We start from the raw sequence: 46,970 nt of genomic DNA, 5'->3' as shown, positions 1-46,970 counted from the left end.
TGTTGCGGCGGAATAGTGGTAAAGGGGGGACTGGCAACCACCTCACCCTGATCAGCGTATAGGTCGCGATACGCCTGCTGCTGCCAGGCTAAAATACGCACCTGCAAGCGCACTGGCTGGCTGCCACGGTTCTCTAACCACAACGCACTGCCGTGCTGGTCGGCTTCGATCACCTGGAAAATCGGCCAGACCAACACTGAACTGGCGGCATGCAACAGCGAACTCTGTAACGTAAACAGAGCAATCAGGAGCCATTTTTTCATCTTCAATAGGTCAGTGTGACCGTTACGGTGTCGCTATAAGTGCCAGAAGCGGGTAAGCCAGCCGTGGCAAACAAGCGTCCATAAACAGTGTAAGTTTGTGTGCTATCAGGAAATGACGACACGCTGTAGGCCAGGGAATCGCTGCCCCATACCGTGGTGTGTGCCGCATCCTGATAGAGCTGATACGCCAATGTTGCGCTGCCGTTGCTCAGGTATCGCGAGCTGGAACTTCCGCCATTTTCACCGTAGTCCAGTGCGAGAGTGATGGCCGTTCCCGGCGTGCAGGTCACCACAATCGAACCCGCACCACTGCTGCTCGCCACATCGATATTGCTGCTGATCGCCGACATCGTGCCAAAATCCAGCGTGCCGAAATCCGTGCTGCTACTGCTGCCCGAACTGCCAAACGCACAACCACTGGTAATTTCGGCGGTGACCTGAAAACTGTCGGTGGTGCTGCTGGCGAAACAGGGTGATGCACTCAGCAGCCAGCCAGCGGCGATAAGGTAGCGCGCCATGGCGCTATTACCAGGCGAGTGTCGCCGTTACGGTATCAACGTAAGTGCCTGAGGCTGGCGCCGTGGTGCTTTGGTCTGAAGGTAAAATACGACCGTAAATCGGCACATCCTGCGCGGTTCCGTCAGCGGAAAGTGACACACTGCCGTTCACGGCAATTTCCGTGCTACGGGAGGAGTCAGAATAGAGTCGATAAGGGATTAAAGTGGTACCGGAAGTCATGTTGCGCAGCGTACTGCTGCCATTTAACCCGCCATCTAAGGTTAGCGTAGGGGATAATCCGCTGGTGCAGGTGACCGTAACACTGCTGCTGCCATCCGATCCCAATACGCTACCATCAATGATATTGGCAAGATCGGCATAGGTACCGAAATTAATCGAACCCCAGTCATTGGTGGTGCCACTGGAATCATTGTTACCGACAGTGCAGCCATCGCTGATGACCACCTGAATGCCCACTTGCCCGGTCAATGTGCCTGCCGCTTGCACGGTTAAAGGTGAACTACAGATAACAGCCATCGATAAAGCACAGAATGCGGATTTGAATTCCATTTTTCCCCCACACAATTGCAATGGATAGATTTAGATAGCGATACCTGGAAATGATTAAACACTTTTACACTGTGATGCATTTTACAGCGCACACCCTTTATACAAGTGTTAAGAACTTATCATTTAATATCGCAGATTGAGTGCACTCAGCCGCTTTTTAAGCGAAGCGATAAGTGTCACTTTTTTAAAACATAACTGGATGGGATAAATTTGGAAAGGATTGAATTCGGAATAATCTGAATACAAGCCAACTCGCTATATTTGCGTTAAGTTCTGGCATTAATGCTGACTTAAATCCATTTTAAGTAGCATATTGCTTGGTTATTTCGTTAGGTAAAAATTAAAGCCTATCCGATGTAAAATGATAATTAACGATATGCTTACATAATTATGCGCAAACAGTGTTAACTCACCGCGATAATTAAAATTAAAACATAATTATTGAGAGTGTTAAAAATCACAATCATTGATGACCATCACTTATTATTTTTAAAAAATGACAATGTCATTTATTTGATCTATTGGTTTACGCATAAAAAAAGGGACGATTCGCATCGTCCCCTCTTCATCCTTCGCGCCGATTAAACAGCGGTCTGGAAGATTACACCGTCAGCTTTTTCAGTGTACTGACCCAGCTGGTCAAAGTTGAGATAGCGGTAAGTATCTGCCGCCGTCTTATCAACCTGAACCATAAACTGCTGATACTCATCTGGCGTAGGCAATTTGCCCAGCAACGAGGCTACCGCAGCCAACTCAGCCGAAGCCAGGAACACGTTCGCGCCGGTACCGAGGCGGTTCGGGAAGTTACGGGTTGAGGTGGAAACCACTGTCGCACCGTCTTTCACACGCGCCTGGTTACCCATGCAGAGTGAGCAACCTGGGATTTCGATACGCGCACCGCTCTTACCGAAGACGCTGTAATAGCCCTCTTCCGTCAGCTGTGCGGCATCCATCTTAGTAGGCGGCGCCACCCACAGACGGGTTGGCAGTTGGCCTTTGTGCGCATCCAGCAGTTTACCCGCTGCACGGAAGTGACCGATGTTGGTCATACAAGAACCGATGAACACTTCATCGATCTTCTCGCCCTGCACATCAGACAACCAGCGCGCATCGTCCGGATCGTTTGGTGCACACAGGATTGGCTCTTTGATTTCGGCCAGATCGATATCGATCACTGCCGCATATTCTGCATCCGCATCGCCTTCCAGCAGTTGCGGATCCGCCAGCCATTTCTGCATGCCTTCTACACGGCGCTCCAGCGTACGACGATCGCCGTAACCTTCGGAGATCATCCACTTCAGCAGCACGATGTTTGAGTTCAGATACTCAATGATCGGCTCTTTATCCAGCTTGATGGTACAGCCCGCTGCAGAACGCTCAGCTGACGCATCGGTCAGTTCAAATGCCTGCTCCACTTTCAGTTTCGGCAGACCTTCGATTTCCAGCACGCGGCCAGAGAAGATGTTTTTCTTCCCTTTCTTCTCAACAGTCAGCAGACCCGCTTTGATGGCGTACAGTGGGATGGCGTGAACCAGATCGCGCAGGGTAATGCCCGGCTGCATTTCGCCTTTGAAGCGCACCAGTACCGACTCAGGCATATCCAGTGGCATCACGCCGGTCGCAGCAGCAAATGCCACCAGACCAGAACCTGCCGGGAAGGAGATACCGATTGGGAAACGGGTGTGTGAATCGCCGCCGGTACCCACGGTATCTGGCAGCAGCATACGGTTCAGCCAGCTGTGGATAACGCCGTCACCCGGACGCAGTGAGACACCGCCACGGTTCATAATGAAGTCAGGCAGGGTGTGGTGCGTGGTCACGTCAACCGGCTTAGGATAGGCTGCGGTATGACAGAATGACTGCATGACTAAATCGGATGAGAAGCCGAGGCACGCCAGGTCTTTCAGTTCATCACGGGTCATTGGACCGGTGGTGTCCTGAGAACCTACAGAGGTCATTTTAGGTTCACAGTAGGCACCCGGACGGATACCTTCAACGCCACAGGCACGGCCAACCATTTTCTGCGCCAATGAATAACCACGGGTGCTCTCTGCAACGTCTTTGGCTTTCACAAACACATCGCTGTGCGGCAGCCCCAGAGACTCACGTGCTTTGGTGGTCAGGCCACGACCAATGATCAGTGGAATACGGCCACCGGCACGCACTTCATCCAGCAGCACTTCGGTTTTCAGCTCGAAGGTCGCCAGCAGTTCGTCGGTTTCATGATTGCGCACTTCACCCTTGTACGGGTAAACGTCAATCACATCGCCCATGTTCAGACGGTCAACATCCACTTCGATCGGCAGTGCGCCCGCATCTTCCATGGTGTTGAAGAAGATCGGTGCGATTTTACCGCCGAGGCACAGACCGCCGCCTTTTTTGTTTGGCACGTACGGAATGTCATCGCCCATGAACCACAACACCGAGTTGGTGGCAGATTTACGGGAAGAACCGGTACCCACCACGTCACCGACGTAGGTCAGCGGGAAGCCTTTTTTCTGCAATTCTTCGATCTGTTTGATCGGCCCAATGTTGCCGGCATCGTCGGGTTCGATACCATCACGTGGGTTTTTCAACATCGCCAGTGCGTGCAGTGGAATATCCGGGCGAGACCATGCATCCGGTGCCGGAGAGAGGTCATCGGTGTTGGTTTCGCCGGTCACTTTAAACACGGTGGTGGTGATTTTTTCAGCCAGCTTAGGACGCTTCAGGAACCACTCAGCATCGGCCCAGGACTGGATAATTTTCTTCGCGTGGGGGTTACCCGCTTTCGCTTTCTCTTCGACATCGTAGAAGTTATCGAACATCAGCAGCGTATGGGACAGGGCTTCAGCGGCAATCGGAGCCAGTGCTTCATCGTCAAGCGCTTCGATCAGGGCATGGATGTTGTAGCCACCCTGCATGGTGCCCAGCAGTTCAACTGCCTTTTCGCGAGTAACCAGAGGAGAGAGGGCTTCGCCCTTCGTGACAGCTGCCAGGAAACCAGCTTTTACATAAGCCGCTTCATCAACACCTGGGGGTACACGGTTGACCAATAGATCGGTCAGGAATTCTTCTTCACCCGCTGGCGGGTTTTTCAGCAGTTCAACCAGCGCGGCCATTTGGGAAGCATCTAACGGCTTAGGTACGATTCCCTGGGCAGCACGCTCGGCAACGTGCTTACGGTATTCTTCTAGCACGACGTTCTCCTCGCTCTCATTGTATAGCTTTCCGGTACACCCCTTGAGCTGTCAAACAGTAGGGTGAGGTGCCCGGTTCCGCGTCGGCCAGCATAGCAGCATTTCGGCTGATTGTTAATCTGTTTACAAAAAAGCAACATCCGCGCGTTATTTAGCAGATTTATCTGGATTTTGAGCGGGGTCACACAAAAAAGCAGGCCACCTGAGCCTGCCATTTTGTGATTGAAGGGCTAAAAATTAGCGATCGATCAGGGTGAATTCGCTTTCGTTGTAGCGCTCACCCTGAATATTTTGTGGATTGAATAGCGTATCCAGGGCCTTAATATCGGCTGAATGAAGTGTGAGAGCGGCCGCAGCACAGTTCTGTTCCAGATTGGCGATTTTACTGGCACCAGGGATCGGCACGATATCCTCACCTTTCGCCAGCACCCACGCCAGCGCCAGTTGTGCTGCTGTCGCATCATAACCTGCAGCCATCTCTGAAAGCTGATTCACTAACTTCTGGTTATGCGCCTGTGCGTCCTGTTGGAAACGCGGCAGGTAGCGACGAAAATCATCTTCCGCCAGCGTGGTCGCCGCCGGGAATTTACCGGTGAGGAAGCCGCGGCCTAACGGACTGTAAGGGACAAATCCGATATTCAGCTCACGGCAGGTGGCGAGAATTTCTTGCTCCGGATCGCGCGTCCACAGAGAGTATTCGCTCTGCAGGGCCGAAATCGGATGCACCGCCTGCGCGCGGCGTAACGTGGCGGATGAGACTTCGGATAAACCGAGATACTTCACCTTCCCTTCACGCACCAGATCCGCCATCACGCCTACCACATCCTCAATCGGCACGGCTGGATCGAGACGATGCTGATACAGCAATTCAATGGCTTCGACACCCAGGCGCTGAAGTGAGCCTTCCACGGCGCGGCGGATATGCGCCGGTTCGCTATTGGCACCGGTAATGCGCTCCCAGCCCTCCCCATGATCGGTAATGCGGAAACCAAACTTGGTCGCCACTTTGATATCGCTACGGCCTTTGATCGCTTTCGCCAGTAACATCTCATTGGTGAAAGGACCATACACTTCAGCGGTATCGAGGAAATTGACGCCGAGTTCAAATGCACGCGCCAGCGTATTCAACGCTTGCTTTTCATCATTCTGACCATAGGCAAAGTTCATGCCCATGCAGCCCAATCCTAACGCTGAAACCTGTAATCCCTGACTGCCTAATTGACGCTGTTGCATTGATTTATCCTCTTCGCTTACGGTGTTAATGTTATAAACCTCAGCAATCGCAGCAACAATTGCGCGATTTTCGTTGATTTAGTGAGTGGAATTCAGCAATGAACAACTACCGTGCATCAATGCAGGAACTGGAGATGTTTGCCGCTATCGCGCAGCATCTGAGTTTTCGCAAAGCCGCTGAGGAGCGAAATGTCACGCCCTCGAGCCTGAGCCATGCTATGCGCAATTTTGAGGAGCGGCTGGGAGTGCGTCTGCTGCACCGCACCACGCGGAGAGTGGCGCTGACCGAAGCCGGCGAGCGATTCTTGCTGCGTATCCAGCCTGCGCTGGCCGATCTTTCACAGGCGGTGGATGAACTGAATGACTGGCGTCGCGATCCTCGTGGCGTGTTGCGCATCAGCATGCCGCGTTCGGCGGAGGCGCTGTTTTTCCAATCCGTCATTTTACCGTTCGTGCAACGCTACCCGGAGATTACGCTGGAGATCGACAGCAATGACGCGTTGGTAGATATCGTTGAGAGTGGTTTTGATGCAGGCGTACGCTATGGCGATGTGCTGGCGCAGGATATGATCGCAGTGCCCTTTGGCAAGCCGATGCGCGCACTGGCGGTGGCCAGCCCGGCTTTTCTTGCTCAACATGGCGTTCCGCAGTTCCCGGCAGAATTGTTGCAGTTTCCCTGTATTGAGCGGCGCTTTCCGAGCGGACGTCGCTATCGTTGGGAATTTTGGCAAGACGGGCGCAAGCAGGAAGTGGCGGTAAAAGGCTCACTGGTGCTGGACAATAATGAGCGCATTCTGCAAGCGGCATGTGCCGGATTAGGAATCGCCTTTTTACATCAGGACGCGGTCAACGCTGCTTTGGCTAGAGGGGAATTACTTGAAATACTTACTGAGTATACTCAGATTGAAGAAGGATTCTGGCTCTATTATCCCAGCAGGAAATACCTTTCTGCACCGCTCAGGAATTTTATTGATTGGATTAAAGATATCAATAATTAATTACATGAACACTTAATATCTTTAATTAAAGATTAACGATAAAACTGGGGAATTTAATTAAAATTAAAGCTAAATTAGACGTGAAATAAGAAATAAATCGCGTAGACTGCCTGCGGGCGCTTGAGGCAATCTGCCTCAAGCAATATCAATTGAGGTGGATTGTGGAGTGAGAAACTCATGCGGTCAATTTTCATCAACCGCACGAGCAGGCAACTACCCAAAACACCTAAGCAATGTTAGGGTAGTTGCTTGCTCCTGCTAATGCAAGGAGTAAGTGATTATGAAGTTATCATTCAGCAAGCTGATTATCGGCGGGCTCATGCTATTTGTATTGTGCCTGGTGAATCGCAATACACTCTGTGAATTACGATTCAAGGTATTCACTGCTGAATTATCTGCGGTAATGGCTTACGAAGTCAGGCAGTAACGCTTCAATAGCAGGGGTTCGCCCCTGCTATTTCCGGCAGGGCTTATGCGTTAGCTCCAGCGCCTTATTTATCGATTCAATTAAATAGAACCCGTAATAAAAAACGGCTCCACTAAGGAGCCGTTTCTTTATTTAGCACGAAAAATTATTTCTTTTTCGCTTTCGGGTTTGGCAGGTCAGTGATGCTACCTTCAAACACTTCTGCCGCCAGACCAACTGACTCATGCAAGGTTGGGTGCGCGTGAATGGTCAGTGCGATGTCTTCTGCATCACAGCCCATTTCGATCGCCAGACCGATTTCACCCAGCAGCTCGCCGCCGTTGGTGCCGACAATCGCGCCACCGATCACACGGTGAGTTTCTTTGTCGAAGATCAGTTTGGTCATACCGTCTGCACAGTCAGAAGCGATTGCACGGCCAGAAGCAGCCCACGGGAAGGTGGAGACTTCGTAGCTGATGCCCTTCTCTTTCGCTTCTTTCTCGGTCAGACCTACCCAGGCAACTTCTGGCTCGGTATAGGCGATAGAAGGGATCACTTTCGGATCGAAGTAGTGCTTCAGACCTGAAATCACTTCTGCCGCGACGTGGCCTTCGTGCACACCTTTGTGCGCCAGCATTGGCTGACCGACGATGTCGCCGATAGCAAAGATGTGTGGCACGTTGGTACGCAGCTGTTTGTCGACGCGGATGAACCCACGTTCGTCCACTTCCACGCCCGCTTTACCCGCATCCAGGCCTTTACCGTTTGGCACACGGCCAATCGCCACCAGCACTGCGTCATAACGCTGCGCTTCAGCCGGGGCTTTTTTGCCTTCCATTGACACGTAGATACCATCGTCTTTCGCTTCAACAGCAGTGACTTTGGTTTCCAGCATCAGGTTGAATTTCTTGCTGATACGTTTGGTGAAGACCTTCACCACGTCTTTATCGGCAGCAGGGATAACCTGGTCGAACATTTCAACCACATCGATCTCTGAACCCAGCGCGTTATACACGGTGGCCATTTCCAGACCGATGATGCCGCCGCCCATAACCAGCAGACGCTTAGGCACTTCTTTCAGTTCCAGCGCATCGGTTGAATCCCACACGCGTGGATCGTTGTGTGGGATGAATGGCAGCTCAATCGGGCGCGAGCCTGCAGCGATAATCGCGTTGTCGAAGTTGATGGTGGTTGCGCCACCCTCACCTTCCACCACCAGGGTGTTAGCACCGGTGAATTTACCCAGACCGGTTACCACTTTCACTTTACGGCCTTTCGCCATACCGGCCAGACCGCCAGTCAGTTGGGTGATAACTTTTTCTTTCCAGGTACGGATCTTGTTGATGTCAGTTTGCGGCTGGCCAAACACGATACCGTGCTCTTCCAGTGCTTTGGCTTCTTCGATCACTTTCGCAACATGAAGCAGCGCTTTTGACGGGATACAGCCTACGTTCAGACAAACACCACCGAGGGTGCTGTAACGCTCAACGATTACGGTTTCCAGACCTAAATCAGCGCAACGGAAGGCTGCAGAGTAACCTGCAGGACCTGCCCCAAGTACCACGACTTGAGTTTTAATCTCTGTACTCATCATGACCTCTTATTAGATTGCCGGCGGCCAGACGTAGAGCCTATCCCAGGCTCTGCATGCCCTAAATCCACCGGGACATTTCACCGCAAGAGTTTACAGAATTGTTAATAAACTGCCAACCGCGGCAACTCCGAATGCTTACAACAAGGCCGGCATTTGCCGGCCTTGATTAACTTCACATCACCAGACGGCGAATGTCGGACAGTGTGTTGTTGATGATGGTGATAAAGCGCGCACCATCAGCACCGTCGATCACGCGGTGGTCGAAGGAGAGAGAGATTGGCATCATCAGACGCGGTTCAAACTCTTTACCGTTCCACACCGGTTCCATCGCAGACTTAGACACACCGAGGATCGCCACTTCTGGCGCATTCACGATAGGTGCGAAGTGCGTGGTGCCCAGGCCGCCAAGGCTAGAGATGGTGAAGCAACCGCCCTGCATATCGCCAGCGGTCAGTTTGCCATCACGCGCTTTCTTAGAAATCGCCATCAGCTCACGCGACAGCTCAGTGATGCCTTTCTTGTTCACATCTTTGAACACTGGAACCACCAGACCGTTTGGCGTATCAACCGCCACACCGATGTTGATGTATTTCTTCAGCGTCAGGCGTTGTGCATCTTCAGACAGTGAACTGTTGAAACGCGGCATCTGCTCCAGCGCAGCGGCAACGGCTTTCATGATGAACACCACAGGGGTGAACTTCACATCCAGCTTACGTTTTTCCGCTTCGGCGTTCTGCTGTTTACGGAACGCTTCCAGATCGGTGATATCAGTCTTGTCGAAGTGCGTAACGTGCGGGATAACTACCCAGTTACGGCTCAGGTTCGCACCCGAGATTTTCTGGATACGGCCCAGTTCCACTTCTTCCACTTCACCGAACTTGCTGAAGTCCACTTTCGGCCAAGGCAGCAGACCCGGCAGGCTTCCGCCACTCGCTGCAGCAGCCGGCGCTGCTTCTGCGCGTTTCACTGCATCTTTCACGTAAGACTGTACGTCTTCTTTCAGGATGCGACCTTTACGGCCGGTGCCTTTGACTTTCGCCAGATTGACACCGAACTCGCGCGCCAGGCGACGAATCACCGGGGTAGCGTGGACGTAAGCGTCGTTTTCAGCAAACTCACCTTTCGCATCAGCTTTTGCTGCTGGCGCTGCAGCAGGTTTCGCTGCCGCTGGAGCCGGAGCCGCTTCCTGTTTCGCCGCAGGTGCCGCAGCAGCAGGCGCAGCGCCTTCTACTTCGAACACCATGATCAGTGAACCGGTGCTGACTTTATCGCCGGTAGAGACTTTCAGCTCTTTCACCGTACCGGCGAATGGCGCAGGCACTTCCATTGACGCTTTGTCGCCTTCAACCACAATCAGTGACTGCTCAGCGGTGACTTTGTCGCCCACTTTGACCAGCACTTCGGTGACTTCAACTTCATCGCCGCCGATGTCTGGCACGTTGACGTCTTTCGCGCCACCCGCAGCAGCAGGGGCTGCAGCCGGAGCCGCTTCCTGCTTCGCCGCTGGGGCCGCAGCCGGTGCAGCACCTTCTGCTTCGAAGATCATGATCAGCGAGCCAGTATTCACTTTATCGCCGGTGGCGATTTTGATCTCTTTCACCACGCCCGCGAACGGTGCTGGCACTTCCATTGAAGCTTTGTCGCCTTCAACAGTAAGCAGAGATTGTTCAGCTTCAACTTTATCGCCCACTTTCACCAGAATCTCAGTGACTTCAACTTCATCACCGCCGATGTCTGGCACGTTGACCTCTTTGCTGACGGCCGCAGCCGCCGGAGCAGGAGCCGCTTCCGCTTTTTTCTCTTCTGCCGCTGGTGCAGCAGCCGCTGCGCCTTCGGCTTCAAAGATCATGATCAGCGAACCGGTATTCACTTTGTCACCGGTAGAGATTTTAATCTCTTTCACTACGCCAGCCTGTGGCGAAGGCACTTCCATCGAGGCTTTATCGCCTTCCACGGTGATCAGCGACTGTTCAGCTTCAACTTTGTCGCCCACCTTCACCAGGATTTCGGTGACTTCAACTTCGTCTGACCCGATATCCGGTACGTTAATTTCGATAGCCATTACTCTCTTACCTCTTAAGCCAGACGCGGGTTAACTTTATCGGCATCGATGCTGAATTTGGTGATCGCTTCTGCCACCACTTTCTTATCGATTTCGCCGCGTTTAGCCAGCTCACCCAGCGCTGCAACCACAACATACGATGCATCCACTTCGAAGTGGTGACGCAGGTTTTCGCGGCTGTCTGAACGACCGAAGCCATCGGTACCCAGTACGCGATAATCGCTTGAAGGTACGTAGCTGCGAACCTGTTCTGCGAACAGCTTCATGTAGTCGGTTGAGGCAACAGCTGGCGCTTCGTTCATCACCTGAGCGATGTACGGGACGCGTGGGGCTTCGGTTGGATGCAGCATGTTCCAGCGCTCACAATCCTGGCCATCACGAGCCAGTTCGGTGAACGAGGTGACGCTGTAGACATCAGAACCGATGCCATAGTCTTTCGCCAGGATCTGTGCCGCTTCACGCACGTGACGCAGGATAGAACCTGAACCCAGCAGCTGTACTTTGCCTTTGCTACCGTCTACGGTTTCCAGCTTGTAGATACCTTTACGGATACCCTCTTCCGCACCCTGCGGCATCGCAGGCATGTGGTAGTTTTCGTTCAGCGTGGTGATGTAGTAGTAGATGTTTTCCTGCGCTTCGCCGTACATACGTACCAGGCCATCTTGCATGATGACCGCCACTTCGTACGCGTAAGACGGATCGTAAGAGATACAGTTCGGAATAGTCAGCGACTGAATGTGGCTGTGACCATCTTCATGCTGCAGACCTTCACCGTTCAGCGTCGTACGACCTGAGGTACCGCCGACCAGGAAGCCGCGCGCCTGTTGGTCGCCCGCCAGCCACATCAGATCGCCGATACGCTGGAAACCGAACATCGAGTAATAGATGTAGAACGGAATCATCGGCAGGTTGTTGGTGCTGTAAGAGGTCGCCGCCGCCAGCCAGGATGAACCTGCGCCCAGCTCGTTGATCCCTTCCTGCAGAATCTGGCCTTTCTCGTCTTCTTTATAGTAAGCAACCTGCTCACGGTCCTGCGGGGTGTACTGCTGGCCGTTCGGGCTGTAAATACCGATCTGACGGAACAGACCTTCCATACCGAAGGTACGCGCTTCATCCGCAAGGATTGGCACCAGACGATCTTTGATCGACTTGTTCTTCAGCATCACGTTAAGGGCACGTACAAACGCGATGGTGGTCGAGATCTCTTTGTTCTGCTCTTCCAGCAACGGTTTGAACTCTTCCAGCGTTGGCATCTCCAGCTTCTCGCTGAACTCTGCCTGACGGGTTGGCAGGTAGCCACCCAGCTTCTCACGCTGACCGTGCAGGTAGTTATACTCGTCAGAACCTTTCTCGAAGGTCACGTACGGCAGGCTTTCGATCTGATCGTCAGCCACTGGCACGTTGAAGCGATCACGGATGTAGCGAACGCCATCCATGTTCATCTTCTTCACCTGGTGCGCGATGTTTTTACCTTCCGCCGTGTCACCCATACCATAACCTTTGATGGTATGTGCCAGGATCAGGGTCGGCTGACCTTTGGTGTCCTGCGCTTTTTTCAGTGCCGCGTAGATTTTCTTCGGATCGTGGCCACCACGGTTCAGGGCGAAGATCTCTTCGTCTGACCAGTCTTTCACCAGTGCAGCGGTCTCCGGGTATTTACCGAAGAAGTGCTCACGCACGTAGGCGCCATCACGGGATTTGAAGGTCTGGTAGTCACCATCAACGGTTTCGTTCATCAGCTGGATCAGTTTGCCGCTGGTGTCCTGCTTCAGCAGTTCATCCCAACGTGCGCCCCAGATCACTTTAATCACGTTCCAGCCAGCACCGGCAAAGATGCCTTCCAGCTCGTTGATGATTTTGCCATTACCGGTAACCGGGCCATCGAGGCGCTGCAGGTTACAGTTAATGATGAACACCAGGTTGTCCAGCTTCTCACGGGTGGCGATGGTGATCGCACCTTTAGATTCTGGCTCATCCATCTCGCCATCACCGAGGAAGGCGTAAACGGTCTGGTTAGACGTGTCTTTCAGGCCACGGTGTTCCAGATATTTCAGGAACTTCGCCTGATAGATCGCGTTCAATGGACCGAGGCCCATTGAAACGGTTGGGAACTGCCAGAAGTCAGGCATCAGTTTCGGGTGCGGGTAAGAAGACAGACCTTTACCGTGCACTTCCTGACGGAAGTTGTTCATCTGCTCTTCGGTCAGACGGCCTTCAAGGAAAGCACGTGAGTAGATGCCTGGAGAAATATGACCCTGGAAGTAAACCAGATCGCCGCCGTCTTTATCACTGCGCGCACGGAAGAAGTGGTTGAAGCACACTTCATAAATGGTGGCAGAAGACTGGAAAGATGAGAGGTGACCACCCAGCTCCAGATCTTTCTTCGATGCACGCAGGACCGACATAATGGCGTTCCAGCGAATTGCGGAACGGATACGACGTTCAAGAGAGGTGTTGCCCGGATAGTCCGGTTCATCTTCAACAGCAATAGAGTTGATGTAGTTACTGATAGCCGACGCACCGCCAGCCACTTTCACGCCACCTTTGCGTGCTGCGTTCAATACCTGATCAAGCAGATACTGCGCGCGCTCAACACCTTCTTCACGGATGACCGATTCGATCGCCTGTAGCCAGTCACGAGTTTCGATCGGATCCACGTCATTCTGTAAACGTTCTGACATGGGGTGTGTTCCTTATCTGTGTCTAATACGTTGAATTATCAGGAGCCTGTCTGCTTGTGCTTTGCTTCTGGTTCACAGCACAAGTAAGACAGGCCCGTCGTTTATGTCCGCACGTTCGTTGCCGTGCGTTATTCCTTACGTTGCTGTAAACGACGCAGGGAGCGTTCACGACGGCTCTGCTCCCGACTTCTATCCAGCAAGATTTCCTCAATAAACGCCAGGTGACGATGGGATGCCTCGCGTGCTTGTTCTGGCTCACGAGCCACAATCGCCTCAAAGATACTGGCGCGGTGACCGCTCACTTTCGCCAGCATTTCCCGGCGAGCGTAAAGCAATTCGAAATTCTGACGGACGTTTTGTTCCAGCATAGGGCCCATGGAACGCAGCAAATGTAAAAGCACCACATTATGGGCGGCTTCTGTGACAGCGATCTGATACTTCATCACTGCATCTGCTTCAGCATCCAGATCGCCGCTGTCCTGCGCCTGTTGGATGTGAACATGGCAGTCGCGAATACGCTGCAAGTCTTCATCCGTGCCACGTAGCGCCGCATAATAGGCAGCAACACCTTCCAGCGCGTGACGGGTTTCCAGCAGGTCAAACTGGGATTCTGGATGTTCGGCAAGCAGGCTGACTAAGGGATCGCTCATGCTTTGCCAGAGATTTGTTTGCACGAAGGTACCACCGCCCTGACGGCGCAGCAGCAGGCCTTTGGCTTCCAGGCTCTGAATCGCTTCGCGCAGGGATGGACGTGAGACATCAAACTGTTTCGCCAGTTCGCGCTCGGGGAGAAGCTTTTCACCTGGCTGGAGCGTCCCTTCCATAATGAGAGACTCCAACTGTTGCTCGATTGCATCGGAGAGCTTGGGTTGGCGAATTTTACTGTAAGCCATCTTCCCTTCTTATTGTGAAAACGTCCGGAGTAAATTGGTAATACCAATTGAAAAATGGTGCCCGTAAAGTAACAAAGTATTCACCTTGTGTCTATATGGCAGGCATCACACTTCCGGGGTATATCGCTGTTACAGAGCGCTAACTTACCGTGATAAAGGCATATATTTGCTCCGTAAGTGAATTGTTAACAGATTTCACTTTTACCAAACCTTACACTGAGTTAGCCCTAAGCCTTACAGGCAACCATAAGGGAAAGCTATTCGTGTTTATTGATTTTTCATGTCAGAAATAGCGCGAGCGACACCCAGTGGATAGTGCTGCTTTTTCAGCCATCTCTCAGCACAAAAAGCAAAAGCAGGTGCAAAGCGGCGCGCTTATCACTATTCTGGTCGCCATGGTAGTTTCAGCATGCACACAGCACGCCAAATACCGTAAAGAAAAGAATACATTGCGTAAAACAGCCTTACAGTGCGCGCACTGCAGGTGCACAATAACAACATCACGAGGTTTGTATGGAACAACAGCATGGCGAATCGCTGCAACGCGGCCTGAAAAATCGCCATATTCAGCTGATTGCGCTGGGCGGTGCCGTGGGTACTGGCCTGTTTCTGGGTAGCGCATCAGTGATTAAATCGGCCGGTCCGGCCGTGATTCTCGGTTATGCGATTGCAGGATTTATTGCCTTTCTGATTATGCGCCAGTTAGGTGAAATGGTCGTGGAAGAGCCGGTTGCCGGCAGCTTCAGCCACTTCGCCTATAAGTATTGGGGCAACTTTGCCGGTTTCGCCTCTGGCTGGAACTACTGGGTGCTGTATGTCCTGGTTGCCATGGCTGAACTGAGTGCCGTCGGTAAATACATCCAATTCTGGTATCCCGAATTCCCGACCTGGGCTAGTGCGGCGATCTTCTTCGTCGTCATCAACGCCATTAACCTGACCAACGTAAAAGTGTTTGGGGAAATGGAATTCTGGTTCGCGATCATCAAAGTCGTCGCGGTTATCGGCATGATCCTGTTCGGCGGCTGGCTGCTGTTCAGCGGCAACGCCGGTCCGCAGGCCAGCGTCACTAACCTGTGGAGCCAGGGTGGATTCCTGCCACACGGTATGACCGGCCTGGTGATGATGATGGCGATCATTATGTTCTCGTTTGGTGGTCTTGAGCTGGTGGGTATCACGGCGGCTGAGGCTGACAATCCGCAAGAAAGCATCCCGAAAGCCACTAACCAGGTACTGTGGCGTATCCTGATTTTCTATATTGGTTCACTGGCAGTGTTACTGTCATTGCTGCCATGGACGCGCGTCACCGAAGAGACCAGCCCGTTTGTGTTGATCTTCCACGAATTGGGTGATGCCTTCGTCGCCAACGCGTTGAATGTGGTGATCCTGACGGCGGCGCTGTCGGTCTACAACAGCTGCGTGTATTGCAACAGCCGTATGCTGTTCGGCTTAGCGCAGCAGGGTAATGCACCTAAAGCGCTGCTCAATGTTGATAAACGCGGCGTGCCAGTGGCAACCATTTTGGTCTCTGCAGTAGCCACAGCGCTGTGCGTCCTGATCAACTACCTGATGCCGGGCGAAGCCTTTGGCCTGCTGATGTCACTGGTGGTCTCTGCGCTGGTGATCAACTGGGCGATGATCAGCCTCGCGCACATGAAATTCCGTAAGAAGAAAGACCAGCAGGGTGTGACCACGCGCTTTAAAGCCGTGCTCTATCCGTTTGGTAACTGGCTCTGCCTCGCGTTCATGGCGGCCGTACTGGTCATCATGGCGATGACGCCGGGTATGGCGATTTCTGTATGGCTGATTCCTGTCTGGATCATTATCCTGGCAGTGGGTTACACCATCAAAAATAAAGTGCAAAAAGCCTAATGTATGCTCTTGCCCGGCTCGTCAGCGCCGGGCAACATTCCTGATCTGCCTCACACTTTTCTGCGCCCACCTGTTTTGTCCATCTACGTGACCAATTATTCCCCAGCAGGTTACTGATTTAACGCTGATAATTTCGTCTCACCTTTTCGCGGGAGACGAACAATGAAAGGCGCAGCGCTCTCATTCAGAGAGAAACTGGGATATGGCATGGGCGATGCCGGATGTAATATGATCGGCGGTGCGATCATGCTTTTCCTTAACTATTTCTACACCGATGTGTTTGGCCTCGCACCCGCGCTGGTTGGCACGCTGCTGCTCTCTGTTCGCGTGCTGGATGCCGTCACCGATCCCATTATGGGCGCCATCGCCGATCGTACCCAAAGCCGCTGGGGACGTTTTCGCCCGTGGCTACTGTGGGTTTCCGTCCCCTATGTGCTGTTCAGTGTGCTGATGTTCACCACGCCAGACTGGAGCTATGAGAACAAAGTCATCTGGGCCTTTGTCACCTACTTCTTAATGTCTCTCACCTATACCGCGATCAATATTCCCTACTGCTCACTGGGCGGTGTGATTACCAACGATCCCGGTGAGCGCGTCTCCTGCCAATCCTATCGCTTTGTGATGGTGGGCGTAGCGACGCTGATTCTGTCGCTCTCTCTGCTGCCGATGGCCGATTGGTTTGGCGGTGACAACAAAGCGCGCGGGTATCAAATGGCGATGAGCGTGCTGGCACTGATTGGCCTGGTGATGTTCCTGTTCTGTTTTGCCACGGTTCGCGAACGTATCCGTCCAGCCGCGCCCAGTAATGACGATCTGAAGAAAGACCTGCGCGATGTCTGGAAGAACGATCAGTGGGTGCGCATCTTGCTGCTGACGTTTTGCAATGTCTGCCCCGGCTTTATCCGCATGGCTGCCACCATGTATTACGTCACCTGGGTAATGGGACAATCCACACACTTTGCCACGCTGTTTATTAGCCTCGGTGTGATTGGCATGATGTTCGGAAGCACCCTGGCAAAAATACTCACCGACCGCTGGTGCAAGCTGAAGGTGTTTTTCTGGACCAATATCGCGCTGGCACTCTTCTCGTGCGGTTTCTATTGGATTGATCCTCATGCGACTGTGGCGGTTGTCGTCGCCTACTTCCTGCTGAATATCCTGCATCAAATCCCGTCACCGCTGCATTGGTCGCTGATGGCGGATGTCGATGATTATGGTGAATGGAAAACGGGGAAACGTATCACCGGTATGAGCTTCTCCGGCAATCTGTTCTTCCTGAAAGTCGGCCTGGCTGTGGCTGGCGCGATGGTCGGTTTCCTGCTGTCTATCTATGGGTATGACGCAAGCGCTCAACAGCAACAGCCTTCGGCCATCAACGGCATCATGCTGCTGTTTACCGTGATTCCCGGTGTCGGCTATCTGATCACCGCCGGTGTGGTGCGCTTGCTGAAGGTGGATCGCAAACTCATGCGCATCATTCAGGATGATCTTGCGCTACGCCGTGCCAACGCACTTGAATTATCCCCTGCCTCCCTGACTGTCACCCCGCAACCTGGAGAGATCAAATGAGCTGGCCAAATCCCTTTATTACCCAACGCGCCGATCCATTTATCCTGCGTCATGGCGAAGGCTACTACTTCGTGGCATCGGTGCCAGAGTATGACCGACTCGAAATTCGTCACGCCGACACGCTGAACGGCCTGATTGAGGCGGAAGCGGTGACGGTGTGGCGTAAACCCGAAACCGGACCATTCAGTGCGTTGATTTGGGCGCCGGAACTGCATCACATCAATGGACAATGGGTGATTTACTTTGCTGCTGCCCCAACGCGCGACATCAAAGATGGCCTGTTTCAGCATCGCATGTATGCGCTGGTGTGTGATGACAGCGATCCGCTTTCCGGCCACTGGCAACCTGTTCGCCGAGTGTTTACCCCAATCGACTCTTTCTCGCTTGATGCGACGCATTTCGTGCATCAGGGCAAAAACTGGTATCTGTGGGCACAGAAGGATCCCGCTATTCCGGGTAATTCCAATCTCTATCTCGCGGAATTGCTTAATCCCTGGACGCTGAAAAGCGCACCGGTGATGCTCAGCCGGCCGGAGTATGAGTGGGAGTGCGCAGGCTTTAGCGTCAATGAGGGCCCAGCAGTTATTCATCACGGCGATCGGCTGTTTGTCACCTATTCCGCCAGCGCAACTGATGAGAATTACTGCCTGGGAATGCTCAGCATCGACATGATGGCCGATCCGCTCGACAGCACTGCCTGGCAGAAATCTGCGCGTCCAGTCTTCACCACCAGCTGGGAAAATCAGCAGTATGGGCCGGGGCATAACAGCTTTACGCGGGAAGAAAACGGCAGGGACGTGCTGGTGTATCACGCGCGGAATTACACGGAAATTGAAGGCGACCCGTTATGGGATCCGAACCGCCATACACGACTGAAGTACATTGAATGGCGCGAAGACGGCACACCAGATTTCGGTGTACCGCCTGCCGATCACACCAGCGTGCCGTAAATGGTCAGCAACGCGACCACAACCACCAGCACTAACGATATCCGCTTCGCCAGCGCCACGGCCACCCGTGGCGTTTCCACTTTATCCATATGCGGATCGCGCGCCAGCGAGAATTGCGCCAGACTGGTCAGCACCTGATATTGCGAACGATGCCGATCGCTTAGCGAGGCAAACCACGCAGGCAGTGCCCGCTCTCCGTGGCCTAACAGCGCATAAGCCACACCTGCCAGTCGCACCGGGATCCAGTCCAGCACGTGCAGTATGCTGTCTACACCTGACTGCGCGCGCTCCAGTGGAGAATGGTGTTTTGCCAGCCAACTTTGCCAGGCACGCAAGAAGGCATAACCCACCAGCAGCACCGGTCCGTAAGGGCCACCGACCACAAACCAGAACAGTGGCGCGAGGTAAAAGCGGAAGTTAATCCAAATCAGCGCATTTTGTAGCTCACGTAAAAACTCACGCTCACTGCACTCAACGGGTACACCATGAATCAGTGTCAGTTCCGCTGCCATGGCCTGATGCGCCGCTTCATCATCGTAGCTGGCGGCTTTCAGGTAGCGATGATAGTGCAGACGCACAGAACCTGCGCCGATACACAGCAAGCCCACCACAATCCAGAATGCCAGTTGTGCCACGCCAAACAGAATGCCTTTCAGACTCCACACCAACAGCCAGACGATCAGCATCGCGATGAGGGTCATCACCAACGTGCGCAGCAGTGAAAATCGCTGGCGTCCGCGAAACAGCGGCTCCAGACGATGATCCAGTTGCCAATGCTCACCCAATTTAAACAGGCGTTCCCAACCTAACACTAATAACAAGCTAAACAACGTCATACCTGCTCCTGCTGTTTCAGGGATTCTCCTGCCTGATAGACTCTTTATAGCGTATCCAGTCAAATGCGGGGCCTGGATCGGTTTTGCGCTGTGGCGCGATATCGCTGTGTCCGGTGATGCGTTCCAGCGTCAGCGGATAGTGCTTAAGCAACAAGGCCGTGACCTTTTTTAACGTCTTATACTGCGCGTCGGTATACGGCAACGTATCCGTGCCTTCCAGCTCAATGCCCATCGAGAAATCATTACAGTTTTCTCGCCCGGCAAATTGCGACACACCGGCATGCCATGCACGCTGATCAAACGAAACATACTGCACCAACTCACCATCACGACGAATCAGGCAGTGCGCCGCCACGCGCAGCTGCGCGATATCGGCAAAATAGGGGTGAGCATCCGGCGGCAAGGTCCCGGTAAACAGTTGATCAATCCACGGGCCACCAAATTCACCCGGCGGCAAACTGATATTATGAATAATCAGCAACGAGGGAATTTCATTTTCCGGTCTTTGGTTAAAGTGCGGCGAGGGCACTTTGCGCGCGCTGGTAATCCAGCCATCTTCCAGTTTCATGTTCTAAATCCCAGGCTAAATCAGGCTGAGAATAACATGTTTCCCCTTTTCGGCTTGTGACTTAATGCGAATGGCGAACAGTGTTAAGGATACTAAACATTTCGGCTATCACGACTGGCAATAGGCTATAAATCAGGCTAAGGTGAGCGCAGTTAAATCCGATTAATGGAGTGGCATAAGCATGGCATCGCGTCGTTACGATCCCGATCATCGTCGTCAGGAACTGATTAAGCGTATTGAGCAGGACATCCCCGAAGCCGTTGCGCGCGCACTTCGGGAGGATTTGGGTGGTGAGGTGGATGCTGACCGTGACATCACCGCCCTGCTCTTACCGGAAGATAAACAGGCCGAAGCACAGATCATCACGCGTGAAGCCGGTGTTTTTTGTGGTAAACGCTGGGTGCAGGAAGTGTTTATCCAGCTTGGCAATAAAGTCACGATTGTCTGGCATGTTGAAGAGGGTCAAAATGTCGCAGCTGACCAGTTGCTATTCGAGTTAAAAGGTCCGGCCCGGCTGCTGTTAACCGCTGAACGAACTGCATTAAATTTCGTCCAAACCCTTTCCGGCGTGGCCACGGAAGTGAGTCGTTATGTCGACTTGCTCGACGGCAGCGAAACGCAATTGCTGGATACGCGCAAAACCTTGCCTGGCCTACGCACAGCGCTGAAATATGCCGTATTGTGTGGTGGCGGCAGTAACCATCGGCTGGGTCTTTCCGATGCCTTCCTGATCAAAGAAAACCATATTATTGCCAGCGGTTCGGTACGCAAAGCCGTTGAGAAAGCGCTGTGGCTGGCTCCCGATGTACCGGTTGAAGTAGAGGTAGAGAGCATGCAGGAACTGCAGGATGCGATTGATGCCGGTGCCGACATTATCATGTTAGATAACTTTAGCTTCGAGATGATGCATGAAGCCGTCCTTCTCACCGACAAACGTGCCCTGCTGGAAGTCTCTGGTAACGTCACGGAAGCAACACTGCCGCAGATAGCTAAAACGGGCGTCGACTTCGTTTCGGTGGGCGCTTTGACCAAGCATGTGCGTGCCATGGATCTCTCCATGCGTTTTCGCGAACACTAATTTCTCTCCTCTTACCGCCGCATCTCCGCGGCGGTTTGTGAGTTATCTTCCTGTTTACTGATACTTCTTCTGCAAACGCGGCGATTCATTACATCCTGCCTTCCAGCGTTAAACCGTCTCACTATCGCTTTCAAACGCCGTTTTCTACCTTAGCCGCTCCACAACAAGGAGCTGAATAATGGATAGACAACAAGGTTTTACCCTCATCGAATTGATGATAGTGATTGGCATTGTGGCCATTCTTAGTGCTATTGGCCTGCCCAGCTACCAAAATTATCTACAACGCGCCGCGCTGACTGACATGCTGCAAACCATGGTGCCTTATAAAACCGCCGTGGAACTCTGCGCAATTGAACGTGGCGGCCCCACTCAATGCCAGGCGGGTGCAGGCGGCATTCCTGCTGCCAAAGGTTCACGCTATGTGGCCTCGCTAACCGTCGTGAATGGCGCCATCACCTTAACGGGTCAGGAGAGTCTTACCGGGTTGAGTGTAGAAATGACACCTATCTGGAACACCACGGAAGGCACGCTGGACTGGCAACGCAGTTGCACCAGCACCAATGCCAGTCTGCGCGACAGCTGTCTTGAACAGTTCCGCTTCACCGATAAGGACACTCACTGATGGCACAGCCCAATACCCCGATCCAGACCTTATGCGCACGTTACCAGGCGGTGATGCTTCAGCATGACGCCACATCACTGCGCGTCGCAGTAGCCGAGACGCCCGATCCGCTGCTGCTGGAAGCCCTGCAATTCGCCAGTCAGTGCAAAGTCGAAGTCGAGTGCTGGCCAGCGGCACGACTGGAGCAACTCCTGCACAACCCTGATGACTCGGCGACGTTGCACGAACCGGCCGCTACCGAAACAGCGATTAATGCCGTTGAACAGATTTTGCGCCAGGCGATCCAACGCCGTGCTTCTGACGTGCATTTTGAACCTCAGCAGCAGGGGTTACGCGTCCGATTACGTATTGATGGCGTCTTGCACAAACTGTCACATTTGCCAGATGCACCTACGGCTGCGGTGCTTGCCAGACTGAAAATCCTCGGCGGGCTGGATATCGCCGAGCGTCGCTTGCCACAAGATGGGCAATTCACACTGAACCTTGACGATCAACAGGCCGCATTTCGCCTTTCTACTTTACCCATTAGTCACGGTGAGAAAGCCGTGGTGAGACTGCTGCAAAGTGAAAACAGCGCGATCGCACTGGATAAACTCGGCATGCCGGTTACCCAACTCCGGTTACTGAAGCACGCGCTGGCTAAACCTCAGGGACTGATACTGGTTACCGGGCCTACCGGCAGCGGTAAAACCTTCACTCTCTACAGCGGATTAAGCGCTCTGAATGTGCCGGATAAAAATGTCTGCAGTGTAGAGGATCCCGTTGAAATTCCATTAGAGGGCATTAACCAGACGCAAATCCAACCGCGTAGCGGGCTCGATTTTAACCGTGTACTGCGGGCTCTGCTGCGACAGGATCCGGATGTGATTATGGTGGGTGAAATCCGCGATGCCGAAACGGCCAGCATTGCCGTTAAAGCGGCGCAGACCGGACATCTGGTGCTATCAACATTGCACACCAATTCGACGGCGGAAACGCTCACGCGTCTGCGACAGATGGATATTCCCGGTTACCTGCTCGGCCCGGCATTACAGTTAGTCATCGCGCAGCGTCTGGTACGACGGCTCTGCGAGCACTGCCGCCAGCCAGCACAAGCCCTGGCACATCTGCCACACAGCATTTGGCCTGGCACCTTACAAACATGGCGCGCGCCAGGCTGTGACCACTGCTTCTCGGGCTATTACGGACGCCTGGCGTTGTTTGAGGTGCTGCCGATGAGTAACAAGTTACAAAACGCGATTTCAGCCGATATGCCGCTGGAGCACATCATCTCACTGGCCAATGAAGGCGGGATGAAAACCCTGCTCGCCGCCGGGTTGGAGGCGGTGAGTCGCGGTGACACCTCCTTTGAAGAAGTTCAGCGGGTTGTGGGATTGGAGGATGGCTAATCTCTACCATTATCGCTGGCAGGCGCTGGACACGCTGGGCGCGTTACGGCAAGGAACCTCATTAGTTGCCAGTCAGGAAGTGCTCCTGCAGCAACTCTCAGATCGCGGTATGCTGCCGGTTAGCTGGCAGCGTGGGCAATGCTGGCGCACGCGTGACTGGAAATGGCAGCACAAAATTGACCTTGTTCGCCAGTTGGCGACCTTGCTCAAGGCAGGATTGCCGCTGGCGGAGAGTCTGACGTTGCTGGCTGAGGGGCACCCCCATGCTGGCTGGCGCGAACTGCTTAATGAATTGCAACGTCGGGTAATGTCCGGAGAGGCATTTTCATCTGCACTTCGCGCCTGGCCGCAGATCTTCCCCGCGCTGTTTCCGGCATTAATGGAAGTGGGTGAACTCACCGGTCAGCTTGATGAATGCTGTCGCCAGCTGGCGTTACAGCAAAGCAAGCAACAGCACTTGAGACAGAAAGTGGTTAAAGCTCTGCGCTATCCATTGTTTATCTTGCTGGTGGCGCTGGCGGTGAGTGCGGGCATGTTGCTGTTTGTGCTGCCCGAATTTGTCTCCGTGTATGCCAGTTTTGATGCCCCCCTTCCCGCCTTCACCGCCGCCGTGATGAGTCTGTCAGCGTTTTTACAACAGGCAGCGCTCCCCCTGGCGATAACGATAATGTGCTTATTGTTCGGCGCAAGGTGGGTTTACCGTGGTTCTGTGCACTGGCAAATACGTGTTCATCGCTGGCTATTGCGTCTGCCGTTGCTTTCAACACTCTGGCGCGGTGGTCAGCTCAGCCAGATTTACGCCATCCTGCAATTAACGCAGCAGGCTGGACTCACGTTATTACAAAGTCTGCAAGCCGTTGAGGTCACGCTGGGATCGCCACTGTGGCGTGAAGCGATTATCGCGTTACAGCGGCATATCGCTGGCGGCTTACCACTGCATCAGGCTATGCAGCATCATCTGCTTTTCACCGCGCTCTGTGCACAACTGATCCGTGTCGGTGAGGAAGCGGGGGCGCTGGATGTCATGCTGGCACGATTAGCGGAGTGGCATGAAGCACAAACGCTGATGCGGGCTGATGCACTGGCGGCTTCGCTCGAACCCTTGATGATGATCGTGATCGGTGGAATTGTCGGGACGTTAGTGATTGCCATGTATCTGCCGGTATTTGGCTTAGGGGATGCGATTCGTTGACAGATGCGCACGGTGCGCACCTGTCTTCAACCTTCAACCTTCAACCTTCAACCTTCAACCTTCAACCACCGATAATCGACTTTCAGCCATCAGCCATCAGCCATCAGCCATCAGCCATCAGCGCGTGAATACCCGATTTTCCTGTTCCGCCACACGAATAAACGTGGTGCGCTTTGTCAGTTCTTTAAGGCGTGCTGCACCTACGTAAGTGCAGGCCGAACGCAGGCCGCCGAGGATATCCTTCACGGTGTCCTCCACCGGGCCGCGCAGTGGCAGACGAACGGTTTTCCCTTCCGCAGCACGATACTGGGCAACACCGCCGACATGGCGTTTCATCGCGGATTCTGAGCTCATACCATAGAACAACATAAACTGCTCGCCCTGCTCTTCGACGATGTTTCCTTCGCACTCATCGTGCGCCGCCAGCATGCCGCCGAGCATGACAAAATCTGCACCGCCGCCGAAAGCTTTCGCGATATCCCCCGGCACCGAACAGCCGCCATCGCTGACGATCTGTCCGCCGAGACCGTGCGCCGCATCTGCACACTCAATCACCGCAGACAGCTGCGGGTATCCAACGCCGGTTTTCACACGTGTAGTGCAGACCGAACCGGGACCAATGCCGACTTTGACGATATCCGCGCCAGAGAGGATCAACTCCTCGACCATTTCACCGGTGACCACATTTCCCGCGCAAATGGTTTTGCCTGGGAAACTTTCACGCACTCGCTGCAGGAACTCAACAAAGTGCTCGGAGTAACCGTTGGCAACATCAATGCAGATGAAATTGAGCTGAGGCGATAAAGCGAGAACAGCGGCGAGCTTAACGAAATCGGCTTCGGAGGTACCGGATGACACCATCACATGCCCAAGCACTGCAGCCGGCACGCGCTGGATAAATGCCTGCCAGGCTTCCACGCTGTAATGTTTATGCACTGCCGTCAGGACATTGAAGCCCGCCAGTGCTTCGGCCATGGTGAATGTGCCCACGGTGTCCATATTGGCGGCAATCACCGGAACGCCGGTCCAGTTCAGACCTGAATGCTTGAAAGTGTAGGTGCGTTCAAGTTCAACCTCAGAACGGCTTTTCAGGGTGGAGCGTTTGGGGCGGATCAAAACATCTTTAAAGCCCAGTTTTAAATCTTCTTCAATACGCATAGCTGAGTGTCCTGGTTAGTGACGACGAACCGCAGTTCGGGTAGCGCTCACGGCTCCAGTGTCGTTATCATACGCGCCATTCGTTCCGCGACAAGACTGCGAATTTCACTTTATTTAAGCTACAATCCCTTAAATTTAGCTGAGAAAATTGATTGTGATCATGCTCTCATCTTATTGCGGCTGATGGTCGCCCAATGAAGACAATTTTGAGAGAACGCTATGCCTTTTACCGTTGCGCTCACCGGAGGAATTGGCAGTGGTAAAAGCACCATTGCCAACGCTTTCACCGCGCTAGGCGTTGATATTATTGATGCTGATGTGATTGCGCGAGAAGTGGTTGAACCTGGTTCACCCGCCCTGCAGGCGATCGTTAAACGCCATGGTGAGTCAATATTGACCGCCGAAGGAGCGTTGTATCGGGCACGGCTGCGCGAGATTATTTTTCAGCAGCCGAAAGAAAAAAACTGGCTAAATCAGCTGCTTCATCCTCTTATTAATGCCCGTACACAGCAGCTAAAATCATTGGCAACGTCACCCTATGTGTTATGGGTGGTGCCGCTATTGGTTGAAAACGGGTTACAGCATCAGGCTGACCGGGTTCTGGTGGTTGATGTGGATGAAGCTACGCAGTTGCGGCGTACTCAGCAGCGTGATGGCATCACACTTAGCCAGGCAAAAAATATTCTTGCCGCACAGGCCAGCCGCGAGCAGCGTCTGGCCTGTGCGGATGACATCATCGATAACAGTGGTACGCCCGAACAGGCGTTGCCGCGCGTTGCTGAACTTCACCAGCGTTATTTACGCCTGGCAGCAACCGGACAGGATTAACATCATGAGTACAGTCGTTCTGTTTGAACACCCGCTGAATGAGAAGATGCGCACCTGGCTGCGCGTGGAGTCATTACTTAACCAACTGCATGAAACGGTGCCCGTGGTGAATTCCGTCTCTGCATTAGGGGTATTTCGCATCATTGGTGATCTGTTAGATATCTTTGAGCGCGGTGATATGCGTACCGAGTTATTGAAAGAGCTGGAGCGCCAGCAGCAGAAACTTCGCGCCTGGCTTGATGTGCCAGGTGTGGACGAGCACACCGTCAGTAGCCTGCGTGACCGATTGAAACAGCAATCCAGCGAGCTGAATGCGGCACCGCGTATGGGCCAGCAATTGCGCGAAGATCGGTTGATTGGATTGGTACGCCAGCGATTGAGCATTCCTGGTGGCTGCTGCAGTTTTGATTTGCCGAGCCTGCATATCTGGCTGCACCAGCAGCAGTCACAGCGTGATTCGCAGGTTAACGGCTGGCTGGCGTCACTGGTTCCTCTGCGCAATAGTCTGACCATGATCCTTGATCTGGTGCGTCAGTCAGGCGTATTTCGCCATCAAACCAGCCTGAACGGTTTTTATCAGGATAATGCCGAAGGTTCGGATTTGTTGCGCCTCCAGCTCACCCTCGAAGATGCGCTGTACCCGCAGGTTTCAGGCCATAAAAGCCGTTATGCCATTCGATTCCTGCCACTGGACAGCGAGCGTGGTGAAGTGCCAGCCCGATTGAATTTTGAATTAGCGTGTTGTTGAGGTTGTTATGCAGGAAGAGATGATTACCGTACCTTGTCCCAACTGCGGTAAAGATGTGATGTGGGATGAGCTGAGTCCTTGGCGCCCGTTTTGCAGCAAGCGCTGCCAGCTGATTGATTTGGGCGAATGGGCCGCCGAAGAGAAGCGCATTCCCAGCGATAGCGATCTGACCGACAGCGATGACTGGAGCGAAGAACAGCATTAATAAGAGATAAGGGGCTTACGCCCCTTTGCTTAAATTTCGTCAGCCACCAGGCGAGCGATAAGTTCGTGGTTGGCAGGAGGAAACTCTTCCGCGACTAAATCACGCTGTTCCACCCAACGCTGTGGCTGCCCTTCACGGCCGTACGGCTCACCGTTCCAACCTTCCACCAGGAAGAAGTGCAATGTAACGCGCAGATCGTCATAGCTATGATCGGCCAAACCAATCGCCTTCGCGGCTGTCACTTCAATGCCGGTCTCTTCCATTAACTCGCGTTTTAACGCTTGTTCAGCGGTTTCATCCTGTTCAATTTTTCCGCCAGGAAACTCCCATTTATTCGCCATGTAGGAGCTCGCCGCACGCTGAGCAAGGAAGATCTGACGGCTGGCATTGCGAATGATGCCCACTGCGACTTGCAGGTGTTTCATAAGCTGAATTCCGCTTTTAATTAATGAGCGCTGATAGTAATGCAGTCGCCAGGCAATGTTAACTCTGTGGCGACGGCCAAAAGAAAAAGGAGCCCGAAGGCTCCTCATTTATCAGGCCAGGCGGCCATGACACTGTTTGTATTTCTTACCGGAACCGCATGGGCACAAATCGTTGCGTCCCACTTTGCGCTCCCCACCCTGTGCAGCCAGGGCCGCAGCTGCTGCGGTTTCGTCATCAACGTGGCTCAGCTGTTGCTGCTGTGCCAGACGCTCAGCCTCTTCACGGCGTTGCTGTTCCATCGCCTCGACTTCTTCCGGCATGCGCACCTGCACTTTGCTCAGGGTGCTGATCACTTCATACTTCAGTGACTCCAGCATCGCCGCGAACATCGAGAAGGACTCGCGCTTGTATTCCTGCTTCGGATCTTTCTGCGCATAACCGCGCAGATGGATGCCCTGACGCAGATAATCCATCGCCGCCAGATGCTCTTTCCACAGTGAATCCAGCGTTTGCAGCATCACGCCTTTTTCGAAGTTACGCATCATTTCAGCGCCAACCACTTCTTCTTTCGACGCATAGTTTTCATGCGCGCGGCTCATGATACGTTCACGCAGCGTTTCTTCGTGCAGGTCCGGCTCTTTATCCAGCCATTCTGCAATCGGCAGATCCAGATCAAAATCGTTACGCAGGCGTTCTTCCAGACCAGGAACATCCCACATTTCTTCCAGCGACTGCGGCGGAATGTAGGTGTCGATGGTGGCTTTGAACACATCTTCACGGATGCTGTTGATGGTTTCGGACACATCAGACACGTCCAGCAGTTCATTACGCTGGCTGTAGATGGCGCGGCGCTGATCGTTGGCCACATCATCGTATTCCAGCAGCTGCTTACGGATGTCGAAGTTACGGCTTTCCACTTTACGCTGTGCATTGGCAATCGCTTTGGTGACCCATGGATGCTCAATCGCTTCGCCTGGTTTCATGCCCAGTTTACGCATCATGTTAGACACACGATCCGAGGCGAAGATACGCATCAATGCATCTTCCATCGACAGATAGAAGCGGGATGAACCGGCATCACCCTGACGACCCGCACGGCCGCGCAACTGGTTATCGATACGACGAGATTCGTGGCGTTCAGTACCAATGATGTGCAGACCGCCCGAAGCCAGAACTGCATCATGGCGCAGTTTCCAGGCTTCTTTGATGGCCTGAATCTGCTCTTCTGAAGGTTCATCCAGCGCTGCCACTTCGGCCTGCCAGCTGCCACCCAACACGATATCGGTACCACGACCTGCCATGTTGGTTGCGATGGTGACTGCAGCTGGTTGACCCGCCTGTGCCACGATATCCGCTTCGCTGGCGTGGAACTTGGCGTTCAGCACGCTGTGTTTGATACCGGCGCGCGTCAGTTCGTTAGAAACCACCTCTGATTTCTCAATCGAAATGGTACCGACCAGCACCGGCTGGCCTTTCGCAGTGCAAGTACGAATGTCTTCGATGATCGCGTCGATCTTCTCTTTCTCGGTCATATAGACCAGGTCAGCCATATCTTTACGCACCATCGGACGGTTAGTTGGCACCACGATGGTATCGAGTTTATAGATCGAGCTGAATTCAAATGCTTCGGTATCAGCAGTACCGGTCATACCGGCCAGTTTTTCGTAAATACGGAAGTAGTTCTGGAAGGTGATGGAAGCCAGCGTTTGGTTCTCGTTCTGGATTTCCACGCCTTCTTTGGCTTCAACAGCCTGATGCAAGCCATCAGACCAGCGACGACCCTGCATGGTACGGCCAGTGTGCTCATCAACGATGATCACTTCGCCATCTTTTACGATGTAATCGACATCGCGAGTAAACAGCGCATGCGCACGCAGTGCAGCCGTCACGTGGTGCATCAGCATGATGTTGGTTGGCGAGTAAAGTGACTCACCTTCTTCCATAATGCCCTGGCTCACCAGCAGCTCTTCAACTTTTACCAGACCACGCTCGCTCATGTGAGCCTGACGTGCTTTCTCATCGACCCAGAAGTCGCCTTCACCCTGGAAGGTTTCTGAGTCTTCCTTCTCCTGGCGCACCAGGTGAGGAATGATTTTATTCACTTTGGTGTACAGCTCGGAGCTGTCTTCAGCAGGACCGGAGATGATTAACGGCGTACGCGCTTCATCGATCAGGATGGAGTCCACCTCATCCACCAACGCGTAGTGCAGTTTACGCTGTACACGCTCTTCCGGGCTGAATGCCATGTTGTCGCGCAGGTAGTCGAAGCCGTATTCGTTGTTAGTACCGTAGGTGATATCCGCAGCATAGGCAGCGCGTTTCGCCACTGCGGGCATATTTGGCAGGTTGATGCCGATTGACAGACCCAGGAACTCGAACAGTGCACGGTTGTTTTCGGCATCACGCTGAGCCAGGTAATCGTTCACCGTGACCACGTGCACGCCTTTACCGCTCAATGCGTTCAGGTAAGCCGGCAGTGTTGCCGTCAGGGTTTTACCTTCACCGGTACGCATCTCGGCGATGCAACGCTCATTCAGCACCATGCCGCCAATCAGCTGTACATCGAAGTGGCGCATACCAAACACACGTTTACTGGCTTCACGCACCGTGGCAAAGGCTTCAGGAATCAGGCTTTCAAGGCTTTCACCTTTCTTCAGGCGTTCACGGAACAGGTCGGTCTTGGCTTTCAGTTCGTCATCCGAGAGCTTGACGAAATCCGGCTCCATCTTATTGATGACATCGACAATTTTGCGCATACGACGCAGGGTACGATCGTTACTGCTGCCAAAGACTTTGGTTAACAATTTGATTAACATGATAAATTTTTCTCAATTCAGCCGCATTCATGCGGACTGGAAAATCTAAAACAGGATGTGGAAAATCGTTAGCTGTTAAGCAATGGCAGGCCCGGCGCGGATGCCATGAATAGCAGCCTGCCAGTCAGCAGAAGTGTGAATTTGAGGTTCGCGATGACGCAGCGTTTCCTGCGGCTCTAATGCAATAGCGGGTTGAGCTGGCGATGTGAGTAGCGCCTGCAGCGAATCGATTAACGCCAGCTTTTGTGCCGCCAGCGGGACTGTATGACGCTCTTCCGCTTCTGCTGGTGGCGTCATGCTAAATGAGAGGTGGCGAATGACCGTGCGAATGGCATGCTGATGCCAGTAATCGACATTGAAATTTGGTCGACGCGCACTTTCCTGCAGACGGATTAAATGATCGAAATGAACAACATTGCCGACAAACAGGCTGCTGATGGGCGAGTCTGTCGCCGTGGACTCCACACTTTGCGCACAGGCAGGCAAGCCCAAACTGGCCGCCACCATCCCTAACAAGAGATGAGGCCAGAAGTAGCGTCTGCCTAATTGTCGCCAGCGTGAGAAAATCCCGATCACAACCTATCCACAGTTAAATAAAGTAATGAAGCCGTTGCGGTTATCCGCGAACCTGCTCATATGAGCGCCAGATAATAGCACTTATGTGGAGCCAGGACACCAGTGATTAAAGGGCTTACGGGGGATTTCACGTTTATTTGTACAGGCTTTCGCCAGTGATAGCAGAGAATTGAGAGCGGTCTTGCAGGAATAAAAAACAGGCAATAAAAAACGGCAGCTTCCACTGACCGGAGAGGGTGTCAGGGAAACTGCCGTTTTTATGACTGACTTACGCCAGAACTAAATTTGGAGCTTTGAATGCCAGTGGCAGTTCAGCATCGTCTTCGAAGGTTGCCCATTCCCAGGCTTCCTGCTTAGCCAGTACCGCTTGCAGCAATTTGTTGTTTAACGCATGGCCTGATTTAAACGCAGAGAAAGCGCCAATCACGTTGTGGCCACACATAAACAGATCGCCGATCGCGTCCAGCATTTTGTGACGAACGAACTCATCTTCAAAGCGCAGACCGTCTTCGTTGAGTACGCGGAAATCATCAAGACCAATCGCACAATCTAAGCTACCGCCCAGGCACAGGCCTTTAGACTGCAGATATTCGATTTCACGCATAAAACCAAAGGTGCGCGCACGACTGATTTGGCGAACAAACGCATCAGCCGAGAAGTTTAACTGGTAACGCTGCGAGCTTGAGTCAATTGCCGGATGTTTGAAGTCGATAGTAAAGTCGAGTGAGAAACCGTTGTAAGGTTTGATCTCGGCCCACTTATCGCCATCTTCAACACGCACCGTCTGCTTAACGCGTACGAATTTCTTCGCACTGTTCAGCTCTTCGACGCCTGCATCCATCAGCAAGTAGACAAAAGGCGCGGCACTGCCATCCATAATTGGGATTTCGGGCGCATCGACTTCAACAATAATGTTGTCGATACCCAAGCCTGCCAATGCAGCATTCAGGTGTTCAACCGTCGATATACGCACGCCTTCATCATTCACCAGGCAGGTACTCAGCATGGTGTCGCGCACATATTTTGCATCAGCCGGGAAATCAACCGGTGGATTCAAGTCAGTGCGACGATAGATGACCCCGGTATTAGCCGACGCAGGGCGTAAGGTCAGCGTGACTTTCTTGCCGGTATGTAAACCGACACCTGTCGCCTGAACAATACGTTTTAATGTCCTTTGTTTGATCATCGCATTATCTCGCAATATTACCCATCCGACCGCCAGTATAAATTACCAGCGGGCGAATACTTTAGCACAAAGAGCGGAGAATCCCAATTCTCAGGATATTCTTAGTCTGCCTGCTTACGCAGGAAGGCTGGAATATCAAGATAATCTGGCTCTTTATTGGACGATGCTGGCTGGTCGTTGACCACTTTCGCTGCCGGCTTCTGCTCCTGCGGCAACGGCGCCATGCCGTGCTGCTGGTAGCGATGATCCATCACTGGCTGCGAAGCCGGTTTGTTGGTCACCAGCGTAATTTCTGGACGCTTGTCCATGCCAATACCGGTTGCAACGACGGTCACGCGCAGTTCGTCGTTCATCTCTGGGTCCAGAGAAGTACCGATGACCACGGTCGCGTTGTCAGAGGCGAAGGCGCGGATAGTGTTACCCACGGTTTCGAACTCATCCAGACGCAGGTCAAAGCCCGCCGTGATGTTGACCAGCACGCCGCGCGCACCAGACAGATCGATATCTTCCAGCAGTGGGCTGGAGATCGCCATTTCGGCTGCTTCTTCGGCACGGTCTTCACCGCACGCCACGCCGGAGCCCATCATGGCGTAACCCATTTCTGACATCACGGTACGCACGTCCGCGAAGTCAACGTTCATCAAGCCTGGGCGAGTAATCAGCTCGGCGATACCCTGCACCGCACCTTTCAGTACGTCGTTGGCTGCACCAAAGGCATCCAGCAGAGAGATACCGCGACCCAGCACTTTTAACAGCTTGTCGTTCGGGATGGTGATCAGTGAATCAACATGCTTAGACAGCTCAGCGATACCCTGTTCAGCAAAAGCCATACGCTTTTTGCCTTCGAAGTTGAAGGGCTTGGTCACCACCGCAACGGTCAGGATACCCAAATCTTTTGCTACTTCTGCCACGACTGGCGCAGCACCGGTACCGGTACCGCCGCCCATGCCTGCAGCGATAAACACCATGTCTGCCCCTTCCAGCGCAGAACGCAGTGCTTCACGATCTTCCTCAGCTGAGGTACGGCCCACTTCCGGGTTTGCACCTGCACCGAGACCCTTGGTGATTCCGGTCCCGATCTGGATCGTCTGGCCAACCGCTGTCTTACGCAACGCTTGCGCGTCGGTGTTTACAGCGAAGAATTCTACACCTTCGATACGCTCGCGTACCATGTGCTCTACGGCGTTGCCACCGCCGCCGCCGACGCCGATGACTTTAATCACCGCGTCATTGGTTAATTCCATAGGTTCAAACATGATTTCTCTCCGTTATGTGCCTGTCGCCTGGAGATCATAAACATTGCCTGCATGATCTCCTTTTTCAAAAATTAAAACTCTTTCTTCAGCCAGCTATTGATACGTTTAAACCAGTTGCCCACTGAAGCACGTTTTTCCGTTTCTGCATCACCGTTCATATGTGACTCTTTGCCGTAATGCAGCAGACCGACTGCAGTTGAGTAATACGGCTCCTGCGCATAATCCGTCAGGCCGGTGATGTTAAGTGGCTGACCAATACGCACCTGCGTATGAAATACACGCTGGGCGCAAGCGGCCAAACCTTCAATCTGTGCTGCGCCACCGGTCAGCACGATGCCTGCTGCCAGGTGGTGTTTCACGCCCTGCTGGCGCAATTGCTCCTGCAGTTGCAGAATCTCGTCATTCACCAGATTCAGCAATTCGGTGTAACGCGGCTCAATCACTTCTGCCAGCGTTTGGCGTTGCAGACTGCGCGGTGGACGTCCACCGACGCTCGGCACTTCGACGTTTTCATCTTTGCCAACAATCGAACCCAGCGCACAACCATGGCGTACTTTGATCGCTTCCGCATCGGTTGGCGGTGTGCCGAAGGCATAGGCGATATCACTGGTCACCACATTCCCTGCATAAGGGATCACTTTGGTGTGACGCAGTGCGCCGCCGGTGTAAACCGCGATATCCATTGTACCGCCACCGATGTCAACAACACAGACGCCCAGCTCACGTTCATCTTCAGTCAGAACCGAGAAACTGGATGCCAGTCCGGCAAAAATCAGTTGGTCAACTTTCAGGCCGCAACGTTCAACGGCTTTAACAATATTTTTCGCCATATCATTGTGGCAGGTGATCAAGTGCACTTTCGCCTGCATACGCACGCCGGAAAGTCCCACCGGATTCTTGATGCCTTCCTGATAATCAATGGCATATTCCTGAGGAATAACATGCAGGATACGATGTTCATCGCGTACGCGTACGGATTTCGCCGTATGTACCACGTTCTCTACATCATCCTGAGTCACTTCCTCTTCCGAAATCGGAACCATCCCGATTTCGTTCTGACAACTGATATGTTTGCCCGATAAAGCAAGGTAAACCGACGAAATCTGGCAATCAGCCATCAGTTCAGCCTGGTCGATGGCGCGTTGAACGCATTTCACCACCGACTCAAGGTCATTTACGCCGCCTTTATCCATACCGCGAGACGGGCAGCTGCCCACCCCAATAATGTTGACCATACCATCAGGCAGAATTTCCCCAACCAGGGCGGCAACCTTTGCGGTGCCGATTTCAAGTCCTACTACCAGTTTTCTGTCCGTTGCCTTGATCATTGTGGTTTAGCCTGTGCCTGGTTTTGTTGCTGATTACTGTCCTGTGGCTCCAGCGGGGCCGCTGCCCAGCCTACTGCGGCACCGGAGTCGTAGCGCAAATCGACATAGGTAATGCGCTTGTTCTGACTCTGGCCCTGCTGCAGCAGCTCCGGATAGAGCTCAATAAAACGGTTCAGACGCTTCATGGTGTCGCTGCGTCCCAGTTCGATGCGCACATCGTCGCTGGTCACTAACTGCCACGAGCGCCGCGCCGTCATCGACGCGACCTTCAGGGTAAACTTGCCGGCTTTGAGCACATCACTCATGGTGTGATAGCCCGCCAACACCTCTGTTTCACTGCCTTCCGGGCCATATAACATCGGCAATGTTTCTTTACCGATATGACTGGCCGGGACGCTGAAGGAGACGCCATCGGCGTCTACCATGTGTGAGTCATTCCAGCGTGCCACCGGAACATACTCCACCAGGTTAATCTTCAGCTCATCAGGCCACTGCTTACGCACACTGACCTGTTTAATCCAGGGTAAACGCTCAATCTGTTGCTGGATGATGTCCACGTTTTGCGACATAAACGTGCCAGGTGCACCGAGCGACAAAATGGCCTGGCGAATGTCATCATGCGTGGTGTAATGCGTTTCCCCGGTCACCACCAGCTTAGAAAGCGGTAAACGCGACGCATCATTCATCCACTTCAGCACCACCAGCCCACCGGCAGCCATGATGCCCAACACAATCAGCAGGAATACGACGCCAAACAGTCGGGCACCGTTGCTACGCCCGGTGCGCGCACGCTCCTGGGGTTCGCGATTTCGTACACGTATCGCCGCCTGAGACATATCAGTCAGCCAGTTCCAGAATACGCGCCACCAGCTGCGGGAAACTGTATCCTGCCTGCTTCGCGGCCATCGGCACCAGACTGTGGCTGGTCATGCCCGGTGAGGTATTCACTTCCAGCAGCTGGAATTTCCCCTCGCCATCGGTCATCACATCGACGCGTCCCCAGCCGCTGCAACCCAGTGCACGCCAGGCTGCCCATACCAGCGTCTTCAATTCTGCTTCCTGATCGGCACTCAAACCACTTGGACAGAAGTATTCAGTATCGTCAGAAATGTATTTAGCTTCATAGTCATAGAACTCGCTGGTGGTTTTAATTCTGATTGAAGGCAGAATTTCATCACCCAGGATGCCAACGGTATATTCCGCACCACTCAGGAATGCCTCAACTAGCACGTCATTATCGTGGCGAAACGCTTCATCCAGCGCTGCAGGCAAGGCTTCTAACGTGTTCACACGGCTGATGCCGACACTTGAACCTTCACAGCTTGGCTTCACAAACAGCGGCAGCCCGAGCGCATCAATGGCAGCCTGCGTTTGTGCGTCTAAACCCTGCTCCTGCTGCTGACGCGTTAACCAGACGAATTTGCCTGAAGGCAGTCCCCTGCCCTGCCACAGCAATTTGCTGCGCAGTTTATCCATGGTGATCGCAGAAGCCATCACGCCGCTGCCGGTATACGGCAACTGGAGGAACTCCAGCACCGCCTGCAGCGTGCCATCTTCACCGCCGCGACCGTGCAGAGCGATAAAGGTTTTATCAAAGCCCTGCGCTTTGAGATCCAGCACTGACACATCACGGGTATCCACGCCGTGTGCATCAATGCCCATCTCACGCAGACCAGCTAACACCGCACTGCCCGACATCAGCGACACTTCACGCTCTGCCGAGGTTCCGCCCATCAGGACGGCGACTTTCTCAGCCATGACGCGCCTCCGTTTTCGCAGCTGGCTGCAACGCAAGCTCAGCCAGTTTGCGGGCGATCTTGCCGATATTGCCGGCGCCCTGCACGATGATAAGATCGTCACCTGACAACAATGGGGCCAGCGCTTCCGGCAACGCATCGTGCTCAGAGACCAGAATCGGGTCAACCTTGCCACGATTGCGAATCGCGCGGCACAGTGAACGGCTATCTGCGCCTGGAATCGGCGCTTCACCGGCAGGATAAACATCCAGCATCAGCAATACATCAACCTGTGACAGCACGTTAGCGAAGTCATCGAACAGATCACGAGTTCGCGTATAACGATGCGGCTGGAATACCATCACCAGTTTTTTCTCTGGCCAGCCGGCACGCGCGGCTTTGATGGTGACATCCACTTCCGTCGGGTGATGACCGTAATCATCCACCAGCATCGCGCTGCCTGGATTGCCATTGACCGCTGCGGTATCAAATTCGCCCAGCACATCAAAGCGGCGCCCGGTGCCCTGGAAGCTCTCCAGTGCCGCCAGAATCGCGTTATCTTCAATGCCTTCTTCTGTCGCCACTGCAACCGCAGCAGCAGCATTTAAGGCATTGTGACGGCCCGGCGCATTCAGGGTCACTTTCAGCACCGGCTTATCCTGACGAATCAGGGTAAAGTGCCCCTGCGCGCCACGTTGTTCATAGTTTTCGATACGCACATCGGCGTCATCACTGAAACCGTAAGTGGTGACCTGACGGCCTACGCGTGGGATCAAATCGCGGATCACCACATCATCTACGCACATCACCGCACGTCCGTAGAACGGCAGGTTATGCAGGAAGTTGATGAACGTCTGCTTCAGGTTCTCGAAATCGCCCTGATAGGTATCCATATGATCCGCTTCGATATTGGTGACAATCGCCACCATCGGCTGCAGATGCAGGAACGACGCGTCACTCTCATCGGCTTCCGCAATCAGGTAACGGCTGGTGCCCAAACGCGCATGTGTGCCCGCTGCTTTCACCAGGCCGCCATTGACGAAAGTTGGGTCTAAGCCACCTTCGGCATAAATACTGGTAACCATCGCTGTGGTGGTGGTTTTGCCGTGCGTACCGGCAACCGCGATGCCATGACGGAAGCGCATCAGCTCAGCCAGCATCTCTGCACGGCGAATCACCGGGATACGCTGCTCGCGTGCCGCTACCAGCTCCGGATTGTCCTGAGCCACCGCAGTCGACACCACCACCACGCTCGCATCCGTCACGTTTTCCGGGCGATGGTTGAAATAAATGGTCGCACCCAATGAGGCCAGATGCTGGGTCACCGGGTTAGGCGCCAGATCCGACCCGCTGATGTGATAACCTTCGTTCGCCAACACCTCGGCAATACCGCCCATGCCAGCACCACCGATGCCGACAAAGTGAATGTGCCGGACGCGACGCATCTCGGGCACAATGGAACGCAGTTTTGCCAATTGTTGTGTATTCATCTGTCTCAATTACCTGTTGATCTCATTCGTACCTGCATTCAGGTACAGCCGGTCAAACCGACCTATTAATTACTTCGCGACGCGTGCCACTTCCTGCGCAACCCGATCGGTTGCATCAGGAATCGCTACCTGACGGGCTTTCTCAGCCATCGCCAGCAGCGTGGCGCGATCCCAATGGCGCAACGTGTCCGCTACTGCAGTCGCGGTAAATTGCGGCTGCTCGAAAATTTTGGCTGCGCCCGCTTGCTCCAGCGGCAACGCATTCCAGTACTGCTGACGGTCTTTGTGCTGAAACGGCACGAAGATCGCCGGTAAACCTGCGGCGGCCACTTCGCTCACCGTCAATGCGCCCGAACGACACACCACTACATCCGCCCAGGCATAGGCTTCCGCCATATCATCGATAAACTCGGTGACCTTGTGCTGCGGCTGTCCGGCATCGCGATACGCCTGTTGCACCGTCTCCAGCGCGCCTTTGCCGCTTTGATGCCAAATCGTGATGGCATCACCCAGTTCTGCGGCCACCTGCGGCACCGTCTGATTCAGAATGCGTGCGCCCTGGCTTCCGCCGACCACCAGCACACGAATCGAACCGCTGCGTCCACTCAGGCGATCAGCAGGCAGCGGCAGGGCCAACACATCGGTACGCACGGGATTGCCAACCACATCGGCTTTCGGGAATGCACCCGGAAACGCCTGCATCACTTTGGTGGCAATTTTCGCCAGCCACTTGTTGGTCAGCCCGGCAATACCGTTCTGCTCATGCAGCACCACAGGAATACCGCAACTCCACGCGGCTAATCCACCTGGACCGGAAACGTATCCGCCCATGCCGAGCACCACGTCCGGCTGCCAGCGCTTCATGATGCGACGCGCCTGGCGCCATGCATTGAAGATGCGTACCGGTGCCAGTAACTGCGCCTTAACACCTTTGCCGCGCAAACCGCTAATACGGATAAATTCAATTTCGATACCATGTTTCGGCACCAAATCCGCTTCCATTCGGTCAGCGGTTCCGAGCCAGCGCACCTGCCAGCCCTGTTCGATCAGATGGTGTGCCACCGCCAGACCCGGGAACACATGTCCGCCGGTTCCGCCGGCCATCACCATCAGCCGCTTGCTACTCATCGAGCACCTCGGGTAAACGCCTGCGCTTTTGCCAGACGCGTTTCATAATCAATGCGCAATAAAAACACGATGGCGGTCGACATGATGATCAGACTTGAGCCACCGTAACTGATCAGCGGCAGTGTCAGGCCTTTGGTCGGCAGCATGCCTGCGGCCGCACCGACGTTAACCAGCGCCTGGAAGCTAAACCACACGCCAATTGAGCAAGCGAGGAAGCCAGAAAAGCGCTGATCGATCTCCAGAGCACGGCGACCAATCGACATCGCGCGAAAAGCGACGAAGAATACCATTAACAGCGCCAAAACCACACCGACATAACCCAACTCTTCACCAATGATGGAGAAGATAAAGTCGGTGTGTGCCTCCGGCAGATACTCGAGTTTTTGCACCGAGTTGCCGAGGCCCTGGCCCCAGAATTCACCACGACCGAAGGCCATCAGCGACTGGGTCAGCTGGTAGCCGCTGCCAAAAGGATCTTCCCATGGGTTCCAGAAAGAAGTCACACGGCGCATACGATAGGGTTCAGCGATAATCAGCAGCACCACGGCAAAAATACCGGAGCCGATGATCGCCAGGAACTGCCACATTTTGGCACCCGCGAGGAACAACATCGCTAGCGTCGTGACAAACAGTACAACTACAGTTCCGAGATCGGGCTGCGCCAGAAGTAACACGGCCAACACCACCATCACGCCCATCGGCTTACAAAAGCCCCAGAAGTTGTTGCGCACCTCTTCCACTTTGCGCACCAGATAGCTGGCGAGATAGCAAAACAGGGAAAGCTTGGACAATTCGGCCGGCTGAATACGCAGTGGGCCGAGGGCAATCCAGCGCGATGCACCGTTAACCGAACTACCCACCACCAGGACGATCAGCAGCATTGCCACAGACGCCATCAGCATCACGTTGCTGTAGCGCTGCCAGAAATCCATTGGCACGCGCAATGTCACCAGCGCCATGCCTACCGCCAGGGCAATATAGAAAGCGTCGCGTTTAGCGAAGTAGAACGGGTCTTCGTTAAGACGCTGGCCGACCGGCATCGACGCTGAAGTCACCATCACAAAGCCGATAATCGCCAAACCAAAGGTCAGCCACAGCAGCGTACGATCATACAGCACCACTGGCGCATCATCATTTTCACGGCCGCCCATCACCCAATCGCGTAAACGCACGGAGAGGAAGCTGGCAATACCGGCACCTGGAATGCGCATCAGCTCAACTCCTTCGCCAGCTGCGCGAAAATATCACCGCGCTGTTCAAAATTACGGAACTGATCGAGGCTGGCGCAGGCCGGTGACAGCAGCACCATATCGCCCGCCTTCGCCTGAGGTGCAATCTGCTCCATGGCCTGCTGCATCGTCTCTGTGCGCGTGGCGATCTCCGGGCGCAACGCCGCGAGCGCATCGCCGTCACGACCAAAGCAATAGATGCGCACGTTGTCGCCCTGCAAAAAGCGCGTCAGTGCACTGAAGTCAGCGGATTTGCCATCACCGCCCATCAACAGCCACAAGGTGCCTTTCACCTGCAAACCATTGAGTGCCGCCTCAGTACTGCCGACGTTAGTGGCTTTGGAGTCATTAATCCAGCGCACGCCATTGGCTTCATGCACCAGCTGGAAACGGTGCGCCAGGCCAGTGAAAGTCGTTAACGCTTTCAGACTGGAAGCGCGCGGGATATTCACCGCATCTGCCAGTGCCAGGGCCGCCAGTGCGTTGGTGTAGTTGTGCTGGCCCACCAGAGTCATTTCATCAGTATTGAGCACCCTTTCACCCTGCGCCCGCAGCCAGGTGCTGCCCTGCTGCTGGGTCAGGTGATAATCACCGAGATTAATGCCAAAACTGACACAACGTGCATCAACACCGCGAACCGGCATGGTCATACCATCATCGGCATTGACCACACAGACGCGGGCGTTTTCATAAATGCGCAATTTCGCCGCACGGTACTGCTGCATGCCCAACGGATAGCGATCCATATGATCTTCCGTTACGTTGAGAATGGTGGCGGCCGCCGCTTGCAGGCTGTAGGTGGTTTCTAACTGGAAGCTGGAAAGTTCCAGCACATATAACTGTGCCGGAGATTTCAGCAGGGTTAGCGCCGGTAAACCGATGTTGCCACCCACGCCAACCTGCCAACCCGCCGCACGCGCCATTTCACCCACCAGCGTGGTGACAGTGCTTTTACCGTTCGAGCCGGTGATCGCGACAATTGGAGCCTGAGCTTCACGGCAGAACAGTTCGATATCACCGACGATTTCGATACCGGCATCCGCGGCTTCACTTAATGCAGGATGAGCAAGCGCGATGCCTGGGCTGGCAACGATCAAGTCCGACGCCAGCAACCAGTCACTGTTGATACCGCCTACATAGCGTTCAACCGCCTCAGGCAACTTGTCGAGGCCAGGCGGAGACACACGGGTATCCATCACGCGAGGCGTCACGCCCTGCGCGAGGAAGAAATCAACACAGGACAGGCCAGTGATGCCTAATCCGATGATGACGACTTTTCTGCCCCGATAGTCAGCCATGATTAACGTACCTTCAGCGTTGCCAGGCCAATCAGCACCAGCATCAGTGAAATAATCCAGAAGCGCACGATGACACGCGGCTCCGGCCAGCCCTTCAATTCATAGTGGTGGTGAATCGGCGCCATGCGGAAAATGCGTTGGCCGCGCAGCTTGAACGATCCCACCTGCAGAATCACCGACAGTGTTTCAACCACAAACACGCCGCCCATGATCACCAGCAAAAACTCCTGACGCAGCAGCACGGCGATGGTGCCTAACGCGCCACCCAGTGCCAGTGAACCCACATCGCCCATAAAGACCTGAGCCGGGTAGGTGTTGAACCACAGGAAGCCAAGACCGGCACCGACAATCGCGGTACAGACAATCACCAACTCACCCGCATGGCGCAGATACGGAATATGCAGATACTCAGCAAACTTCACGTTACCGGTCGCCCATGCCACCAGAGCAAAGCCTGCTGCCACGAAGACGGTTGGCATAATCGCCAGGCCATCCAGACCATCAGTCAGGTTGACCGCATTACCGGTGCCGACAATCACAAAGTAAGCCAGCAGCACATAGAACAATCCCAGCTGCGGCATGATGTCTTTAAAGAACGGCACCACCAACTGAGTGGCCGGTGTGCCTTTGCCCGCAGCGTAAAGCGCAAAAGCCACGCCAAGGGAAATCACCGACATCCAGAAGTATTTCCAGCGGGCAATCAGACCTTTGGTGTCTTTGCGCACCACTTTGCGATAGTCATCGACGAAACCGATAATGCCGAAACCAATCAGCACCGCCAGCACGCACCACACATAAGGGTTGGATGGATACGCCCACATCAACACCGAGACGGTGATGGAGGTGAGGATCATGATGCCGCCCATGGTTGGCGTACCGCGCTTACTGAAGTGCGATTCCGGACCGTCGTTACGCACCACCTGGCCAATCTGCAGCTTCTGCAGCCAGGCGATCAGGCGCGGGCCCATCCAGAGTGATAGGAACAGAGCGGTCAGCAGGCTGACAATGGCGCGAAACGTCAAATACGAGAAGACGTTAAAGCCGGAATAAAGTGCGACCAAATGTTCGGCCAGCCAGACTAGCATGTTCCTTTCTCCTGTAAGCTCTCGACGACCTGCTCCATGGCGGCGCTACGTGAGCCTTTAACCAAAATAGTGATGTCCTGATGTTGGGACAGCAATGCGCGTAAACGTACAGTCAGCTCGGCTTTGGTGGCGAAATGTTCGCCTTTACCGCTGCTTTCACCGATCAACCGACTCAAAGTGCCGGTACTCAGAACACAATCAATACCTGCTGCCCTGGCGGCTTCACCCACCTGCTGATGGCAAGCTTCCGCTTCATCGCCCAGTTCGGCCATATCACCGACGACCATCACTCGGAACCCCGGCATATCGCCCAGCACCTGTGCGGCTGCTGTCATCGAACCGACGTTGGCGTTATAGCTGTCATCCAGCAGCAGTTGATTGTCTGCCAGACGAATCGGGAACAGACGCCCCGGTACGGGCTGCAGTGTTTTCAAACCGGTTTGGATCGCGCTTAGCGAGGCATCAACGGACAGTGCCAGCGCAGCAGCAGCAAGCGCGTTCGCGATGTTGTGGCGACCAGGCAGCGGAAGCGCAACAGCAATGTCTCCGCGCGGCGTATGCAAGGTAAACAGCGTGGCATCGGCGCGTAGCACGATCTCGCTGGCACGGAATTCTGCATCTGCCATCGGCTGTGGCGAGAAGCGCCACAGGGTCTTATCGACAAACTGCGACTGCCAGTTAGCGAGGTCGTTGCTTTCAGCATTGACGATGGCGGTGCCGTGTACTGGCAATCCCCCAAAAATTTCGCCTTTGGCTTTCGCTACACCGGCCAGTGAACCAAAGCCTTCCAGATGCGCTGCAGCGAGATTATTCACCAGCGCCGTTTCGGGACGCACTAAATCGGTGGTGTAAGCAATCTCGCCCTGATGATTGGCACCCAGCTCAATCACCGCGTACTCGTGTTCTGGAGTCAAACGCAGCAGCGTCATCGGCACGCCGAAGTCGTTGTTCAGATTGCCAGCGGTATACAGAGTTTCACCGCACTGGCGCAGAATTGCTGCTGTCATCTCTTTGACAGAGGTTTTACCGGATGAACCGGTCAGCGCAACCACGCGCGCCTTCGACTGCTGGCGCACCCAGGCGCCGAGCTGACCAAAGGCAATGCGGGTATCTGCCACCACCACTTGCGGCACATCTAAAGGCAAGTGCTTACTCACCAGCAGCGCTTTGGCACCGTTAGCAATAGCATCGCTGGCAAAGTCGTGTGCATCGAAACGCTCACCCACCAGTGCGACAAACAGGCTGCCATCAGCCACTTTACGCGTGTCGCTGGTCACATCATTCAGCGTCAAATCAGCGCCGTGCAGTTGACCACCACTGATTTCAGCCAATGTTTTCAAAGAAACCGGGATCATGCCATCACCCCCAGTAAACGGGCGACGGTGTCGCGATCGGAGTAATCCAAACGACGGTTACCAATGATTTGATAATCTTCATGGCCTTTACCAGCCACCAGCACAATGTCATCGACATTGGCCTGCATCACGGCGTTAGTGACCGCTTGCGCACGTCCCGCGACCACGCGGGCGCGACCGGGATCAAGCAAGCCAGTCAGAATGTCATTCACAATCGCGGCAGGTTCTTCGCTGCGCGGATTGTCATCGGTGATGACCACGATGTCAGAGAACTGTTCGGCAATCGCGCCCATCAACGGACGTTTGCCTTTGTCACGATCGCCGCCGCAGCCAAACACGCACCACAGTTTGCCTTTGCAGTGCAGGCGGGCAGCTTCCAACGCTTTTTCCAGCGCATCGGGGGTGTGAGCATAATCCACCACCACTGTGGGTTTTTCTGGCGCCGTGAACACTTCCATACGGCCACATACCGGTTGCAGCTGAGCAGCGCTTGATACCAGCGCCTCCAGCGGATAATCGAGTGTCAGCAAGGTGGCCAGCGCCAGCAGCAGATTGCTGACATTGAATGCGCCCATCAGACGGCTATCAAATTCCCCGTCGCCCCAGCTGGAGCTGAACTGGATATGCGCACCGCCATCGTGATAATTCACCGCAGTGGCTTTCAACCAGCGTCCACGACAGCCCGGCTGCAGATTGTTAGCCATGGTGACAGCAACGGCATCCGGCAGTTTCTCCAGCCAGCGACGTCCAACCTCGTCATCAGCGTTGATAATGGCTTCGCTAACCTGATGCTCAGAGAACAGCAGCCATTTGGCGGCTTCGTAACCCTGCATATCACCGTGATAATCCAGATGATCGCGGCTCAGATTCGTGAACACGGCAGCCGCGAAGGGCAATGCCGCCACGCGATGCTGCACCAGGCCGTGAGAAGAAACTTCCATCGCGGCCAGCGTGGCACCCTGCTCCACCAGATCATTTAATACATGTTGAACATCTACCGCGGAACCGGTGGTGTTTTCGGTGGCCACCAATTGGCCATATAAGCCATTACCCACCGTGCCCATTACGGCACCGGTTTCACCCAGCAGATTGGCCCACTGCGCCATCAACTGCGTGGTGGTGGTTTTTCCGTTGGTGCCGGTGACACCGATTAATTTAAGTTTTTCAGCAGGCTGCTGATAAAAGCGCCCGGCCAGTGCAGAGAGACGCTGCTGCAACTGCGCCAGGTAGATAACCGGGACGCCGTGCATCTCGCGGATATCTCCATCGCTGGCTTCGCCCTCGGCTTCGGCAATCACTGCCGCCACGCCTTGAGCAATAGCCTGCGGAATAAAACGACGTCCATCAGCATGATGGCCCGCCACGGCGATAAACAGATCGCCAGCAGCCGCTGAGCGGCTGTCTAGTGTCATGTCACGGAGTGGACGCGCCGGCGCACCCGGCACCCACGGGGCCAGTAAATCGCGCAGGTTACGATCGGTCACTTGATTCCTCACTTCTGTTCTTCACCAACTCGTCTTTATCAATTGTCGGCAGCGCATCCGGTTCAATGTTCATGGTGCGTAATACACCGCCCATGATGGCGCCAAACACCGGTGCAGAAACCGCACCACCATAATATTTACCGGCCTGGGGATCGTTGATCACCACCACCAGCGCAAAACGAGGGCGACTGGCAGGTGCAACACCTGCCGTGTAAGCAATGTATTTATTGACGTAGCGTCCATCCGGTCCCACTTTTTTCGCAGTACCGGTTTTAATCGCGATGCGATAACCCTTGATGGCGGCTTTAACCCCACCGCCGCCAGGCAGCGCAACGCTTTCCATCATGTGCATCACCGTTTTCACCAGGTCTTCCTGGAAAACGCGTTCACCCGCCACTGGCGGGTCAACTTTGGTGATCGACAGCGGGCGGTTGATGCCGTAGCTGCCAATGGTTGCGTAGACTCGCGCTAACTGTAACGGTGTTACCATTAGCCCGTAGCCGAAAGAGAAGGTGGCCCTCTCTATGTCAGACCACCGTTGTTTTTGAGGGTATAAGCCACTACTTTCCCCGACCAGCCCCAAATTGGTCGGTTTACCCAGTCCAAAGCGCGCGTAAGTATCTACGAGTGCTGAGGAGGGCATCGCTAACGCCAAACGTGAAACCCCGACGTTACTCGACTTCTGTAAAACCCCGGTAAGGGTCAATTCGTTGTAGCGCGCCACGTCCTTGATCTCATGACCATTGACGCGGTACGGCACGGTATTCAGTACGCTGTTCTCTTTCACCACGCCACGTTGCAGCGCGGTCATCACCACCATCGGTTTGACAGTGGAACCTGGCTCGAAGATGTCGGTAATGGCACGGTTGCGCATCACATCTTTAGGCGTGTTGGAGAGATTGTTCGGGTTGTAAGCCGGGCTGTTGGCCATTGCCAGCACTTCACCGGTGTTCACATCCACCAAAACGGCAGTGCCCGACTCCGCTTTGTTGAACGCCACGGCATTGTTCAGCTCGCGGTACACCAGCGCCTGCAAACGCTCGTCGATGCTGAGCGTCAGGTTGTGCGCCGCGCGGCTGTCCACAGAGGAGATATCTTCAATCACGCGACCGTAGCGGTCTTTACGCACCGTACGCTCGCCTGGCGCGCCAGTCAGCCACTTGTCGAAGCTCTTTTCGATGCCCTCAAT

40 protein-coding genes are annotated in these 46,970 nt (G+C 54.1%); 12 read left to right on the top strand and 28 right to left on the bottom strand.

Annotated features, from left to right (window positions below):
* The 5 genes from H7A81_RS05920 to H7A81_RS05900 all read right to left on the bottom strand — a co-directional run.
* A partial coding sequence (locus H7A81_RS05920; RefSeq protein ID WP_182056988.1) for a molecular chaperone occupies nucleotides 1-263 on the bottom strand: 263 nt, incomplete at its 3' end.
* A 2-nt stretch (nucleotides 264-265) separates the two neighbouring features.
* The gene (locus H7A81_RS05915) at nucleotides 266-781 is read right to left on the bottom strand and encodes a spore coat U domain-containing protein (protein WP_182056987.1); all 516 of its coding nucleotides are present in this window, start codon (nucleotides 779-781) and stop codon (nucleotides 266-268) included.
* A 7-nt stretch (nucleotides 782-788) separates the two neighbouring features.
* Complete coding sequence (locus H7A81_RS05910) at nucleotides 789-1,331, bottom strand: spore coat U domain-containing protein (protein WP_160833530.1); 543 nt, start codon at nucleotides 1,329-1,331, stop codon at nucleotides 789-791.
* Nucleotides 1,332-1,912: 581 nt separating this feature from the next.
* The gene (gene acnB, locus H7A81_RS05905; protein ID WP_072017054.1) at nucleotides 1,913-4,510 is read right to left on the bottom strand and encodes a bifunctional aconitate hydratase 2/2-methylisocitrate dehydratase; all 2,598 of its coding nucleotides are present in this window, start codon (nucleotides 4,508-4,510) and stop codon (nucleotides 1,913-1,915) included.
* A 237-nt stretch (nucleotides 4,511-4,747) separates the two neighbouring features.
* Complete coding sequence (locus tag H7A81_RS05900; RefSeq protein ID WP_182056986.1) at nucleotides 4,748-5,743, bottom strand: aldo/keto reductase; 996 nt, start codon at nucleotides 5,741-5,743, stop codon at nucleotides 4,748-4,750.
* 98 nt (nucleotides 5,744-5,841) lie between these two features.
* Here H7A81_RS05900 and H7A81_RS05895 point away from each other — a divergent pair, with 98 nt between their 5' ends.
* Nucleotides 5,842-6,741: a LysR family transcriptional regulator gene (locus H7A81_RS05895; RefSeq protein WP_182056985.1), complete on the top strand. Its 900-nt coding sequence runs from the start codon at nucleotides 5,842-5,844 to the stop codon at nucleotides 6,739-6,741.
* A gap of 280 nt (nucleotides 6,742-7,021) precedes the next feature.
* Nucleotides 7,022-7,168 carry a Hok/Gef family protein gene (locus tag H7A81_RS27950; protein ID WP_166934069.1) on the top strand — a complete coding sequence of 49 codons (147 nt, stop codon included), beginning with the start codon at nucleotides 7,022-7,024 and terminating at the stop codon, nucleotides 7,166-7,168.
* Nucleotides 7,169-7,313: 145 nt separating this feature from the next.
* Here the strand turns inward: H7A81_RS27950 and lpdA are convergent, their stop codons facing one another.
* The 4 genes from lpdA to pdhR all read right to left on the bottom strand — a co-directional run bounded on the left by lpdA (nucleotide 7,314) and on the right by pdhR (nucleotide 14,377).
* Complete coding sequence (gene lpdA, locus H7A81_RS05885; protein WP_182056984.1) at nucleotides 7,314-8,738, bottom strand: dihydrolipoyl dehydrogenase; 1,425 nt, start codon at nucleotides 8,736-8,738, stop codon at nucleotides 7,314-7,316.
* Between the two features lie 175 nt (nucleotides 8,739-8,913).
* Nucleotides 8,914-10,803, bottom strand: coding sequence for a pyruvate dehydrogenase complex dihydrolipoyllysine-residue acetyltransferase (gene aceF / locus H7A81_RS05880; protein WP_160833534.1), 1,890 nt, complete (start codon nucleotides 10,801-10,803; stop codon nucleotides 8,914-8,916).
* Between the two features lie 14 nt (nucleotides 10,804-10,817).
* Entirely contained in the window at nucleotides 10,818-13,484 is a 2,667-nt protein-coding gene (gene aceE, locus H7A81_RS05875) for a pyruvate dehydrogenase (acetyl-transferring), homodimeric type (RefSeq protein WP_034829620.1), read from the bottom strand.
* Nucleotides 13,485-13,612: 128 nt separating this feature from the next.
* Nucleotides 13,613-14,377 (bottom strand): pyruvate dehydrogenase complex transcriptional repressor PdhR, encoded by a 765-nt coding sequence (gene pdhR, locus H7A81_RS05870; protein WP_034829622.1) that lies wholly within the window; start codon nucleotides 14,375-14,377, stop codon nucleotides 13,613-13,615.
* 513 nt (nucleotides 14,378-14,890) lie between these two features.
* On the opposite strand from pdhR, the gene aroP reads away from it, so the two are divergent.
* From aroP to H7A81_RS05855, 3 genes are all read left to right on the top strand, one after another.
* Complete coding sequence (aroP, locus tag H7A81_RS05865; protein WP_182056983.1) at nucleotides 14,891-16,246, top strand: aromatic amino acid transporter AroP; 1,356 nt, start codon at nucleotides 14,891-14,893, stop codon at nucleotides 16,244-16,246.
* A 162-nt stretch (nucleotides 16,247-16,408) separates the two neighbouring features.
* Nucleotides 16,409-17,815, top strand: coding sequence for a glycoside-pentoside-hexuronide (GPH):cation symporter (locus H7A81_RS05860; protein WP_182056982.1), 1,407 nt, complete (start codon nucleotides 16,409-16,411; stop codon nucleotides 17,813-17,815).
* Nucleotides 17,812-18,765: a family 43 glycosylhydrolase gene (locus tag H7A81_RS05855; protein ID WP_182056981.1), complete on the top strand. Its 954-nt coding sequence runs from the start codon at nucleotides 17,812-17,814 to the stop codon at nucleotides 18,763-18,765. Before H7A81_RS05860 ends, H7A81_RS05855 begins: the two co-directional genes overlap by 4 nt.
* Here the strand turns inward: H7A81_RS05855 and ampE are convergent.
* Together ampE and ampD are read right to left on the bottom strand one after the other, a co-directional pair.
* Entirely contained in the window at nucleotides 18,747-19,601 is an 855-nt protein-coding gene (gene ampE / locus H7A81_RS05850) for a beta-lactamase regulator AmpE (protein ID WP_182056980.1), read from the bottom strand. The two genes, H7A81_RS05855 and ampE, sit on opposite strands and share 19 nt — an antisense overlap.
* Nucleotides 19,602-19,617: 16 nt before the next feature.
* Complete coding sequence (gene ampD, locus H7A81_RS05845) at nucleotides 19,618-20,169, bottom strand: 1,6-anhydro-N-acetylmuramyl-L-alanine amidase AmpD (protein ID WP_045816802.1); 552 nt, start codon at nucleotides 20,167-20,169, stop codon at nucleotides 19,618-19,620.
* A 181-nt stretch (nucleotides 20,170-20,350) separates the two neighbouring features.
* On the opposite strand from ampD, the gene nadC reads away from it, so the two are divergent.
* The 4 genes from nadC to hofC all read left to right on the top strand — a co-directional run bounded on the left by nadC (nucleotide 20,351) and on the right by hofC (nucleotide 24,449).
* Nucleotides 20,351-21,247 carry a carboxylating nicotinate-nucleotide diphosphorylase gene (gene nadC / locus H7A81_RS05840; RefSeq protein ID WP_166934063.1) on the top strand — a complete coding sequence of 299 codons (897 nt, stop codon included), beginning with the start codon at nucleotides 20,351-20,353 and terminating at the stop codon, nucleotides 21,245-21,247.
* 178 nt (nucleotides 21,248-21,425) lie between these two features.
* Complete coding sequence (gene ppdD, locus H7A81_RS05835) at nucleotides 21,426-21,869, top strand: prepilin peptidase-dependent pilin (RefSeq protein ID WP_097118349.1); 444 nt, start codon at nucleotides 21,426-21,428, stop codon at nucleotides 21,867-21,869.
* Nucleotides 21,869-23,257 (top strand): type II secretion system protein GspE, encoded by a 1,389-nt coding sequence (gene gspE / locus H7A81_RS05830; RefSeq protein WP_182056979.1) that lies wholly within the window; start codon nucleotides 21,869-21,871, stop codon nucleotides 23,255-23,257. Before ppdD ends, gspE begins: the two co-directional genes overlap by 1 nt.
* On the top strand, nucleotides 23,250-24,449 hold the full coding sequence (gene hofC, locus H7A81_RS05825) for a protein transport protein HofC (RefSeq protein WP_182056978.1): 1,200 nt from the start codon (nucleotides 23,250-23,252) through the stop codon (nucleotides 24,447-24,449). Before gspE ends, hofC begins: the two co-directional genes overlap by 8 nt.
* A 117-nt stretch (nucleotides 24,450-24,566) precedes the next feature.
* Here hofC and H7A81_RS05820 read toward each other — a convergent pair whose 3' ends face one another.
* Nucleotides 24,567-25,607 carry a GMP reductase gene (locus H7A81_RS05820; RefSeq protein ID WP_058960894.1) on the bottom strand — a complete coding sequence of 347 codons (1,041 nt, stop codon included), beginning with the start codon at nucleotides 25,605-25,607 and terminating at the stop codon, nucleotides 24,567-24,569.
* Nucleotides 25,608-25,826: 219 nt separating this feature from the next.
* On the opposite strand from H7A81_RS05820, the gene coaE reads away from it, so the two are divergent.
* Genes coaE through yacG form a run of 3 tightly spaced genes read left to right on the top strand, consistent with a single transcriptional unit; the run spans nucleotide 25,827 to nucleotide 27,388 of the window.
* Entirely contained in the window at nucleotides 25,827-26,435 is a 609-nt protein-coding gene (coaE, locus tag H7A81_RS05815; protein ID WP_182056977.1) for a dephospho-CoA kinase, read from the top strand.
* A 4-nt stretch (nucleotides 26,436-26,439) separates the two neighbouring features.
* Nucleotides 26,440-27,183, top strand: a complete 744-nt coding sequence (zapD, locus tag H7A81_RS05810) for a cell division protein ZapD (protein ID WP_034829657.1) — start codon at nucleotides 26,440-26,442, stop codon at nucleotides 27,181-27,183.
* A gap of 7 nt (nucleotides 27,184-27,190) precedes the next feature.
* The gene (gene yacG / locus H7A81_RS05805) at nucleotides 27,191-27,388 is read left to right on the top strand and encodes a DNA gyrase inhibitor YacG (protein WP_034829659.1); all 198 of its coding nucleotides are present in this window, start codon (nucleotides 27,191-27,193) and stop codon (nucleotides 27,386-27,388) included.
* A gap of 29 nt (nucleotides 27,389-27,417) precedes the next feature.
* Here yacG and mutT read toward each other — a convergent pair whose 3' ends face one another.
* From mutT to ftsI, 16 genes are all read right to left on the bottom strand, one after another.
* Nucleotides 27,418-27,813: an 8-oxo-dGTP diphosphatase MutT gene (gene mutT / locus H7A81_RS05800; RefSeq protein WP_034829661.1), complete on the bottom strand. Its 396-nt coding sequence runs from the start codon at nucleotides 27,811-27,813 to the stop codon at nucleotides 27,418-27,420.
* A gap of 111 nt (nucleotides 27,814-27,924) precedes the next feature.
* Nucleotides 27,925-30,630, bottom strand: a complete 2,706-nt coding sequence (secA, locus tag H7A81_RS05795; protein WP_034829663.1) for a preprotein translocase subunit SecA — start codon at nucleotides 30,628-30,630, stop codon at nucleotides 27,925-27,927.
* Between the two features lie 75 nt (nucleotides 30,631-30,705).
* Entirely contained in the window at nucleotides 30,706-31,206 is a 501-nt protein-coding gene (secM, locus tag H7A81_RS05790) for a secA translation cis-regulator SecM (protein ID WP_182056976.1), read from the bottom strand.
* Nucleotides 31,207-31,474: 268 nt separating this feature from the next.
* A complete protein-coding gene (gene lpxC / locus H7A81_RS05785) occupies nucleotides 31,475-32,392 on the bottom strand; it encodes a UDP-3-O-acyl-N-acetylglucosamine deacetylase (RefSeq protein ID WP_182056975.1) in 918 nt (305 codons plus the stop codon).
* A 101-nt stretch (nucleotides 32,393-32,493) separates the two neighbouring features.
* A complete protein-coding gene (gene ftsZ, locus H7A81_RS05780) occupies nucleotides 32,494-33,648 on the bottom strand; it encodes a cell division protein FtsZ (RefSeq protein ID WP_034829667.1) in 1,155 nt (384 codons plus the stop codon).
* A gap of 71 nt (nucleotides 33,649-33,719) precedes the next feature.
* Entirely contained in the window at nucleotides 33,720-34,976 is a 1,257-nt protein-coding gene (gene ftsA / locus H7A81_RS05775; RefSeq protein WP_013507861.1) for a cell division protein FtsA, read from the bottom strand.
* The gene (gene ftsQ / locus H7A81_RS05770) at nucleotides 34,973-35,812 is read right to left on the bottom strand and encodes a cell division protein FtsQ (protein ID WP_045816937.1); all 840 of its coding nucleotides are present in this window, start codon (nucleotides 35,810-35,812) and stop codon (nucleotides 34,973-34,975) included. The genes ftsA and ftsQ overlap by 4 nt, the downstream gene beginning before the upstream one ends.
* 1 nt (nucleotide 35,813) lies before the next feature.
* Nucleotides 35,814-36,734, bottom strand: a complete 921-nt coding sequence (locus tag H7A81_RS05765; protein WP_182056974.1) for a D-alanine--D-alanine ligase — start codon at nucleotides 36,732-36,734, stop codon at nucleotides 35,814-35,816.
* Nucleotides 36,727-38,202: a UDP-N-acetylmuramate--L-alanine ligase gene (gene murC / locus H7A81_RS05760; protein WP_166934047.1), complete on the bottom strand. Its 1,476-nt coding sequence runs from the start codon at nucleotides 38,200-38,202 to the stop codon at nucleotides 36,727-36,729. The genes H7A81_RS05765 and murC overlap by 8 nt, the downstream gene beginning before the upstream one ends.
* A 69-nt stretch (nucleotides 38,203-38,271) precedes the next feature.
* Nucleotides 38,272-39,330, bottom strand: coding sequence for an undecaprenyldiphospho-muramoylpentapeptide beta-N-acetylglucosaminyltransferase (gene murG, locus H7A81_RS05755; RefSeq protein ID WP_166934045.1), 1,059 nt, complete (start codon nucleotides 39,328-39,330; stop codon nucleotides 38,272-38,274).
* Nucleotides 39,327-40,541 (bottom strand): cell division protein FtsW, encoded by a 1,215-nt coding sequence (gene ftsW, locus H7A81_RS05750; protein ID WP_034829677.1) that lies wholly within the window; start codon nucleotides 40,539-40,541, stop codon nucleotides 39,327-39,329. Before ftsW ends, murG begins: the two co-directional genes overlap by 4 nt.
* The gene (gene murD / locus H7A81_RS05745; protein ID WP_182056973.1) at nucleotides 40,541-41,857 is read right to left on the bottom strand and encodes a UDP-N-acetylmuramoyl-L-alanine--D-glutamate ligase; all 1,317 of its coding nucleotides are present in this window, start codon (nucleotides 41,855-41,857) and stop codon (nucleotides 40,541-40,543) included. Before murD ends, ftsW begins: the two co-directional genes overlap by 1 nt.
* A 2-nt stretch (nucleotides 41,858-41,859) precedes the next feature.
* Entirely contained in the window at nucleotides 41,860-42,942 is a 1,083-nt protein-coding gene (gene mraY / locus H7A81_RS05740; protein WP_034829683.1) for a phospho-N-acetylmuramoyl-pentapeptide-transferase, read from the bottom strand.
* Nucleotides 42,936-44,297: a UDP-N-acetylmuramoyl-tripeptide--D-alanyl-D-alanine ligase gene (murF, locus tag H7A81_RS05735; protein WP_182056972.1), complete on the bottom strand. Its 1,362-nt coding sequence runs from the start codon at nucleotides 44,295-44,297 to the stop codon at nucleotides 42,936-42,938. Before murF ends, mraY begins: the two co-directional genes overlap by 7 nt.
* Complete coding sequence (murE, locus tag H7A81_RS05730) at nucleotides 44,294-45,781, bottom strand: UDP-N-acetylmuramoyl-L-alanyl-D-glutamate--2,6-diaminopimelate ligase (RefSeq protein ID WP_182056971.1); 1,488 nt, start codon at nucleotides 45,779-45,781, stop codon at nucleotides 44,294-44,296. The genes murF and murE overlap by 4 nt, the downstream gene beginning before the upstream one ends.
* A partial coding sequence (gene ftsI / locus H7A81_RS05725) for a peptidoglycan glycosyltransferase FtsI (protein WP_182056970.1) occupies nucleotides 45,768-46,970 on the bottom strand: 1,203 nt, incomplete at its 5' end. The genes murE and ftsI, both read right to left, overlap by 14 nt.

This window comes from Pantoea sp. ME81 (genome assembly GCF_903970985.1).
GTDB classification, from domain to species: Bacteria; Pseudomonadota; Gammaproteobacteria; order Enterobacterales; family Enterobacteriaceae; genus Pantoea; species Pantoea communis.
The sequence above is the reverse complement of the archived record's forward strand: the minus strand, read 5'-3'. Positions and strand labels throughout refer to the sequence as shown.

What these genes read in the sequence shown, in the direction of transcription:
- ppdD (WP_097118349.1), top strand. Translation starts at nt 21,426, where the DNA reads ATGGATAGACAACAAGGTTTTACCCTCATCGAATTGATGATAGTGATT.
- murC (WP_166934047.1), bottom strand. Translation starts at nt 38,202, where the DNA reads ATGAATACACAACAATTGGCAAAACTGCGTTCCATTGTGCCCGAGATG.
- aceF (WP_160833534.1), bottom strand. Translation starts at nt 10,803, where the DNA reads ATGGCTATCGAAATTAACGTACCGGATATCGGGTCAGACGAAGTTGAA.
- lpxC (WP_182056975.1), bottom strand. Translation starts at nt 32,392, where the DNA reads ATGATCAAACAAAGGACATTAAAACGTATTGTTCAGGCGACAGGTGTC.
- H7A81_RS05895 (WP_182056985.1), top strand. Translation starts at nt 5,842, where the DNA reads ATGAACAACTACCGTGCATCAATGCAGGAACTGGAGATGTTTGCCGCT.
- hofC (WP_182056978.1), top strand. Translation starts at nt 23,250, where the DNA reads ATGGCTAATCTCTACCATTATCGCTGGCAGGCGCTGGACACGCTGGGC.
- pdhR (WP_034829622.1), bottom strand. Translation starts at nt 14,377, where the DNA reads ATGGCTTACAGTAAAATTCGCCAACCCAAGCTCTCCGATGCAATCGAG.
- murF (WP_182056972.1), bottom strand. Translation starts at nt 44,297, where the DNA reads ATGATCCCGGTTTCTTTGAAAACATTGGCTGAAATCAGTGGTGGTCAA.
- H7A81_RS05910 (WP_160833530.1), bottom strand. Translation starts at nt 1,331, where the DNA reads ATGGAATTCAAATCCGCATTCTGTGCTTTATCGATGGCTGTTATCTGT.
- secA (WP_034829663.1), bottom strand. Translation starts at nt 30,630, where the DNA reads ATGTTAATCAAATTGTTAACCAAAGTCTTTGGCAGCAGTAACGATCGT.
- H7A81_RS27950 (WP_166934069.1), top strand. Translation starts at nt 7,022, where the DNA reads ATGAAGTTATCATTCAGCAAGCTGATTATCGGCGGGCTCATGCTATTT.
- mraY (WP_034829683.1), bottom strand. Translation starts at nt 42,942, where the DNA reads ATGCTAGTCTGGCTGGCCGAACATTTGGTCGCACTTTATTCCGGCTTT.
- ftsW (WP_034829677.1), bottom strand. Translation starts at nt 40,541, where the DNA reads ATGCGCATTCCAGGTGCCGGTATTGCCAGCTTCCTCTCCGTGCGTTTA.
- gspE (WP_182056979.1), top strand. Translation starts at nt 21,869, where the DNA reads ATGGCACAGCCCAATACCCCGATCCAGACCTTATGCGCACGTTACCAG.
- H7A81_RS05820 (WP_058960894.1), bottom strand. Translation starts at nt 25,607, where the DNA reads ATGCGTATTGAAGAAGATTTAAAACTGGGCTTTAAAGATGTTTTGATC.
- ftsA (WP_013507861.1), bottom strand. Translation starts at nt 34,976, where the DNA reads ATGATCAAGGCAACGGACAGAAAACTGGTAGTAGGACTTGAAATCGGC.
- H7A81_RS05860 (WP_182056982.1), top strand. Translation starts at nt 16,409, where the DNA reads ATGAAAGGCGCAGCGCTCTCATTCAGAGAGAAACTGGGATATGGCATG.
- mutT (WP_034829661.1), bottom strand. Translation starts at nt 27,813, where the DNA reads ATGAAACACCTGCAAGTCGCAGTGGGCATCATTCGCAATGCCAGCCGT.
- aroP (WP_182056983.1), top strand. Translation starts at nt 14,891, where the DNA reads ATGGAACAACAGCATGGCGAATCGCTGCAACGCGGCCTGAAAAATCGC.
- H7A81_RS05900 (WP_182056986.1), bottom strand. Translation starts at nt 5,743, where the DNA reads ATGCAACAGCGTCAATTAGGCAGTCAGGGATTACAGGTTTCAGCGTTA.
- ftsQ (WP_045816937.1), bottom strand. Translation starts at nt 35,812, where the DNA reads ATGTCTCAGGCGGCGATACGTGTACGAAATCGCGAACCCCAGGAGCGT.
- yacG (WP_034829659.1), top strand. Translation starts at nt 27,191, where the DNA reads ATGCAGGAAGAGATGATTACCGTACCTTGTCCCAACTGCGGTAAAGAT.
- ampD (WP_045816802.1), bottom strand. Translation starts at nt 20,169, where the DNA reads ATGAAACTGGAAGATGGCTGGATTACCAGCGCGCGCAAAGTGCCCTCG.
- murD (WP_182056973.1), bottom strand. Translation starts at nt 41,857, where the DNA reads ATGGCTGACTATCGGGGCAGAAAAGTCGTCATCATCGGATTAGGCATC.
- ampE (WP_182056980.1), bottom strand. Translation starts at nt 19,601, where the DNA reads ATGACGTTGTTTAGCTTGTTATTAGTGTTAGGTTGGGAACGCCTGTTT.
- ftsZ (WP_034829667.1), bottom strand. Translation starts at nt 33,648, where the DNA reads ATGTTTGAACCTATGGAATTAACCAATGACGCGGTGATTAAAGTCATC.
- H7A81_RS05915 (WP_182056987.1), bottom strand. Translation starts at nt 781, where the DNA reads ATGGCGCGCTACCTTATCGCCGCTGGCTGGCTGCTGAGTGCATCACCC.
- zapD (WP_034829657.1), top strand. Translation starts at nt 26,440, where the DNA reads ATGAGTACAGTCGTTCTGTTTGAACACCCGCTGAATGAGAAGATGCGC.
- H7A81_RS05855 (WP_182056981.1), top strand. Translation starts at nt 17,812, where the DNA reads ATGAGCTGGCCAAATCCCTTTATTACCCAACGCGCCGATCCATTTATC.
- murG (WP_166934045.1), bottom strand. Translation starts at nt 39,330, where the DNA reads ATGAGTAGCAAGCGGCTGATGGTGATGGCCGGCGGAACCGGCGGACAT.
- coaE (WP_182056977.1), top strand. Translation starts at nt 25,827, where the DNA reads ATGCCTTTTACCGTTGCGCTCACCGGAGGAATTGGCAGTGGTAAAAGC.
- H7A81_RS05765 (WP_182056974.1), bottom strand. Translation starts at nt 36,734, where the DNA reads ATGGCTGAGAAAGTCGCCGTCCTGATGGGCGGAACCTCGGCAGAGCGT.
- aceE (WP_034829620.1), bottom strand. Translation starts at nt 13,484, where the DNA reads ATGTCAGAACGTTTACAGAATGACGTGGATCCGATCGAAACTCGTGAC.
- lpdA (WP_182056984.1), bottom strand. Translation starts at nt 8,738, where the DNA reads ATGAGTACAGAGATTAAAACTCAAGTCGTGGTACTTGGGGCAGGTCCT.
- nadC (WP_166934063.1), top strand. Translation starts at nt 20,351, where the DNA reads ATGGCATCGCGTCGTTACGATCCCGATCATCGTCGTCAGGAACTGATT.